This window comes from Flavobacterium koreense (assembly GCF_054776075.1).
The window spans coordinates 403,701-461,371 of record NZ_BAAHCF010000008.1 but is presented as its reverse complement, the minus strand read 5'-3'; the positions used below and the strand labels follow the sequence as shown (position 1 = coordinate 461,371).

Below are 57,671 nucleotides of genomic sequence, written 5' to 3'. Positions count from 1 at the left end.
AGTAAAAGCCGAAGTTGGATTTAAAGGAACCATAAAAGAATTTTTCGACTACGTAAGAAATAAAGCAGAATTAAAACCTTTTGAAAAACCAGAAGAAGTAATTGCCAATTTTGAAAAATACCATGCCACTATAAAACCAAACGTTGATAAATTATTTTCATTGCAACCCAAAACAGCTTTTCAAATAAAAAGAACTGAAACTTTTAGAGAAAAAACGGCAAGTGCAGAATATGTTCAAGGTGCAGCCGATGGTTCACGCCCAGGAACTTTCTATGTTCCAATTCCAGATGTAAAAGAATATAATTATTATGCCGATGAGGATTTATTTCTTCACGAAGCGATTCCGGGACATCATTTTCAAATTTCGTTACAACAAGAAAACGAAGCTTTGCCCGATTTTAGAAAATTCAATTGGTTTGGAGCTTATGGTGAAGGTTGGGCTTTATACACCGAAAGTTTAGGAAAAGAATTAGGTTTATACAAAGATCCATATCAATATTTTGGAATGTTAGGAAGCGAAATGCATCGTGCCATTCGTCTAGTGGTTGACACCGGAATGCATTCTAAAGGTTGGACACGCGAGCAAGCCATTCAATATTCTTTAGACAATGAAGCTGAAAGTGAAGCAAGTATTATTTCAGAAATTGAACGTTATATGGCAGTTCCAGGTCAAGCACTATCATATAAAATTGGTCAGTTAAAAATAATAGAACTCCGCAAAAAAGCTGAAAAAGAATTAGGTTCCAAATTTGATATCAAAAAATACCATCAAATTGTGTTAGAATCAGGTGTAATGCCACTGGCACTTTTAGAGAAAAAAGTGAACAATTGGATTAAAGCAAGTAAATAAAAAAATGCCTTTCGTAACTGAAAGGCATTTTTTTTATGCAGTAACTTCTTCCGAAGATTTTAAGTTTATTGGTTTTCCGTCAACATCATAAAATTGGTAACGGTATTTCAATTTTCCGTTTACTTCTTCAATATCAACATGCATTTGGTAGAAACCATTATTCCATTCTACAATAATATCAAAATAGTAATCACCTACTCCAAAGCTAGTGGGCAAATTACTCACGTAAACCAACTTTTTAGATTTTAAATTTAAAGTATTTACCTCTATATTATTGTACGCACCAACGTCTTCGTTATCGAAAGTTCTTCCCATATAACTATATTCCTTGGCGTTCTTCTTTCCTTTTCCTTCTTTCGGATCGTTATAAATATCTTTCACAGAAAAAATTACATCTTTCAACGAGAATTTTCCAACGTTTACCAAAGAAAATTTTAATTGATGAATATACGTAATACGTTGTCCTTTTTTTCGAGGTTCATCATCAGCCAAGTCAGAGCTTTCGCCTAAATCAATATCTTTAATTTCAATAATAGGAATGTTCTGACCTGATATTTGAGTCATCACCTCTGGTTTGGATTCATCTTTATAATCTGCATCGACAAATTGCTCTTTTGTTTCTTGAATTTCGTCACTTAAAACATCAATTTTTTTATTGGCAATATCAATTTCAGTTTCACTTTTTTCTTCAATAGAAATCGCTTCGTTGCTTGAACGATACAGCGAAAACAATGCACCGGTAATCAATGCAAAACCAATAAAAGCTAAAATAAGTGCTGTCATAGACGGATTCTTTTTCATTCCAATAAATTGGTTAAAACTCAGACTTAGAGATTATACAAAAATACTCATTGAATAGGAATCAATTTTAGTTAAAAAAATAAGTTCTTAACATAGAAATTAACCGATTGTGTAGAATAAAAAAAGTCCAAACTTTCATTTGGACTTTTTGTGCGGATAATAGGACTTACTTCGACTTCGCTCAGCATAAACTTCTCGTCCTTTTTGCCCACAAAAAAAGTCCAAACTCTCATTTGGACTTTTGTGCGGATAATAGGACTCGAACCTACACGCCTTGCGGCACCAGATCCTAAGTCTGGCATGTCTACCAATTTCACCATATCCGCGAAAATTGTGAGTGCAAATATAAGAATAATTCTTAATTACAAATTATGAAATAGGAATTTTTTTTAAAACTCTTTTTCGTACTTTTGAATTTCAAAATAAACCATTAAAAATGAATAATATAAAACAATACGTTCAAGAAAACAAAGAGCGTTTTCTAAACGAATTAATCGAATTATTGAAAATTCCTTCTGTAAGTGCCGATACAGCTTACTCTCAAGATGTGATTGATACTGCAAATGCGGTGAAAGTTTCGTTAGAAAAAGCAGGTTGTAATCATGTGGAAATTTGTGAAACTCCAGGTTATCCAATTGTCTTTGGAGAACACATTATTGATAAAAATCTTCCAACAGTTTTGGTTTATGGGCATTATGATGTGCAACCACCAGATCCAATGGAATTATGGACTTCTCCTCCATTTGAACCTGTTATTAAAACTACAGAAATTCATCCAGAAGGTGCAATTTTCGCTCGTGGCGCTTGTGACGATAAAGGACAAATGTATATGCATGTGAAAGCATTTGAATACATGATTCAAAACAATTGTTTGCCTTGCAACGTAAAATTCATGATTGAAGGTGAAGAAGAAGTTGGATCAAAAAGTTTATCATGGTTTGTTACTCAAAATCAAGAAAAACTTGCTAATGATGTCATTTTAATTTCTGATACCGGAATGATTTCTAACCAACAACCGTCAATTACAACTGGATTGCGTGGTTTAAGTTATGTTGAAGTTGAAGTAACCGGACCAAATCGTGACTTACATTCGGGACTTTATGGCGGTGCTGTGGCAAATCCAATCAATGTATTAACTAAAATGATTGCGTCGCTTCATGACGAAAATAATCACATTACTATTCCAGGTTTTTATGATAAAGTAGAAGAACTTTCTGTTGCCGAAAGAGCTGAAATGGCAAAAGCACCTTTTAGTTTAGATAATTACAAAAAAGCATTAGATATCGATGATGTTTATGGTGAAACAGGTTATGTTACGAATGAAAGAAACTCGATTCGTCCTACATTAGACGTTAACGGAATTTGGGGCGGATACACTGGCGAAGGCGCAAAAACAGTTATTGCAAGCAAAGCTTATGCAAAAATATCAATGCGATTGGTTCCAAATCAGGATTGGGAAGAAATCACAGAATTATTCTCAAAACATTTTACAAGTATTGCACCAAAATCAGTAAAAGTAAAAGTTACACCTCATCATGGCGGACAAGGTTATGTAACACCAATTGATAGTATTGGTTACCAAGCTGCAAACAAAGCTTATACAGAAACCTTTGGCGTTCCTGCAATTCCTGTGCGTTCTGGTGGAAGTATTCCTATTGTTGCTTTATTCGAAAAAGAATTAAAATCTAAAACTATATTAATGGGATTCGGATTGGATTCTGACGCCATTCACTCACCAAACGAACATTTCGGAATTTTCAATTACTTAAAAGGTATCGAAACTATTCCTTTATTTTATAAGTATTTTGTGGAAATGAGTAAATAATTCAACCGCAAACTCAAAATTTTAAATCCGTTCATTCTTAATTGAGTGAACGGATTTTTTTATACGAAAATGTTAAATTTTCATTCTACACTTGTAGAAGTAAAATTTTATTCTACATTTGTAGAGTTAATTCTAAAAACGTAGAGCAATGCAACTATCGAACTCCGAAGAACAATTAATGGAACATTTATGGAAACTTGAAAAAGCTTTCATGAAAGATTTACTAGAAGCTTTTCCTAAACCAAAACCAGCTACAACAACTATTGCCACTTTATTAAAAAGAATGATTGATAAAAAGTTTGTGGCTTACAACGAATTTGGAAATTCAAGAGAATATTATCCGTTAGTAAAAAAAGAAGATTATTTCTCCAAACATGTTAATGGATTAATCAAAAACTTCTTTAACGATTCAGCATCACAGTTTGCTTCCTTCTTTACGAGAGAAACCAATTTAAATGAAAAAGAATTGGAAGAACTAAAAAAAATCATCGATGTTGAACTTCAAAAAAAGAAAAAATGATCGACTTTCTATTAAAATCAACCATCAGTTTAACCGTTTTTCTTGGGTTCTATCATTTAATTTTAGAACGCGAAAAAATGCATCAGTTCAATCGATTTTATCTTCTGTTTACAATTATAATTTCATTTGTAATTCCATTTCTAACTTTTGAAATTATCAAAATTGTTCCTGTTGTTCAGAATATCGAACCTTTGAATACTGTAATAACTTCATCTGAAATTCCAGAAAACGAAATTCAAGGAAATAATGTACCTATAGAAGAAAAAATCAATTTCATCGCAATCGTATTGTGGAGTTTGTATAGTATAATTAGCTTGCTATTATTAATACGATTTGGAAAAAACATTTGGAAATTAATTTTAAAATCTAAATCCAACCCAATTGTAAAATACAAAAATGCAAACTTGGTTCTAGTTGAAGAAAAAACACTTCCTCATTCTTTTTTGAATTCGATATTTATCAATTTTAATGATTATAATAATAGAAATATTGAAGACGAATTGTACTCTCATGAATTGGTTCATGTTACTCAAAAACACACATTGGATATCTTATTTATTGAGTTTTTGAAAGCCATTTTTTGGTTCAATCCGCTATTTATTTTCTACAAAAAAGCTATTCAACTCAACCACGAATTTCTTGCAGATGAAGAAATAGTTAAAACTTATAACAATGTTCCGTTTTACCAAAACTTGCTTTTGCAAAAAAGCAGCGAACAACAAACGATTTACTTGGCCAGTAATTTGAATTATTTAGTAACCAAAAAACGATTAATTATGATGACAAAAAGAACATCGCAAAAAATAGTTCTACTAAAAAAAGTAGCTGTTGTTCCAATCCTTGCTGTACTAGTTTACTTTTTCTGTGTTAAAGTTGTGGCGCAAGAAAAAATAATAAATACAAATTCAGGAGAAAAAATATCTGAAATAACTGATAAAGATAAAATCAGAGATAGTTATTATTCAAATGTTAGAATTATATTGAAAGATTTAAGGACAAATCATTCCATTAATAAAATGTATGAAGACCTATCTCTTGAAGAGAAAAGAAATTATTTAAGTTGGGTTCCAGACATGATTATTGAAAAGGAAGTCCCTGAACCATTATTTGAAAAAATGAAAACCAAAAATATGGCTGTTTGGATTAATGGTAAAGTAACTTATAAAGAAGAAATCAAAAAATACAAACGAACAGATTTCAGTTACTACACCTATAGTTTTGTTCATAAAAATGCTAGAACTAAACGTTTTCCTCAAGAATATCAATATACATTATACACAAAAAAGTATTTTGATGAAAATTTAAAAAACAGTCATTTGCATTTTAGCAATGATACTTTAAAAATGGTCATTTCTGAAGCAAAAAAAGATTGGAAAAAAGTTGATAAAATACTTAGTCCAAAAAAGGAAGTAGACACAGCAGTCTGGTATACAAAAGAAAAAGAAGGATACAATTTGTACTTGAATGAGAAAAAAGAAAAGAAAGTTATTGTAATTGATGCTGGTCATGGCGGTCATGATTTTGGGGCGACAATAGATAATTTGAATGAGAAAAATTTAACTTCAGAAATAGCAAAAAAAATTAAAGAAATGCATTCTGATTCAGATGTAGAAATTCATTTCACTAGAACTAATGATGAATTTATAGCTTTAAACGAAAGAACAAATTTAATTAATAACATAAAACCTGATCTAGTTATATCACTCCACATAAATAACAATAAAAATACCAATTCAAGCGGATTTGAAGTTTATATAAGTGATAAAACCGATTTTCTAGATAAAAATAAAGAGTTTGCCGAAAAACTTTCTTCAAAATTATCTAAAACACAACTAAAAAATAGAGGTTTAAAAACAGCTCCTTTTTGGATTTTGAAAAATTCTATCTGTCCTTCAATGGTGGTTGAACTTGGTTTTATTTCAAATGAAAATGATAGAAATTTTATTGCAAGTGAAAAAGGACAAACCGAAATTGCAAAACATATTGTAGATTTTATTTCTGAAGTAAAGTAATTTAATTAAAAAAATCGTCTAAACTAATCCGCTCTAATCAAGCGGATTTTTCTTTTAAAACAATTTGTGAATCAGCGGATAACCAAACTAATTTTCATCATTTTACAACATTATAAAATTTTTGGCGTTAAATTTGTATATCATCAATCATCATAAAATCAATCAATCATGTTAAAACGTTTTTTTATTCTTTGTTCTGGTGTCGATACTGACATTGTGAACGGTTGTTCCAACGGCGAACAAAACAAATATGCTGGAATTGGAGCCACAGTTTTCTTCACTGCAATTATGGCTTTTATAGCTAGTAGTTATGCACTTTTTACGGTTTTTGACAATGTCTATACCGCAGTTTTATTTGGATTAGTTTGGGGATTTTTAATCTTTAATCTAGATAGATTTATCGTTTCGACAATTAAAAAACGTGATAATTTTTTAGACGAATTTATTCAGGCAACACCACGAATAGCTTTGGCGATTATTATTGCCATTGTAATTTCGAAACCATTGGAAATCAAAATTTTTCAGAAAGAAATTGAAACCGTTTTGTTGAAAGAGAAAAACGAAATGGCAATGGCTAACAAAAAACAAGTGAGCAATTATTTTCAAAGTGATGTTGATAAAAACAAAGCCGAAATCGATAGCTTGAAAAGTGATATTACTAAAAAAGAAAAAGAAGTAAACGATTTATACTCGGTTTTCATTACTGAAGCTGAAGGAACTGCAGGAACAAAAAAATTAGGAAAAGGTCCTGTTTATAAAGAAAAACGTCAAAAACACGACATGGCTTTGAAACAATTGGATTCTATGAAAGCTGTAAATGCTGTAAAAATCAAAGAAAAAGAAGCCAAAGCCAAAACGCTACAAGCTGATTTAGACAAAAAAGTTACTGAATCACAACCAATTATTGATGGTTTTGATGGATTGATGGCTCGAATTAATGCTTTGAATAAATTGCCGTGGTTGCCATCGTTTTTTATAATGTTGTTGTTTCTAGCAATTGAAACTTCGCCAATTATTGCAAAATTACTTTCTCCAAAAGGCGAATACGATTTTAAGCAAGAAGATGCCGAAATGGGAATTAAAAATGTACTAGCACAAAATCGTTATCAAAGTGATTTGCAACGAAAAACTGATGCTGAAATTTACGATAAAGTCTATGCCGATATTAAAGACGACAAAGAACTATACAATTATAAGAAAAAAGGAGCTTTGGAATTATTGAAATTACAAGCTGATGGATTTGTTGAAAAACAGAAGAAGTCAATGTAATTTTCTTAACCACAAAAGACACAAAAGGAAACCCGATAAAGTTAATTTATCGGGTTTCAATTTTTAAAAACTTAGTGGTTAAAATTATGGCAAATAAGAATACCCATTTCTACTTTTCCACATGAAATATTTCTCCAAAATAACTTTGTTAAAATCATAAATCACGTTTGGAATCATAATGGCAAAATTTCGTGGTTTGAACAAATGGTCTGAGAAAATAATAACTTCTTTTTTACCACAATCCATAATACAAAGTCCCATAATTTTTCCCCAAGCTTTTTTCTTCAAATCGGTTTTTCCTTGTGAAACTCTTATGATGTTTTCGGCAACAATTTTTCCGGTTTCATCTGATGGATAACCTGTTTTTGGTGAAGCAAACGGAATTTTTCCTGGTGTAAATGGTAAAACTACATTTACAGCAATTCCTGCAGCCCAAATATTAGGATAATCTACATGTCTGTAATCATCACCAACATTGATATAACCTGTTGGTGTAGCATGCAAATCTGGTGAATTAGTCACAAAATCAACTCCGATGAATGGTGGCATTAACATTGAAAATTTGAATGGTAATTCTTCATCAGAAGATAGAATTATTTTGTCTTCTTTAACTTCTTTCACACCAACTTGAGTTCTGTAGTGAATGTTAAACATTTTCATAAATGCTTTCAGCATACTTTCTCCCATTGGCATTCCGTCAATTCCGAAATGTCCTAAATAATCTTCTGGAGTAATCCAATATAAATCTACTTTTTTACGAATATTTTGTTCACGAAGCCATTTTTCTATATTGAATAAAAACTCATAAGCTGCGCCCATACAACCTGCATTTTGAGTAGCACCTATCACAATTGGACCAGGATTTTTCTTAAACTCTTCTAAAGCTTTTCTGGCTTTCATGGCTCCGTTTGGAGTTCCAATATAATGAGTATATTCTTCTACACCTGGCGCAACATCATATTTCACTTTTGGACCGGTCGCAATTACTAAATTATCATATTTAAAATCGCCTTTATCGGTAGTTACAATTTGAGTTGTAGGATTTACTGTTAAAGCTTCTGCGTGTACAAAATCAACACCTTTCTTAGTTAGAATTCCTTCTTTTTTAAAAGATATATCTTTCATGTCTCTTCTTCCAAAAGGAATCCAAATTAAAGATGGAATGAATAAAAAAAGTGGTGATTTATCAATCAATATTACTTTGTGTTCGTTTTTACCTTTTCTCTTGATTTCGAGTGCTGCGGTCATACCTGCAAAACTTCCTCCTATTACTACTGTTGTTGTCATGATTTTTTGATTTTAACAGTATAAAATTACTTCACTTTAACCAATTAAAAAGTCACAAATGTTACATAAGGACATAAAAAAAACCGACTGAATTTTATTTCAATCGGTCATATGAATTTTTACTTTGAAATTTACAAATAACTTAAAATTTCATTTTTCAATTTATCGTATTCTCCTTGCAGAATTAAACCATTATCTAACAATTTCTTGTAGTTCTGAAGTTTTTCAAATAATTGATCTTGCGTTAAACTTGCCAAACCACTTTCTGCATTTAATTTTTCATCCGGAAATTGTTTTTCATCTCTGTAACCTGATTGCTCTACTGGAATAATTTCGGCAAAATTAGTAACTTCTTCAGTTGCTACTTCTTCTACTTCTTCTACTTCTTCAATCACTTCATCATAAACTGGAGTAACTTCTTCAATCACTGAACTTGAAGTTGGAGCTGAAACTGGATTTTTTAATAAATCCAATTGTTCTTTAGCATAAGTATATAATTTTCGTGCTTGATTTTTTGGCAAATAATCAACCGTATGTGTCAAATCTGATTTGGTATTGAAAGTAAAATCGGCTCCAAGAATTCCTTCTTTTACAAAACTTCCTGCAATATCATCCCAATCATAATCTACAAATTCCATTGATAAACCAAGATTTTTTGGTTTGCAAAGAATTATTCTTTTATTGGTAACCACAATACTATCTGGCAAAATGGTAACTGCTGGTTTTTTTTGTACAGCAATGTATCCAATTTCTTCATTAGACATTAATAAATTACTCAATTTAGAAGTAATTTTCTCAATAGCTTTTGGATCTTGGTCTTCGTTTAATATTTTCTTTAAATTATCAATCATGATAGTTGTTTTGAATTTTATTCTAATTGTCTCACAAAAGTAATGCCTAATTTTTAAATTTTACTATTTCAATTTCATATTTTTACGATTCATTATTATAATAATTATGAAGCCATCAAAAAACGCATTAGCTGGATATACATATCAAAAAAGTATAACTGCATTACTATTAGCCAAAATGGATGCAGAACGTGAGATTGCAAAAATTGAAAGTGAAGCTGATGTTGAAAATAATTTTGAAGACTGTACTTTAATTTATAAAAATCTTGAAGTTTACTGTCAAATGAAAGATTTTGATGATGTTAAATTAAACGATTTGAAAATTGAAACCAATTGTGTTTATATAAAAAACAAAAAACACAAACTTTCTGAATTTGAAAACATACTTTTTTTTAAGTCTATAGATGTTAGTAACAATTCCGAAATTCTTGGAATACCTGCATTCAAAACGGAAAAACTTTACATCATTTCGTTATCAAGAGAGGAATCAAATCATCTAGTTTATAATTTATATTTATCAAACCCAAAAAGAGAATCTATTATACATCATTTTTTTGAACAAAAACTTGACAAACGTGAATTTATTATTAAAAGAGAAGATCTACCTTCTATTGATATTTACAATATTCAATTGTCAGAATCAACAATTGATGTAGCTAGAAAAATTTTAAAAGTTGAAAATATATTATTTATTGAAGGAAAACCTGGTGTTGGAAAAAGTCATTTTGTAAATAGTTTAACTAAAAAACAAATTCATCATTTAGTTTATAGATTTTGGGTTTCTAATCAAGATAAAGACTTTAACGACCGCTTAATTTTTAAAAATTTTATTTCAAATATTACTAAAGAATTATTCCAAGATTTTAAACCAAGAACAGAAAAAGAAATTATTCAAAAGATTTTTAATGATAATAGACTTGTAGTAATTGATGGATTAGATCATGTCGAAAATTATAAAACCGAAGAGCTTGAAAAATTCATTTCATTTATTGATATTTTAAAAAAGAAATGTAAAATCATTGTTTTATCAAGACCATTAAAGAAACAGATTAAATGGAAAAAACAGATTTTAAACAATTGGAACAAAAAGCAAACAAAAAAAGTTTTAAATGAATTATATCATATAACAGATTATAAAACTAATGAAGAAATTTTCAATAAAACAAATGGTTATCCAATTTTAGTTAGATTCATTGCAGAACATTATAAAAAATATAAAATACTACCTGATTTAAATAATCTGTCAAACATTGACGATTATTATAATCAAATAATAAAAAGTGTTGAATTAAAAAGAGCACTTTCTCTTTTTATCTCTTCACGTTCTTTTTTTATGAAATCTGAAATAGAACTGTTTTTAGGAAAAGAATTGTCAGGATATGTGAATGATTTGGTTAGAATATCTCCATATCTATTTGACATAAAGCTTAACCGAATTTCATTGTTTCACGATAGTTTTAATACATATTTACGAAAACAAGAAATTGACAATTCTATTTGTAAGGTTAATGAAGTTGTATATAATTCTATAATGAATGAAGAAAAAAGATTCTTGTCAAGATTTTCATTTTTTTATCTTAACAGAGATATGAAATTAGAAATTATAAAAAAATATTCTAACATAAATATTTTCAAAAATCTAATAAAAAATTGTATTGACTTTGAAGCAATTAGAGCTTTTTATATTCAAATTAGAGAATCTTTAAACGAATTGGAACCATTTGAACTAAATGTAAATCAATATTATGATTTATCATTGATAACAAATATTATTTATAGAGACCAAGTGTCAACTTTTAATCATTTTTTCTATACTTATGTTAAATGTTTAAAATTTAATGGTTTTGATGTTGAAGACATTACAAGTTCTGAATATTTGTTTGCTATGTTTTATTATTTAGAAAATGAAGATATTACTTTGCTATATAATTTGACAAGTGATAATAACTATTCTACAGATTATTTTTATAAAACATTAAAGAATGATATATACGAAGAAAATAATTACATTATTAAACAACAGAAACCATTAGAATACACAAAACATATAAATGATTTTATTAATAGAAATGTTCAATACAATTCACATGAATTCATTTCGGACATATTGGTTAATTTATACATTCACAAAACCAGTATAAAAGAATTATTCAATTTTCAAAATGCAATAATAGAGTATGTCGATGTTAATGAAAATAGAGGTATAGAATTGTTAAGTAATCTTTTAATAGATTACAATATAAATAATCCCTTTCCTCGCTTTATCTTAAATAATTCTAAAAAAACGATTTTAGCTTTAGGTAAAGGAAAAAATCCAAACGATTATCAATTACTTAATCTAAAAGATTATATAAATAAAAACAAAAATATTGGTTCATTTGATATGTTGCCGAAAATCTTAAATTATATGCGTTTATCATTATTTGAAAAACGAAAGATAGATTTATCAAGTATTGGCTTATTTTGGACCATGTATTATGAAAGAAAAGATTATACAGTTATTAATATTTGTGAAGCATTAAAGGTATTCGAAGAAAAAAAACTAATATCAGAAGAGGATTCATGTAAGTTGATAATAAATACTCAAAAAAAATCTGAAAAAGGAATTAGAAACTTGTTTACAGATTACATAAACATTCATTCTCCAAAAACAATATTTGATGTTATTAACAAACTTGATATTTATGAAATTGAAGTTTCTTGGTTTCATTTGACAATAGAACATATTAATAAAATGCCTGAAAATATTTTTAATTTTGCTTTAAATCAAACAATCAAACAAAGTAGTTATTCTGGAAAAGTAGGTTTTAGAGAGATAGAAAATATTTTCAAAACTAATAAATGGCAGAAAGTAATTGAAAAATTAGTATTTTTTAGGTTGTCAATTAGTATTTCTAAAACTCACAAACTATTAAAAAAACTTAAACAAGAGCATCCAAATTTAGTAGTTGAATATGAAGAAAGAAATGAATCAAAATATAGAAGCAATAGTATTAAAAGATATAATCAAGGAATCCTTACATCAAAAGATATAAATTTTATAAAAAAGAAAAACATTAACATTAAAGAAATTTCAGGATTTACTGATGGAAATTACTCTGCTTTTTCAGATTTAGAAATATACAAAATCTATTCAAAAGATGAAATAAAAAGTAATATTCAAAACATTTTATATTATAGTATTTTAGGAAAAATTAAAAGTATAAATAGCTTCGGTAGTTTATTTTATCTTGTAGGCAATATCCCTAAATTTATATTTGAATATGAAATTGAAACAGATATTGAAAAGTTACATAAAAGCTTTAATTGCTTTTTAGAACTATCATTATTAGATGATTTTGAACAAAATAGTAAAAATTATTCTAAATTTTGAATTTCATTCTGAATTTTTTTTGTCAAACTAGCAAACACCAAATCGTAAGAATGATTTATTAGTTCGCACATCATTTTATTGGAAACATCACTATTAAAATCGATAGTATTCCAATGAATTTTACTCATGTGATAACCCGGATTTATAGCTTCATATTCGGCTCGAAGTTCTAAAGCCTTTTCTGGATCACATTTTAAATTAAGAGAAGGCGTTGCTTTTTCCCATTCTTTTAAAGAAGTAAGACAAAACATCTTTCCGCCAACTTTAAACACCAAAGTATCTTCATCAAAAGGAAAATGTTCGGTTACACCTTTTTTGGACAAACAGAATTCGTAGAGTTGTTGAATGTTCATATTTTTTAGTTTTCAGTCACAGTTTTCAGTCACAGTTCTGATTACTGAGACTGAAAACTGAATACTATTTAATTTTTTCCATCATTTTTTCAGGATGAGCTAATGAATTGAATCCGAATTTCTCATATAAAAAATGGGCGTCTGATGTTGCCAATCTCCAAATTTTAACTTCTTGCAATTTGGGTTCAGTCATCATTGCGTTTACTAAAATTGATGAATAGCCTTTTCCGCGATGTTCATCAATTATAAAAACATCCATTACATAAGCAAAAACTACATAATCAGTGATTACGCGGCAAAAGCCTATTTGCTTTTCGTCTAAGTAAATTCCAAAGCAAAACGAACTATCAATAGTAGTTTGAACATCTTCCATTGTTCTTCCTGCAGCCCAATAAACGTCTTTCAAAAAGTTTTGAATAAACGGAATGTCGAGTTTGGATTTGTCTGTTGAAACTGAAATCATATTTTATACAAAATAGGTTTTGATGGCGAAGCATCATTTTCAAACGAAGCAATTTGTAGATTTAGTATATAATTTCCGTCTTGAATAGTATCTTCTACAAAAATCATTTCTGTAATTGTGCAATTCAATCGTGCATCGTCGTTTAAATTATTTACATTTTTTACATTCCAAAATGCTTTATGCGCCAATAATTTTCCTTCGTCTTCTTCTCTATCCACACTTGGCAAATCGATTAATAAATGTTGAATTCCGATTTCTCGGATGTAAATTGCTGCTTCTTCTGCTAAATATGGCGGATTGGTTTTGGAATAATTTTTATGCTTTTTCGATTCTGAATTTGATAATGTTCTGATTATTAATGCTGAACTTGTTTCAGCATCTGTTGAATCTTTCTGTAAAGCTTTTTTAATCTGATTTTTTGTAATTACCAAATCACTATTTATATCTTCTGGTGTAATCGAAATTAATTCAGCTTTGAAGAAAAACTGTTTCAAACATTGATTTATCGAATAAAAATCTCGCGTAATGTGTCCGAGACATTCGGTGTGCGTTCCGTGACCGTGTGGATTGAAGAAAATATTATTGAAATTGGTCGAACTTCCTTCGGAAACTTTTCCTATCCAATCGCCAAATTTTACTGGTTCAATTTCGGGTTTTTCAATGTACCACGCAATTGGGTTTTTATCAGTATTGGATAATGGAATGGAAATATCAATTGGTTTTGATAAGTCGATTTTATATTTATTGTCAATGAATGCAATCATAATGGAACGCGGATTTAACGGATTTTCAAACGCGGATTTAACGGATTTTTCTGCGTTACTTTTACTCCAAATTTAATAAAAATAAGTCGGAAGCAATTCCGTCACTTAAAAATTTACCTTTTTTGGTAGTTCGTAAAATGTTTTCATCTACAAAAAGTAAATGATCTTCAATATATTTCGCTGCTTGTTGGTTGAGATAATCTAGATATGTTTTTCCAAATTCGGTTTCAATTCGGTCTAAAGAAATTCCCCAAATAGTTCGCAAACCTGTCATAATATATTCGTTATATCTATCAGTTTTGGATAATATTTCGGTTTCTAATGGTAGTTTATTTTCTTGAATGGATTTCAAATACAAAGTATTATTTGACACATTCCAACTACGTTTTTCTCCGTCGTAACTGTGTGCCGAAGGTCCAATTCCGATGTATTTTTTGCCCAACCAATAACTCGAATTGTTTTTAGAAAAATAATTTTCTTTTCCGAAATTGGATAATTCGTAGTGAATAAAATCATTTTCAGATAGTTTATCGACCAAAATCTGAAAATGTTCTTGAGCCACTTCGTCATCTGGCTGTGGAATTATTCCCTTTTGGATAAAAGTATGCAAAGCAGTTTTTGGTTCAACCGTCAAAGCATAACTGGAAATATGTGGAATATTAAATGACAAAGCAGTTTCGATATTCTGAAGCCATTTTTCGTTACTCATATTAGGAATTCCGTAAATTAAATCAACCGAAATATTATCGAAATATTGAGTTGCAAATTCGAGACATTCTTTAGCTTCCGCAGAATTATGAGCGCGATTCATCATTTTCAAATCGTCTTCAAAAAACGATTGAATTCCTATGGATAAACGATTTATTTTGTTATTTGACAATTCTATTATTCGTTCTTTAGACAAATCATCTGGATTGGCTTCGACTGTAATTTCAGGATTTTCGACGACTTTATAATTAGAATAAACCTTGTCAATTAACAATTTCAAATCAGAAATTTCTAAAATACTCGGAGTTCCACCTCCAAAATAAATGGTTTCTATAACTTCGTCTTGAAACTCACTTTTACGCATTTCAATTTCTTTCACTAATGCCAAAACCATCTCGTCCTTTTTCTTCAATGAAGTCGAAAAATGAAAGTCGCAGTAGTGACACGCTTGCTTGCAAAAAGGGATGTGTATATAGATTCCGGACATTTTTTTAGTGTTCAGTCGCAGTCGCAGTTTGCAGTACTGAGACTGAAAACTGAGACTGAAAACTATTTTTTAACTCGAGATTCATTATTTTTCACAAAAGCATCCCAACCTGAATAACTTTTTTCGCCAACCACTTTTCCAGAGTTGAAAAAATGACAAACGGCTGCGGCTAATCCATCGGTTGAATCTAAGTTTTTTGGTAATTCTTTTAACCCTAGAAGTTGTTGAAGCATTTTGGCAACTTGTTCTTTACTTGCGTTTCCGTTTCCGGTTATTGCCATTTTTATCTTTTTGGGTTCGTATTCTGTAATTGGTATTTGACGTGATAATCCTGCAGCCATAGCAACGCCTTGAGCTCTTCCAAGTTTTAACATGGATTGAACGTTTTTTCCAAAAAATGGTGCTTCAATGGCAATCTCGTCGGGATGATGCGTTTCTATTAACTCGATGGTTCTTTCAAAAATGACTTTTAGTTTGGTATAATGATCGTCGTATTTACTCAATATCAACTCATTCAACTGCAGAAATTCCATTTTCTTGTTGACTACTTTTATCAATCCGAAACCCATGATGGTTGTTCCTGGGTCGATTCCTAAAATTATTCTTTCGTTTGCCATATTTTGCCACTAAGACGCTAAGTCACAAAGTTTTTTGTAATGAGTTTCCAAAACCAGTTAGGAAACGAAAAGGGTTTTCCTTTACTTTGCATCAATGATTACAATTCCTCACAAAGCTAAACAATTCTTGGTTTTTTCAGTCAAACTTTTGATTGTTGTTGGTGCATTTTATTTTATTTACAACCAATTGGCTTCCAATGACAAATTGGAATGGGATAAATTTTTGGTTTTATTTCATAAAAATCAATCGTTTGCTGGAATATCATTTATCTTACTTTTTAGTTTCTTAAATCGTTTTTTTGAAATTCTGAAATGGCAAAATTTGGCACAAGTTGTAAAACCTATTTCTGTAAATGAAGCTACGAAACAAGTTCTTGCCGCTCTAACTTTTGGTGTTTTCACTCCGGTTGGCGTTGGTGAATATGCCGGTAAAGCATTGTATTATGACAAAAAAGATACTAAAAAAATTATTTTTCTGAACTTAATTTGCAATGGAGTTCAAATTGTTGCTACAGGAATTTTTGGTATTCTGGGCATGATGATTTTAGGCTATTGGCTTTGGAGTTTCGGAATAATCGCTTTTACAATTGCCATCTTTCTATTTTCTTATTTCACGAAAAAAATCAAAATTAAAGGCTATTCTATTGAAGATTTAATTGAAAAAATCAATGAAATTCCAAAAAAAATTCATCGTAAGAACTTGATTTTAGGATTTTGTCGTTACTTGGTTTTTTCGCATCAATACTATTTTTTGTTTTTGGCATTTGATGTCGATTTGACTTATTCAACTTTAATGGCAACTATTACAACTGTCTATTTTTTAGCTTCAGTTGTTCCGAGTTTTCAGTTTTTGGACTTTGCTTTAAAAGGAAGTTTGGCGATTTATTTCTTTGGATTGCTTGGCGTTAACGAATGGATTGTGGTTTTTGTTACGATGCTGATGTGGTTTTTAAATGTGGTTTTGCCAGTAGTATTTGGTAGTTATTATGTTATGATTTTTAAGGTTTTGCCACCAAAAAGCAACGTTTTAAACCATTAAGGAAGTTAAGTTCATTAAGATTTATATTTCGTGAAATCTTTTAATTTGTGTAAATTCGTGTAAAATAGTCACTTATGATTGAAATAGTATTATTCGTTGTTTTGATAATTTATGTTGTGTTTATTTTGCAACTCATCTTTGGTTTTGATAAAGTAAAATCATTTTTAAGAACGGATGAAAAACCTGTTACTAAATTCTCGATAATTGTTCCTTTTAGGAATGAAGAAAAGAATTTACCGAAACTTTTAAAATCAATTTCTAAGCTAAATTATCCAAAGGATTTATTTGAAATTATTCTCATAGATGATTTTTCTACCGATGCTTCGGAACGTGTTTACATCAAATGGCGTATGGAAAATGGATTGATTGAAACAACGCTTTTAGAAAATTTACGTTTATCCAATTCACCAAAAAAAGATGCGATTTCTAGAGCGATTCCGATTTTGAAACATGAATGGGTTGTAACAACTGATGCCGATTGTACGGTAAATAAAAACTGGCTATTGACTTTAGATAATTTTATTCAGAAAAATAACGCCGAAATGGTTGTTGGTGCTGTGGTTTATAAAACTAAAAACAACTGGTTTCATCAGTTTCAGCAACTAGATTTATTGAGTTTACAAGGAACTACGATTGGAAGTTTTGGCATTGGAAAACCATTTATGTGTAACGGAGCGAACTTTGCTTACACTAAAAAACTTTTTAATGAAATTGGTGGTTTTGGTGGAAACAACAAAATGGCAAGTGGTGACGATGTTTTTCTATTACAAAAAGCATTGAAAAATCATGCTGATAAAGTGCATTATCTAAAAAATACAGATACCATTGTAAAAACAAAACCGGAAAATGATTTGTACAAATTGTTTATGCAACGTGTTCGATGGGCAAGTAAAACAACTGGATATTCTGGATATTATTCTAAAAGTTTAGCTGTTGTTGTACTGGCAATGAACTTGAGTTTGATTGTTGGTTTGTATTTATTGATTACAAATTCTCTTAACTGGAAAACTTTACTAATTGTCTTTTCAGTTAAATATTTTGTGGATTATTTATTGCTTTTGAAATCGAATCAATATTTGAGAAAAAATAAGTTTATATTCCCAATTGCAAGTAGTTTGGTTTATCCTTTCTTCTCGAGTTTTGTTGGACTTTATTCGCTTGTTGGAGGTTTTACTTGGAAAGGAAGAAATTTTTCCAAATAATTATTTTTCAGTTTTGATTATAACTGGTAAAACAAATTGGGTTTTTACAGGAATACCACGTTTTATGGCTGGATTTACTTTTGGAAAATCAACTAATTTCACTCTTAGAATACTATCAATTTTAATGGTATCATAAGCGACAGTATCTTTTGGAAATTGTGGCTCAAATTGCATTGACGCATCAGGATTAACCGTAACCCTAACCTCTATAGTGTCTAATTCTGGATACAAAATAGATAAGGTATCTACACTTAGCTTTTGTTGAATAGTACTCGCTAAAAACTCAAAAAAACATTGTTTACGTAGTGTTTCATCTGAGATTGCTTCACAATCTGCAACAGATGGATACTCATCAACTTCTTTCCAATTGATTTCCTTCATTTCTTTTTCCAACAATTCTTGTTCAGAAGGCACTTGCTTCTCAAAATATTGACAAGAAACTAAAGAAATTAACAAGATATAAGGAACAATTTTTTTCAAAAGATTATGGTTTGGATTTTAAATACTCTGCATAGCTTTTATTGAACCATTCTTGCTTTGCTTTATCAGATTCTTCTTTTTGGTCTTTGTACAAAAGTCCTAATTTTTCTGAATAAATAGCAATTTTAATGGTATAAGTATAATATTCTTCTTTTGTCAAAGTAATTTTACTGTCAGATTGTTTCTGAAAAAACTCAAAAAACAAAGTGTCAAAATCTTTTTTATCAAAAGAAAGTACTTCTTTTTTATACTTGTTATAAAGTGTTTCTTTTATTGCAATATCAGGATCAACAGATGCTGTCTGTTGTCCAAAAGATTGACTTGTGGTACAAAAAATTAGACTAAAAAATACCGCTATTTGAATTATTTTTCTCATATTCGTTTTCAAAAATACTAAAAATTTATTTCAATGGATATTATATTAGTTGTTCTTGGGTTACTATGTTGTATTCTTGGCTTATTAGGAAGCTTTCTTCCTGCTTTACCAGGACCTCCTATAAGCTGGGTTGGCCTTTTGTTACTATACTTAACAACCTTTGTAGAAAATAATTATTGGGTTCTTGGAATAACACTTGTGTTAACCATAATTATTTCTGTTTTAGATTATGTTATTCCATCAAAAGGAACTCAAAAGTTTGGAGGAACTAAATATGGTGTTTGGGGAACGAATATTGGATTAATCATTGGATTATTTTTTCCGCCAATAGGTTTTATTATTGGATTGTTTGTTGGTGCATTTATAGGAGAATTAATATACAACTTTGACGATAAAAAAGGAGCTCTAAAAGCAGCTACAGGAGCCTTTATTGGCTTTTTAGTATCTACTTTTATGAAATTTATGGTTTGTTTATCCTTTCTAATTTTATTTCTTTTTGTAGCTGTAAAAAACTATTTTTAAAATTATTTGTTAAAATATAACTTGGTGCTGTGTAACTTAGTAGTATTTTGTGATATTAAAAAATAAATTCCTTTTTGGTACTGTGCATCAATAGCATTTTGACCATTTCTTAACTTTATGGTTGCAATTTTTTGTCCTAGAAGCGAATAGATAGCAAATTCAGTTTCTTCATCTAAACCACTAACCATAAGCTCACTATTGTTGTTTTGAAAAATTTGTACTTGGTTTGAAGTAAAACTTTCGTTTTGAAGGTTTTCATTTTGAAACAACCAAAGATAAGCTGCTGCAAATTCGCCTCGCCAATAGGCTTCTGTATGGGTTCCGTAACTATCAAACTTGCTAAATATATTTGAAGAACTCACGCCCTTACTAGAAAAATTAGATTGAATTGTATTGATATTGGGAACCATTGTAGTAGATTCGTTTTGGCCTGCAACAAAGTACAATCGTAGATTTTCTAGATTATTTGTAGTAGACGAAATATACGAACCCATGTTAGATAAAGAAAACCAATAAGCCGGACTAAATATTCCGATTTTAGAAAATAAGTTTGGATATTTAACGCCACCATAAGTAGCAATAAATGCACCCATAGAGCTTCCTAATAAGGCATTAAACTGTGGTTGCGGTTTTGTTCTAAAATTTGAATCAATATAGGGTTTTAGCGTTTCGCCTACAAATTGCATATATAAATCGCCTTGACCGCCGCCGTACTGCGCATTATTCCAAGGCGAATATTCGTTTAACCTCTCGGCACCGCCATTATCTATTCCTACTACGATAGCGCCATAATTTCCTTGCGCATGCAACGAATTTAGCGTTTCATCAATTTGCCATTCTCCAGAAAAAGACGTTAAATTATCAAATAAATTTTGACCGTCTTGCATGTAGATTACTGGATACGTTTTTGTCGTTGTGTAATAATCTGGCGGAAGATAAATCCATATTTTTCTATTTCTATTTAACTGTGGCATAAAAAAACTTGGATTGAGAATTTGCACATTACTTGAAGCAGTGCTGTTTGATCCAGAGCCAGAAATATCTTCCCAAGATTGAACGTTAAGATTTATTACTTGAGGACTTCCAGTAAAGGTAAAAGTTCTATTTGGCAAAAATCCGCCTGAGGCATTTCCTTCCACTGTTGCCCAACTGCCTCTAGTAAATTTAAATTCAACAGTGCCTACTCCTTCAGGAATTACTATAGTCCTTGCGCCCAAACCATCGGGTTGCATAATGTGTGATGCACTCATCGCATTCCAGTTATTGATTGTGCCTGCCAAATAAATGGTTGCATTTGATGGCGTGCTATTGGGAACAGAAGTAATTCGTAATGTTACCTGTGCTGCAGAATAACAAAAAAAGAATAATGAAAGTATTAGAACCAATTTTTTCATGTTTTGACCTATGTTTTAATTTACAACTATTTAGCAGTTTATTTTATCTCTATAAGTTAATTTTACCTTTTAAGTACTACATTAAATTTAAGAATTTACATTTTAAATTTCAGCTTATATAAAAAAATAGCATATGTAAATATACTTTACAATAGTCCTTTTAGAAATTCTGTTGAAAAATTATTATTCTATTTAAAGCTTTATAAAACAATTTTTTAAATCACTAAGATAGATAATTAAATTAATATTTGGAATAACTACAAAACCAAAAAGACAAGACAACTAAACTGTTTATTGATTTAAAAACAAAAAAGCCATCCACAAAAGTGGAAAGCTTTTCATTGGTCTAACTACTAAACCATGCTACGAGTTACAAAGTCGTAGCGAAACAACACAACTAATTTTAAATGACCTTAAGAACTTTAACAATTGTTCTTGAATTCATTTCATATGCTTTTTGGGCAAAAAAGCACTTCATTTCTGAAGTGCTTTTCCCAATTTAGCGGTCTGGACGGGACTCGAACCCGCGACCCCATGCGTGACAGGCATGTATTCTAACCAACTGAACTACCAAACCATCGCTTTATTGCGGTTGCAAATATACATACGTTTTTTATTTCTGCAACTATTTTTTAAATTTTTTTTCAATTAATTTCAATGAAATCAACCAAAGTTTTGTTTTTCAACCAAGTATGTAGTAAGAATTTTTTCAAAATTTGCTCCCACATTTACTGGAACATACTTAATTTTATTCTGCGCACAGGTTAATGACAACTTTTTGAAGTACTCTGAGACGTTTTTTTCATACTCTTCTTTAATATTTTCAGCATATAAATTGATAATTTCACCCGACTCTAAGTCAATAAACTTCCTTGGCGTGTTGTCAAAATTGAAATTTAGTTCCGTTTTCTCATCAATTACATGAAAAACTACTACTTTGTGTTTGTTGTGTTTTAGATGCTGTAGTGCATTAAAAAGCTGCTCTTGATTTCCGTCTTGAAACATATCGGTGAAAAGCACAATCATAGAACGACGGTGCATCTTTTCGGCTATTAAATGGAGATAAGTAATAGTGTCAGTGTTCTTAGGAGTCTTAGAATTTTCAAGCAAATTTTCTAATTGATTTAACAACATTCTATGATGTCTATCACTTCCTTTTTCAGGCGCATAATATTCGTATTTGTCTGAAAAAACACTTAATCCAACGGCATCTCGTTGCTTTTTTAATAAATTCATCAAAACTGCCGAAGCTAGAACCGAAAAACCAATTTTACTTTCATAAAAAGGTTGATCATTTTTCAATTTTGGAAAATGCATCGAAGACGAATTATCAATAATTAAATGACAACGAAGATTGGTTTCTTCTTCAAAACGTTTAGTGTATAGTCTATCCGTTTTAGCAAAAAGTTTCCAATCAATATGTTTGGTGCTTTCTCCTGAATTGTAAATTTTGTGTTCAGCAAACTCAGCAGAAAACCCATGAAATGGTGACTTGTGCATCCCTGAAATAAATCCTTCGACTACTTGATTAGCAAGTAATTCTAGATGTTTGAAACCTGATATTATTTCCTTTTGTTCTTCTATCCTCATAGTTCAAAGATAAATTGAAAAATTTGAATTATTCTAATTTTAACAATTAAAAAACCCTTCAAAAATTTCTTTTCAAAGGGTTTCAAAACAATTATTATTAATTTATTATAGTAATGCGTCTATTGCATCTGTATAAGTTTTCTTTGGAGCAACGCCTACTTGGCGACCAACAACTTCTCCATTTTGAAAAATTAAAACCGTTGGAATGTTTCTAACTCCGTATTTTGCAGCAAATTCTTGATTGGCGTCTACATCTACTTTTCCTACTACAGCTTTACCTTCGTATTCTGCAGAAACCTCATCAATAACTGGTCCAACCATTCTACATGGTCCACACCAAGCTGCCCAAAAATCTACTACTACTGGTTTGTCTGATTTTAATACTACTTCATCAAAAGTAGCATCTGTTATTGCTAATGCCATATTTTTTTATATTTAGTTTATTAATTTTGAAGTACAAAGATAAAGAAACATTTTACTTCTGAATTGTAACTTACATTACTTTTAACTATTTTTTTATTGAAAGAATTGATGCATTTAATTTTCAAGTGACTTTAAAACAGCAAGCAACATTTCACCTTTCAATCGTTTTGCATAATTTGGATTGATGAATAAAAACTCAATTTCTCTATTTTCATCCAAAATATATACTGCTGGAACAGGCAGAAAACCTGGATTTTTTCCTTCTGAATATTTATCTAATTTAGGTTTGTCTCTTTTAAAAGCTATACCCAAAGCCTCAGAAAATTTTCCATCACTATCTGAAAATAATTGGTAGTTTAATTTGTCTTCTTTGGTAGTTTCTTTTAAAAATTTTGGAGAATCTGGACTGATTGCAACTATTTGATAACCTAATGCAATAATTTGATTTTCAATTTCTTGCATTTCCATTAATTGCGAATTACAATATGGACACCAACCACCACGATAGATAATCAAAACTGTTTTTTTGTTAAAAATGTCACTAGTCGAAATCGCTTTATTATCAACAGAAATCAAATCTTGTTTCGGAATTTTTTCTCCAATTAATAATGGTGAAATATCTTCTGCTTTCTCTGCAATTTGTGCAAAACTAAATCCTGAAATTGCCAACAAAATAAAAAGGAACTTTTTCATGGGTATTTTTTTTAATTTATTTAGCAAAGATAATGCCGTCAAAATAATTGAAATGTAAGATGGATGACATTAGTGGATTTAATTGCAATTCTAAACTAATTTACTAAAATTTTAACCGCTAAAATGTGTTTGCAATTTCCTCTTTCATTTTGATGATCCAAATACCATTTACATGTACATCTTGATTTGTTATCATCAACAACAACTGTATGTGGAATTCCGTCACTACCTTTTACATTTGCTTCTACTTTACTTGGTGATTGATTAATAATCTTAACATCTTCATCTTGAAGTAATTTTTGTGCGTTTTTTAATCTTGGATTTAGAGATAAAATTCGTTGCATTTTAAATGGTAAACGTCTGTAAAAATGTTGATTTTCTATTAAATCAAAACCTAACATTCCCATACTTGATAGATTTGCAATTAAAGCATCTGATGAAGTAAAAGAAATATCATTTTCTATTGCCATCATTGAAGGTTGAAATAATTTGTTGGGTTCTAATTGATTATTTAAACTCATTACCCAATCCAATGGAATATCCGTAATTAAATGTTCTAAAGCCTTTCCTTCTCCCGAAAAACCGCGATAAGCATCGGCAGAAAAAGTAATTGTAAATCTCAAATTTGATAACATTAGAACAAAAGTGCTTGCTTGTTTATCTTCACTTTGATAAATAAACATACTGTCAATAAAAGGAAGCAAATTATCAATTAATCGCAATCTATGTGCAGAACCAATTCTTACGGATGCCTCACTTTCTAAAGTTGAAAACATGTATTTATTAGCTCTTTTCACTATAAATAAGTCACTTTTAATTGACTTTGGAAATGACTGAAATAACTGAATTGCATTGATTTTATTGAGTTCAAAAACCAAATTCATTTCAGACAAATAATGTTGAACACTTGTCAATCCTTTTATCCAACGATTGGGCAAAGCTACTTTTTTTTCAATATTTTTCCCTTTATCGGTACTTATCGTTACTTCTTTACTTCCGACTGATAAAATCATATTTTCTTCTTTTTTAACAGAAGATAATGCGTTAATCATCGGTTCATTAAAATCTACATTGGTAGTGCCGCTCGCGATGAATTCACCATCAACATGATTGGGCATTAAATCTAAACGCGCATAAACACCATTACAAGAAGAAAATCCTTCAAATCGAATTTGCTCATTTCCTGATGTTACAATTGGATCTCTTAATGCGGCCAATTCTTGAGCAGTTAATGCAAATCTAGAGCGCACCGTTTTTGAAATTGTAGTTAAACATTTTGCAACCAAAAAAGGCTCTTTTATTCTTCCCCAAAAGAAACATGGAATGGAACTTATCTCCTGAATTTCTGCATGATGCGACAAACTCAAATCAATGTCTTTTTCATTTCTTATTAAAGACGAAAATGCATGATTACTTATTTCTACTTCACTAAAATTGTTCATAGAATTATAATTTTAAAAGGTTGTCAATTAGTTTTTTTAATGTTGCGTTATGTTTCCACTTTTCAAGAGATGCTTTCAATTCTTCTGATAAAGACTCATTAGATTTCACTTTTAAATCATATAAAGTTTCAACTAACTTCTTGGTATTTGTTGGCGCTTTTTCTTCTTTTGTAAAGGCTATTAAAAGTTTTTCAATTGTAAATATTAAAAAATTATTATGCAAAGAACTCACATTTTTTAACATTGATAAATTCTCTATATAACGTTGAATGGTAGCATATTTTGATTGGTGCAATTCAATAATTCTTAGAGTAAACTCTTCCCAATCTAATTGCTTATTTTCAATAAGATGCAGGACAACTTCTGAAGAAAGTAAGCGTATCTCTTTCTTGTCTGCCAATTGTGAACAGACTAAGAACCAATTGGAAAAATAACCTATTTTAAAATAAGGTTGAAGCATCTTTTTCAATACTTCAGAAGAAGTTATTTCTGAAAAAAAACTAGCTCTTCTGTACTCATCTTTATATAATGCTGCAAAAATTGGTTCGGTGTAAAAAGGCATCAATCCAAAATAAGTCTTGATGTCATAAACACTTAAACCTTCTGAATAATTATAGGCATATTCCCAATAATCAGTATATTTCGTTTTTGGGTTTTTGATGTTGTATGAATAATAAAAATAAGTTTTTTCGTTAGTTGTTTTAAAATTGGAAACTAACTCTATTTTCTCTTCATACTTGGTTGTTCTATCATAATCTAGATAAGTGTAAACAACTGATTCATTTGACAAATTAGCCTTGCAATCTGAAAATGCAAAAGGAATATCTTTGTAAATTGAGTTTTGCAAAGCATCAAAATTATGAAAAGGAAGGCGCAAACGTGAAACCATTATTGCGCAATCGTAGAATGACTTATCTGTTATTTCAAAGTGATTTAACAGAATGTTTTCTGAAACTTTATCGAGTTTTTTGTGTTGTTGTGCAACAAAACTAACAGCTTTTTGAAATACATTTCTTTTCCCTTGAGATTTATTTTGAGACAAGAGATTATTTGCTTTTTCTAAAGCTACTTCATCATTTTGTTCGGATACTATTTCAAAAATATTTTTATATTTTTCTGATAGTTTATTAATCAATACTAACGATTCTGAATCAAATTTTCTAATCATTCTATTGATAGCAATCATCAAATCATAATGGTTGATTTTTACATTCTTTATTTCATAATTTATCAATCGTTCCAACAAAGTATTTGCCTCAATAAAACAAGGATAATGCGTTGGCATAGATAACATCGAAACATTCTTTTTAGAATTATAAAGGTTCAAAATATATTCTATCAAATGCTTTCTAATTAAGAGCAGTTTATTGGATTCATCATCGTCTGAAAAATTAACTTTACTTACTCCATTATTCAGAATTAAATTAATCAAAACTGTCAAATCATATCGAGCTGCTTTTCCTTTATAATTTTCGCTTGCCGACTTATTATATATTATCAATTTTTCAGAAAAATCAGATGGAAACAAGTCTTTTTGAGTTAAAAAAGCATTTAAAACCAATTCAAAATCAATTGGATTATTTGAATTTATTGCGTTTCCGATAGCGTAAAAAATATCATCCCAATTCTCAAAAACAGAAATTTTTTCAAATTCAAATGCTGCTTTTTCATCATGAAAATTAGGATCATCCATTTGAAAATCTTCGAATTCTACATCGCTTTCTCCAATCAAAAAAGACAAATCTTTAGCTATCGAACCTATCATTTGGCTCTTGTAGATAGATAAATTCTCAATTAGTTCAACATCTTCTTTATTAGCATATTTTACAATTAAATTAGATGCTCTTTGTTGTACTTCATAATCGTTTAGTATAAAAACTTCTGTGGTTTTTTGAAGAATTATTGGTATCAAACTGGAATCAAGTTTGGCATATTTTTCAAAAATTTGAAGAATAGAAATTATGCTCGTTTTAGCATCAAAATTACTTAAAATGCTTGATGTCCATTCTAAAAACTCAGACTTATTAAATGCGTCGTCAAAAGCAATTTTTTTTATGGTTTTTACAGCAAAATTAAAAACAATTTTATTGGATATTGGAAGTAATAAAAACAACTGATTTTGAAATGAAATCAATTCTTGATTCGTTGGCTTCAGGTTTTCTAACAATGTTCTGAAAAATCCTAATTGTCCATTATTCCAATTTTTAGCTTGAATATCTATACATTTTTCTATCACAAAGTTTCGATCAATTTTTCCTTGAGCAACCAACAATTCTATGATAGAAATCCATGCTTTTTCTTGCTTTTCACCTTGAATATATTGAGTTGAATAATTGTTTATATTAGATGGATAATCAAACAACAGAGGAATATCTCTTTGGTAAGACAATTTATTTTCAAAGAGAAAATTTGCCTCGATTACTTTACTATAACCCCAAAATTCTATATTTGAAAGACATAATGCAAAAAGTTCTTGATTGTAATTAATGTATTTTTTTTCTTCAAGATAAAGTAGTTGCTGATAGCTGATTCTTCTCCATTCCGATTTAAGTGTTTGTTCGAGAATAAAATCATTTAACCAATTTGGTTTAAAATGAATTATAATATTTTCAACAAAACTTAACTTAACATTTTTTAGTAGCGAATAAACTTCAGTCCAAGATTTTACATCGGTTTTACTCATTAATGCCATTGCTGACATAGCAACAATATCTATTTGAAAATCCGTTCCTCTTTTACCCCAAAGTCCTCGCTCTTCATTAAATTCATTGAGAAATTTTCTGTATAATTTTAATTCTTTTACAAATTGTGATTTAATACTTTTATCAATTAATTTTAAAAAATCAAAAACAGAGAAAATTGCTTCTGCTTCTAAAATTTTATTGTAAAATTCTATTGCATGTTCAAACGAGTTTAATTGCTCAGGAAGTTGAATAACATTAAATTGAACAACTTTAAAACCTTCTTTTAAAAGTTCTTTTTCCTTGTTTTTGAAATATATAATTGCTTCAGATTCATTATCAAAATTGTATGTATAAAAATCATTAAAACTTGAATACAAAACCACATTTTCTCTCTTTTCTATAATTTGAGAAAAACCATTTTTATTTTTATAAAAACGAATCCATTCCATATTTCTATTAATTCAATTTAAAATTCACCTGCAACTTCTCTAATTGTTCCAATAATTCTTTAGAAATTTTCACTTTTAGCTTTCTGCTTTTCATTTCTAATGAAGTTATTTTACGTATTTCCTCAACTTCTGTTTTGGTGATTTCCATCGCAACTTCTTCTTCATTATCGGTTTCAACTTCAATGATTTCGTCTTCTGCTTCTGATTCATCATCAGTTAATTCAGCTGACGGAATTGGCATTGGAGCAGCAACTGTTTCTATCGTTCTTTTAACAATTTCGGTTTCTACTACTTCAAAATCTACTTGCTTATCGCCTTCATTTTGTTGAAAAACAGCACTCAATTGCTGAATTAAATCTTGTCTTATATCTTTAATATTGATTTGAACTGCTAATTTTTTGGCAAAAGTTGGTAATACATCGGCTAATAATTTGGCATCAAGAAAAGTGATTCGCGGATCAGATTTCTTTCCGGTTTCGCGGTTTACCCAACCATCTTTAACATTAATTTTAAAATAAATAAACTGATTATTAACCAAGAAATGACGGAATTTTAAATACTCTTCGTCAAAAATTCTAAAATCATAACTTTCGTCATAACCTTCTAGAGTGAACATTGCCCAATCTTTTCCGTTTTTACCTGTACGATATTGCACATTGGTAACAATACCTCCAAAGGTTAGATTCTTACCAATTAAATTTCCTAAACTCTTTAAATGCGTCAATTTCACATTACAGAAATAATTCATTTCAAATCGATAATCATCAAGCGGATGTCCCGAAATGTATATTCCGACAACTTCTTTTTCTTTGGCTAATTTTTCCATTGTACTCCATTCTTCACATGGCGGAACAACTGGTTCGGCAATTTGAACATCACTAGCTTCACCAAATAAACTCACTTGTGAAGAATTTTCGTTTTCTTGAAATTTAGAGCCGAAACGCATGGCTTTTTCTAAAAATGTAATTCCTTCGCCTTCAATGTGAAAATATTGCGCACGATGTGTATCGGTAAAACAGTCAAATCCTCCGGCATAAGCCAAACTTTCAAAAGCTTTTTTATTAGCAGAACGCAAGTCAATTTTTTTAGCCAAATCAAATATCGACTTGTAAGGAGCCTCTTTTCTGCTTTGAACAATAGTATCCACAGCATTGGCTCCAACGCCTTTAACGGCTCCCATTCCAAAACGTACGGCATTGTTTTCGTTTACCGTAAATTTATAAAACGATTCATTTACATCTGGACCCAAAACTTGCAATCCCATACGCTTACATTCTTCCATAAAGAACGAAACTTGCTTGATATCGTTCATGTTATTTGAAAGCACCGCAGCCATATATTCTGCAGGATAATGCGCTTTTAGATAAGCCGTTTGATAAGCAATCCAAGCGTAACATGTGGAGTGTGATTTGTTAAATGCATAACTTGCAAAAGCTTCCCAATCCTTCCAAATTTTTTCCAAAATTTTAGCATCATGACCTTTTGCAGCAGCTTGTTCCACAAATTTTGGCTTCATTTTATCCAAAGTTGGTCGGTCTTTTTTACCCATTGCTTTACGCAAAACGTCGGCATCACCTTTAGAGAAATCGGCTAACGATTGTGATAAAAGCATTACTTGCTCTTGATAAACTGTAATTCCGTAAGTTTCGCCTAAGTATTCTTCGCAAGCATCTAAATCGTATTTTATTTCCTCTTCTCCATTTTTTCTACGAACGAATGACGGAATATATTCCAATGGTCCTGGACGATAAAGTGCGTTCATAGCAATTAAATCTCCGAAAACAGTGGGTTTTAAATCGCGAAGGTATTTTTGCATTCCAGGTGACTCATATTGGAAAATACCAACCGTTTCACCTCTTTGGAACAATTCATAAGTTTTAACATCATCAATTGGAAAAGTATCTGGATCTAATTGAATTCCGGTTCTGTACTTTACTAATTTGACCGTATCTTTGATTAAGGTAAGGGTTTTCAAACCCAAGAAGTCCATTTTTAATAATCCGGCACTTTCTGCGACCGAGTTGTCAAATTGGGTTACATATAATTCAGAATCTTTGGCTGTTGTCACTGGAACGAAATTCGTAATATCACTTGGCGTAATAATCACACCACAAGCATGAATTCCGGTATTTCGAAGTGAACCTTCCAAAACTTTAGCTTGTTGAATGGTTTCGCCTGATAATTCTCCGTCATTAGCAATGGCAATTAATTCTTTTACTCTATCAAATTCATCGGAACGTAGTGCTTTTTTGACATCTTCTTCTTTTTCTGAAATAAATCGAGCCAAATTCCATTTGGAAGGCATCATTCCTGGAATTAATTTTGCAATTCTATCGGCTTCAAAAAGTGGCAAATCCAATACACGAGCCGTATCACGAATAGCCGATTTGGTTGCCATTTTACCATAAGTAATAATTTGCGCAACTTGATTTGAACCATATTTATTGATAACATAGTCCATAACACGACCACGACCTTCATCGTCGAAATCAATATCAATATCGGGCATTGAAACCCTGTCTGGATTTAAGAATCTCTCAAAAAGCAAATCGTACTTAATTGGGTCAATATTGGTAATTCCCAAACAATAGGCAACCGCAGAACCTGCAGCAGAACCACGACCCGGTCCAACAGAAACATCCATTTTTCTAGCTTCGGCAATGAAATCTTGTACAATTAAGAAATAGCCAGGATAACCGGAATTGGAAATGGTTAGTAGTTCAAAATCCAATCGTTCTTGGATTTCTGGAGTGATTTCGCCATATCGCTTTTGAGCGCCATTCATGGTTAGATGTCGTAAATAAGCATTTTCACCTCTTACACCGCCATCGGCTTCATCTTCTGGATTTACAAATTCTTCAGGAATTGTAAATTTTGGAAGTAATACATCGCGATATAGTGAATACGTTTCAACTTTATCAATAATTTCTTGAACGTTGATAATGGCTTCTGGCAAATCAGTAAATAGTTTTTTCATCTCGTCTTCCGATTTGAAATAATATTCCTGATTTGGCAATCCATAACGATAACCTCTACCTCTACCTATTGGTGTGGCTTGTTTTTCACCATCTTTTACACATAACAAAATATCGTGCGCATTAGCATCTTCTTTGTTTACGTAATAAGTATTGTTGGTAGCAACTATTTTTACTTTGTGCTTTTGTGAAAACTCTATCAAGGTTTTATTTACGCGATTTTCATCTTCTTGATTATGGCGCATGATTTCTAAATAAAAATCATCTCCAAATTGTTCTTTCCACCAAATTAGCGCTTCTTCAGCTTGGTTTTCTCCAATATTTAAAATTTTACTAGGAATTTCACCATATAAATTTCCTGATAAAACAATGATGTCTTCTTTGTATTGCTCTACTACTGATTTATCAATTCTAGGAACGTAATAAAAACCATCGATATAAGCAATAGAAGACATTTTGGCTAAATTGTGATAGCCTTTTTTATTCTTAGCTAAAAATACTACTTGATAGCCGTTATCTTTTTTGGTTTTATCTTTATGATTGTCACAAATATTGAACTCACAACCTACAATTGGAATAATTTCATTGTCAGATGGTTCTTCTCCATTTTCAATTGCGGCTTCAATTTTGGGTTTTACTGATTTATTGTGATTCATTACAGCGCTTACAAAATGAAAAGCACCCATCATATTTCCGGTATCGGTCATAGCAACAGCAGGCATTTTTGTTTTGGCAGCAGCAGCAACCAATGAAGGAATTCCTATAGTAGATTGTAAAACTGAAAATTGAGTATGATTGTGTAAATGAGCAAATCGAGATTGTTTGAAATCTTTTTTATCAGCATCAGAAATAGATGTTTGAACCGTTTCATCTTCACTTTTTTGAAGTTTTTTTCTGATTTGTTCAGAAGCTTCTTTAAGATTGATGTGTTTCAATCCAATTAATTGAACTGATCTTGGATTTTTTAATTGAAAATCTTCGAAATATTCTGGTTCAACATCAAGTTCTTCTTTGGTAAAAACTTCGGTACGAATTAATTCTAAGAAACAACGTGTTGTAGCTTCAACGTCGGCAGTTGCGTTGTGTGCTTCTGCAAATGGTTCGTTGAAAAGATATTGATGTAATTCTGTTAATGTTGGTAATTTGAATTTTCCGCCTCGTCCACCAGGAAGTTTTAACAACGATGCGGTAACTTCGGTACAAGTATCTAAAATCGGCATTTGCGACATTGGAGAACTAATTCCCATTCGGTAGAATTCGCAACCCATGATGTTGATATCAAACCCAACGTTTTGGCCTACAATAAATTTAGCTTTAGATAAGGCTATGTTGAATTTCTCCAACATTTCTTTAAGTTGGATTCCTTGTTCTTGAGCTAATTCTGTTGAAATTCCGTGTATTCTTTCGGCATCGTAAGGAATATTGAAACCTTCTGGATTGATAAGATAATCTTGATGTTCAACAAGATTTCCCATATCATCGTGCAACTGCCATGCAATTTGAATACATCTTGGCCAATTGTCTGTATCAGAAATTGGTGCAGCCCAACTTTTTGGCAATCCTGTGGTTTCGGTATCGAATATTAAATACATCTGAAAGTAATTAGTGATAAGTGAATAGTAATTAGCAAGAAAAAACTAATTAATAATTACATTTTCAAAAGTACATTTTAAGGAAGAGATTGTCAATTTTAGTTATTAACAAAAACAAAAAAACCATCCGAATTCTCGAATGGTTTTTGTAGTATAATAAGTTTGAAAAACTAGTATCTTCCTCTGTTACCGCCACCACTGTTTCTATCGTTGTAGCTTGAACCACCACGAGAATTACCACCACCATTGTAACCACCACCACTTGGACGGTTGTTAGAAAAAGATTTTCTTTCTCCTTCTGGTTTTGGTTCTGATTTGTTTACTACAATTGTACGACCTTCTACAGTAGCTCCGTTCAATTCAGTAATTGCTTTTTCAGCTTCTTCATCGCTTTCCATTTCAACAAAACCGAAACCTTTACTTCTTCCAGTAAATTTATCAGTAATAATTTTAACAGAACTAACCGATCCGTACACTTCAAAAGACTCTCTTAAATCTGCTTCCTCAATACTCCAAGGAAGACTTCCAACAAAAATGTTCATAATTTTATTTTAAAATTCCTGTCAAAGGTAGGTTAAATAAAATGTAATCTACTATTAATTAGGTATTAATTATTATTTTAACAAAAAAGCCGTTCCCAAATTGAGAACGGCTTTTTTTATTATCTTTTATAATTTATGGTGCAGGAATAACAGGAATTTTATAAAAAGTTCCATATTGGAAGTTCACCATTTCTGGTCCAAGTGGGTTATTATTAGCGTTTATAGCATTAAATTTAAATGTACCCGTAACAGTATCTCCTGTGTTTTCCGTAATAACAACTTCTCCATTACTCCCTTCTACATTTAAAACTCTCACTTTAGCATTATTTCCACCACCTGTAATAGTTATTAAATCTCCTGCTTTGTAACCATTACCAGGAGAGGCAACTTTAACCGATGTTACAACACCACTAGTGTTTGTTATAACACTTAATGTTAATCCAGAACCTGAACCACCTGTAGTTGCATGTGAACTGTTGCACGCATAACCACCATCCAATAAAACACAATCTGGAGTATATCCTGTACCGCCTGCAAACATTTGAGTATTCATTTTAGCAACCGGTCCATTTATAATTTTAGTTTCATAATACAAATTAATATCATCAAATGATGAAGAATAAGAAGCTACAGTATTTAAATTTGTTGTTCCAAGGTAATAAGTACCTTTTGCTCCACTAGCAATATCAATTTCTACTTCTTCATCTTGTGCAAGAGCCACAAGTGTTAATGCTCCATTTGATGATCTGTATGCTTTTACATCAATACCATTAAAAAAAACATCATCTCGATAAGCCTGAAAAGCAGGATTACTAAATTTAACTTCTTCACTACATGATGCTAAAGCAAGAGTAATTACTAATATGGAAAGTATTTTTTTCATTTTGAATATATATTACAACCACAAAAATAGTTTTTTTACTGAATTGACATACTTTTTTTAACTAAAAAATCGATGAAAAAGTATTTTTTTGTAATGTATTAGTTTGAATGAAAAACTTTTATATCTTTGCACCCTTAATTAATCGAGGTCGAGTACCTCAAAATTTAATCAAAAAGATTATGTCAGTAAAAATTAGATTACAAAGACACGGTAAAAAACAAAAACCATTTTACTGGATCGTAGCGGCTGATGCTCGCGCAAAAAGAGATGGTAGATTCCTTGAAAAATTAGGAACTTACAATCCAAACACAAATCCTGCAACTATTGATTTAAACCTTGACCAAGCGGTACAATGGTTACACAATGGAGCTCAACCAACAGATACTGCTAGAGCAATTCTTTCTTACAAAGGTGCTTTATTGAAACACCACCTTGATGGAGGAGTTCGTAAAGGCGCTTTAACTCAAGAACAAGCTGATGCAAAATTAGCTGCTTGGATTGATGAAAAAGCTGGAAAAGTTGACGCTAAAAAAGACGGATTGTCTAAAAAACAAGCTGAGGCTAAAGCTAAAGCATTAAAAGCTGAAGTTGCTGCAAACGAAAAACGTGCAAACGCTGCTGCTGAAGCATTGAAAGCTGCTGAAGCTCCAGAAGTTGTAGAAGAAGAAGTTGCCGAAGAGGTTGTTGCTGAAGTTGCTGTTGAGGAAACTCCTGCAGTAGAAGAAGCTCCAGCTGCTGAAGAAGCTAGCGAAGAAACTGAAGCTTAATTTGTTGCGATAATGCGTAAAGAAGATTGTTTCTACTTAGGCAAAATCGCTAAAAAATTTAGTTTTAAAGGTGAAGTCCTTATCTATTTAGATACTGACGAACCAGAGTTATATGAAGATATGGAATCAGTTTTTGTTGAATACAACAAAAATCTGGTTCCATTTTTTATTGAAAATTGTAACCTACACAAAGGCGATTTTCTTCGAGTGAAATTTGAAGATGTCGATGATGAAGCAGAAGCTGATTCTATTATGGGTTGCGAAATTTACCTTCCTTTAAATATGTTGCCAAAACTTGAAGGTAACAAATTCTACTTTCACGAAGTTATTGGCTTCGAAATTGAAGACCAACGTTTAGGAGTTTTTGGAAAAATTGTTTCTATTAATGATACTTCAGCACAACCACTTTTTGAAGTAATCAATGGTAATGTCGAAATACTTGTTCCTATGATTGATCAGTTTTTGGTTAAAATCGATAGAGAGAACAAGAAAGTAATTATGGATTTACCAGAAGGATTGGTAGAAATGTATCTTTAATTAGATTTTTAGATTGTTGGATTTTTAGACTCCTTAGATTTTATCTTTTACAAAAAAAAATGTCAACATTCAATTTCAAACAGTTTTCAGTTCAACAAGACAAATGTGCTATGAAAATTGGTACAGATGGCGTTTTACTTGGCGCTTGGTGTCCGATTGATAACAACCCTTTTTCGGTTTTGGATATTGGTGCAGGAACAGGAATTCTTTCTTTAATGTTGGCACAAAGAAGTAATGCTGAACAAATTGATTCTTTAGAAATTGATGAGGAAGCCTACGAACAATGTGTGGAAAACTTCGAAAATTCTCCTTGGTCTGATAGATTATTTTGTTTTCACGCAGGTTTGGATGAATTTGTTGATGAACCCGAAGATGAATATGATATCATAATTTCAAATCCTCCATTTTATTCAGAAGATTATAAAACTGACAGTTCTCAACGTGATTTGGCAAGATTTCAAGATGCTTTACCTTTTGAAGATTTGATTGAAGCTGCCGATTTACTATTATCTGAAAACGGAATTTTTGCTGTTATCATTCCTTTTAAAGAAGAAGAACGATTTATTGATTTATGTGCCGAGGTAGAACTTTTTCCTGTGAAAGTTACTCGTGTAAAAGGCTCACATACCACACCTATTGTTAGAAGTTTACTTGCATTCAAACGTTACGAACTTTCTGTATTAACAGCAGACGAATTGGTTATTGAAATCAGTCGTCATGAATACACTGATGATTACATTAATCTTACAAAAGATTTCTACTTGAAGATGTAATTTCACTTTTAATAATATTCTTTCTTTTTTTCGTAAAAAAATTAACAAATTCTGAAAATTTATAACATTCGTTGAATGATATAATAAATTAGTTTATGTAATTTTGCCATCATTAAAATTTCAATCAAATGAAACCAGATTTATTTCAAGCTCCAGATTATTACTTGTTAGACGATTTGCTAACAGAAGAACATAAATTAGTTAGAGATTCTGCTCGTGCGTGGGTAAAAAGAGAAGTGTCTCCAATAATTGAAGATTATGCACAACGTGCTGAATTTCCTAAACAAATCATTAAAGGTTTGGGAGAAATTGGTGGTTTTGGGCCTTATATTCCAGAAGAATATGGCGGTGCAGGATTAGACCAAATTTCTTATGGATTAATCATGCAAGAAATAGAAAGAGGTGATTCTGGTGTTCGTTCAACTTCATCGGTTCAATCTTCTTTAGTGATGTATCCAATATGGAAATTTGGAACTGAAGAGCAAAGAATGAAATATTTGCCAAAGTTAGCAACAGGAGAATTCATGGGTTGTTTTGGATTAACTGAACCCGATCATGGTTCAAATCCAAGTGGAATGACTACGAATTTTAAAGATATGGGTGACCATTATTTATTGAATGGTGCTAAAATGTGGATTTCAAATGCTCCATTCGCAGATGTTGCTGTGGTTTGGGCAAAAGATGAATCAGGAAGAATTCACGGATTAATTGTGGAACGTGGTATGGATGGTTTTACAACTCCTGAAACTCATAACAAATGGTCACTTCGTGCAAGTGCAACTGGTGAATTGATTTTTGATAATGTTAAAGTTCCAAAAGAGAATTTATTACCAGGAAAATCTGGTCTTGGTGCTCCAATGATGTGTTTGGATTCTGCAAGATACGGAATTGCTTGGGGCGCAATTGGTGCTGCAATGGATTGTTATGACACGGCTTTGCGTTATGCAAAAGAAAGAATTCAGTTCGACAAACCAATTGCAGGAACTCAATTACAACAAAAGAAATTGGCAGAAATGATTACTGAAATCACTAAAGCACAATTGCTTACTTGGAGATTAGGTGTTCTTAGAAACGAAGGAAAAGCAACAACTGCTCAAATTTCTATGGCAAAAAGAAACAACGTTGATATGGCAATAAACATTGCTCGTGAAGCAAGACAAATTCTTGGTGGAATGGGAATTACAGGAGAATATTCTATCATGCGTCACAGTATGAATTTAGAATCTGTAATTACTTATGAAGGAACTCACGATATTCACTTGTTAATTACTGGTGCAGATATTACTGGAATTCCAGCGTTTAAATAACAGATTAAACAATAAATAAAATTGATATAAAAAGCTTCTCACATTCGAGGAGCTTTTTTACTTTTGTGTAGAATTTATTACATCCAATAAGTACATTAAATTCGTATATAATTAAAAAAAACTGCCATGAATATTGAAAATATAAATACAAGTATTCAATCTCAAAAAAATCAATTATTACAACATTCGTTATACGAAAAAGTAAAAACCATTGATGATTTGCATACTTTCTTAGAAAACCATGTATTTGCTGTTTGGGATTTTATGTCTTTATTAAAAGCACTACAGAATAAACTAACTTGCACCTCAACACCTTGGTTACCAATAGGAAATCCCGAAATACGTTATTTAATAAACGAAATTGTAGTAGCTGAAGAAACCGATTTAACCATTGATGGATTACGTCAAAGTCACTTTGAAATGTATATTGATGCTATGGAACAATGTGGCGCAAACACCACTCAAATTCATGAATTTTTAATTAACGTAAAAGCTACTCAAAACATTTTTGTATCCATCAAACAAAGTGATTTGCATCCAAACGTTAAAGACTTTTTAGATTTCACTTTTAGAGTTATTGAAGAAGGAAAAGCGCACAAAATTGCCGCAGCATTTACTTTTGGAAGAGAAGATTTAATTCCGAATATGTTTACTGAAATCTTGAAAAACTTTCAGAGCAATTTTCCTGAAACCGATTTATCAAAATTAATTTACTATTTCGAACGTCATATCGAACTTGATGCTGACGAACACGGACCAATGGCAATGCAAATGGTTACAGAACTTTGCGGTGATTCTGAACAAAAATGGAAAGAAGTTGAAGAAGTTTCTGTTCGAGCACTAGAAAAACGTATTGGACTTTGGAATGCTATTGAAGAGCAAATGGAAATGAGACTTGAAATGGTATAAAATTTATATCTTTATCAAGTAAATTTTACCTTATGTCATCTCAAACAAGATTAACACGCGCCTACAAAGAAGCCAAACGAATTCAATTTAACAATCAAGATAAATTTATTCTGTTTAGTGATTGTCATCGTGGCGATGGAAGTTTTGCTGATGACTTTGCTAATAATCGCAATATTTATGTTCACGCTTTAAACCAATATTACAAAAACGGGTTTCAATATGTAGAACTTGGTGATGGTGATGAACTATGGGAAAATTTATTTTTCAAAGATATTTTGGAAGCCAACAAAAATGTTTTTTTATTACTAAAGAAATTCTATTTGCAAAAAAAACTTCACATGATTTATGGAAATCATGATATGGTTTATAGAAATCCTTCTATTGTAAAAAAGAATTTTGCAGAATATTTTGATACCGGCGAAGGAAAAAAAATGCCTTTGATGCCCGATTTAAAATTTCATGAAGCTATCGTTTTAGAAAACTCAGAAACAGGTCAAGAATTATTTTTAACCCACGGACATCAAGCCGATTTTTTTAATTATGTTGGTTGGAAATTCAATCGTTTTTTTGTGAGAATTCTGTGGAAACCTTTGCAAGTTTGGGGAATAAAAGACCCAACTAGTCCGGCTAAAAATTATCTTGAGTCCATAAAAGTAGAAAGAAGAATCAAAAAGTGGATAGCTGATAATGGAAATAAAATCACAATTGTTGGACACACACATCGTCCACATTTTCCAAAACCTCATGAAAACTTATTAAATTTTTTCAATGACGGAAGTTGTGTTCATCCAAGAAATATTACCGGAATTGAAATTGAAAACGGCAAAATCGCTTTAGTTAAATGGTTGATAGACACTAACAATGATGGCGTTTTACAAATTGTAAAAGAATATATTGAAACTCCTGTAGATTTAATTTCGTATAAATCATTATGAAACATTTACTTAAAATAAGTTGTTTACTATTATTTACTTTACTTGTTAGTTGTTCAGCAAATGACACTGTGCAAACATCATCAAGTGGAAAAACAATTAAATATTTAGCTCTTGGAGATAGTTACACCATAGGACAAAGTGTTTGTGAGATCTGTCGCTTTCCAATTCAATTGCAAAACGAACTTAAAAATAATCTTACCTCTAAAGATGTTTTCGTAACCAATGTTATTGCACAAACAGGTTGGACAACTACCAATTTAAAATCTGCAATTGCTTCACAAAATCCAACAAATGATTATGATTTGGTAACTTTATTAATAGGTGTCAACAATCAATATCAAAACAGACCTTTCAGTCTATATGAACAAGAATTTCCAGAATTGGTAAACATTGCCATTGATAAGGCAAAAGGAATAAAAGCAAATGTAATTGTAGTTTCAATACCAGACTATGCCTACACACCTTTTGGAAATGGAAACACAACTATTTCAACGCAAATTGATGCTTACAACGCTTTTGCAGAAAATTATTGCATTCAAAATAATATCACTTTTGTGAACATCACTGATATTACTAGACAAGGATTAACACAGCCTAATTTGGTTGCCAGTGATGGTTTGCATCCTTCAGAACTTGCCTATACTAAATTTGTGGAAAGAATTTTTCCTAAAGCGAAAGTGGTTTTAGGGTTGTAAAAAAAGTGATGCTTCGACTGGCTCAGCAGGACAAATTGAATTATTGTTCTGGTGCAATTTCGAGTTCTAGTCCATCTATTTCTTCGGTAATTCGTATTTGACAACCTAGTCTAGAATTATCTTTTACATGATAAGCTTCCCAAAGCATGGCTTCCTCATCAGGATTTCTTTCAAGTGAAATTACATCATTTAAAACATAACATTGACAAGAAGCACACATTGCCATTCCACCGCAAATACCAACAGTTCCTTCTTCGGCTAGTTCATAGGCACGAATCAATTCCATGATGTTCATGTTCATGTCGGTTGGAGCTTGAACTTCGTGTCGTTCTCCGTTTCTATCGGTTATGTATACTGTTACGTCTTTTGGCATTAGTCAATCGATTTTACAACTGCTTTTTCAGCTTCTTTTCTAGTTCCATCAAAACCGTCTACTCCTGAAACCGTAGTGTATTTTAAAACATATCGTTTTCCTGGATTAATTCTTTGGTAAACACTCTGGCACATTAACGTTGCTTCGTGGAAACCGCACAAAATCAATTTCAATTTTCCTGGATAAATATTTACGTCACCAATGGCGTAAATTCCGTCGATGTTGGTTTGATAATCTAAAGCGTTGTTTACTTTGATGGCGTTTTTCTCAATTTCTAATCCCCAATTGGCAATCGCTCCTAATTTTGGAGTCAATCCGAAAAGCGGAATAAAATAATCGGTTTCAAAAACTTGTTGCACGCCTTCGTTTTCTAAAACAATACTTTCAACATGGTCTTTTCCGTTAATAGCTACAACTTCTGCTGGAGTAATCAAGTTGATTTTTCCAAGTTTTTTCAATTCTTGTACTTTTTCAACTGAATCTAAAGCACCACGGAATTCGTTTCTTCTATGAACCAAAGTAACTTCGGAAGCCACATTGGAAAGGAAAATACTCCAATCTAAAGCAGAATCTCCACCACCTGCAATTACAATTCGTTTATCACGGAATAATTCTGGATCTTTTACAAAATATTCTACTCCTTTTTCTTCGTAGAAAGTAATGTTTTCTAATTGTGGTTTTCTTGGTTCAAAAGTTCCTAAACCACCTGCAATAGCAACTGCTTTTGCGTGATGTTTTGTTCCTTTATTAGTAGTAACTATAAAAGTTCCGTCTTCTAATTTATCAATAGTTTCAGCCGTTTCAGCCAAGGTAAATCCTGGTTGAAATTGTTTGATTTGTTCCATTAAATTCGTCACTAAATCACCTGCTAAAACTTCAGGATAACCTGGAATATCAAAAATTGGTTTTTTAGGATATAACTCTGCCAATTGTCCTCCTGGTTGTGGAAGTGCGTCAATAATGTGACATTTTAATTGTAAAAGTCCAGCTTCAAAAACGGTGAAAAGTCCTGTTGGACCTGCGCCTATAATAAGTATATCAGTTTCGATCATTTTTTAAGTTTCAAAGTCGCAAAGTAACAAAGTGAAAAGGTCTTTAAATATGATTTTTATCATACAAGAATTATGCAATGTTTTCAACTGTTTCAATTTGAGGAGCATACTTTTTTATTGTAGTTTCAACTCCTGCCTTTAAAGTCATTTGATTTACACTACAACCTGTACAAGCACCTTCAAAACGTACCTTCACGTGTTTTTCTTCATCAATAGAAACCAATGAAATATCACCACCATCAGAATTCAAAAAAGGTCTGATTTCTTCTAATGCTTTTTCGATATTTAAAGTCAATTCTTCGTGTGTCATCTTTTTGGAATTTTGGATTACTAGAATTTTGGATTGTTGGACTTCAAAAAATCTAACAATCCAAATATCTACAAATCTATTTTTTTACAGCAGAACATCCTGCCATTGTTGTTATTTTAATTGCTTCGGTTGGTGCAAGATTTTCGTTTCTGTTTACTGTTTCTTGAACCACATTTCTTGCGATTTCTTCGTATATTTTTTCTAAAGGTGAAGCAGTTTGTAAAGCTGCTGGACGACCGTAATCACCTGCTTCGCGAATACTTTGCACCAATGGAACTTCTCCTAAGAATGGTACTTGTAAATCTTCTGCAAGATTTTTGGCACCTTCTTTTCCGAAAATGTAATATTTGTTATTTGGCAATTCTTCTGGTGTGAAATAAGCCATGTTTTCTATAATTCCTAAAACTGGAACATTGATGGCTTCACTTTGGAACATTGCAACTCCTTTTCGAGCATCTGCTAAAGCTACATTTTGAGGTGTACTAACTACAACCGCACCAGTAATTGGTAAAGCTTGCATAATTGACAAGTGAATATCACCTGTCCCTGGAGGTAAATCGATTAACATGAAGTCTAATTGTCCCCAATCGGCGTCAAAAATCATTTGGTTTAATGCTTTAGAAGCCATTGGTCCACGCCAAATTACTGCTTGACTTGGCGAAGTGAAAAATCCGATAGAAAGTAATTTTATTTCATAACTTTCAATTGGTTTCATTTTAGACTTTCCGTCCACTTCTATAGAAATTGGTTTTTCATTTTCTACATCAAACATTATTGGCATACTTGGCCCATATATATCGGCATCAAGAACTCCAACTTTGAATCCCATTTTAGCTAAAGTTACAGCTAAATTTGCTGTAGTTGTAGATTTTCCAACGCCACCTTTTCCGGAAGCTACCGCAATAATATTGCTAATTCCTGGAATAGATTTTCCTTTAATTTCGTTTGGATTTTCTTTAGCTTCAACTTTGATATTTACTTTCACATCCGCATTTGGAGAAAATTGTTCGTGAATTAGTTTTCTAATATCGTCTTCAGCTCTTTTTTTGATGTGCATTGCTGGAGTTGAAATCAATAAATCAACTACAACCTCATCGCCAAAAGTGATTACATTTTGAACCGCACCACTTTCAACCATATTTTTTCCTTCGCCAGCAATAGTAATTGTTTCTAATGCTTTTAGGATTTCTTTTCTATCTAACTTCATCTTCTTGTTTAAAAGTTTATGAGTTTAAAAGTTTAAAAGTTGACTAACTTTTTATTTAAACTGAATATGAATTGCAAAGATAGTAAGAAGTTTAAAAGTATGATAGTAACAAGGTTTAAAGTTTTGTTATAATAAGATAGTTTGATTCTATTGTTTTGTGAATTTTTGAAGAATTAGAAAATATTATTAATTATTTAAAAATATTCTTTTTTTAAAATCCTCAAAGTAACGAGGATATGAGCCACTATGAGTGTCCCTATAAAAATCTAATAAATATTCTTGATTAAATTGAGCTTTGTTTATTGCACCATTAATTTCATTTGAATAATAAATGTTTTTACCCTCAAGATATTTCACTCTGATTTTAGTTTTAAAACTTCCTTTATATTTAATAATTGCAATAGCTGTATAATGTTTAGGTTCTAGCAAAAGATTCATTGGTCCTAAACAACCATTTATATTATTATGGAATTCAATTGGTTTCCATATTCCGTCAATGTCTTTGGCTTCTTGTATGATTTTTAGCCCATCTATTAAACTACCCATAATTATTCCTTTATTTGAATTATTATAAAACAAAACAGGATATGAAGAAACTGATTTCACTTCTAAATTTCTAATTGAACCAAAAGGCAACTTATTTTTAAAAAAAGGCTTCTTTATACTATCTTTCAATATTGTATCATTAACAGAAAATAATAAATTTTTATATGCAATTCCTTTTGATGTAAATACATAAGATGTGTCAATTATGATTTTTAAATCTGTTCTAGAAAAAACAGTATCAAATTTATTATGAACAAATTTTAACTTTTTTTCATCAAAAACAAATCTTCCATAATTATTAGTAAGAACTTTTGAACTGGAAATAAAATTAACAGCTATAATTGGTGAACGATTTTGTAACATCTCCTTACTATTAACCTCAACTACATTTTCCTGCTTTGGAACAATCAATCGTGGCAAATCATTTTCATTTTTTTTAGAGCAAAAGAAAAACAAAATGATAAAAAATATTGAAAGAAGTTTTTTCATTTTCAAAAGATTACTCTTTAGAAACGTTAGGTTCCCAAAAATATTTCTCAAAATCTACAATTTGATTGTCAACCACTTCAATTCCTTCGTTTTCTAAAAGTTGTTGCATAAGATTGGTTCCATCAAAATGATGCTTCCCTGAAAGTAATCCTTTTCTATTTACAACGCGATGTGCTGGAACATCATCGCGATTATGACTAGCATTCATTGCCCAACCTACCATTCTTGCCGATCGAGCAGTTCCTAATGCTTTGGCAATGGCCCCATAAGAAGTTACTTTACCTTCTGGAATTTGTTTTGCAATGGCATAAACGCGTTCAAAGAAATTTTCTTCCATTACAAATGATACTTTACAACATTGTATAAGGTAAAAATAGCTACAACTCCGGTAATGATTCCGATGATTTTGTTCATGTTTTGCATAAAATAATCGGTTTTTGATTTCATTTTATTGAAAAACAAAACGTACAAATAGAACACTAAAAACGAACCTAATACAACCCCAAAAACTAAGCTATAAATCGATATCGGATTGAAGGTAAAAATATTAAAGGAAGCTAAAGTAACACTGACAAAAACATAATATGGAATTGGAAAAAAGTTTATCGCCGAAATCAACATTCCCATAAAAAATCGACTTCTTTTACTTTTTAAATGCAGTGAATCTTGCGATTTTAGTTTTGGCTTCTTAGCAAAAAATAAAAAGTAAACAGATAAAATTGAAAAAATTACCAAACCAATCTCACGTAATAAAACCACAATTTCTTGATGACTATTAATGTATCTAGCAAAAATTACAGAAATATACGTTTGAAAAAATATCACTATTAAAGCTCCAAGAACAAAAACCATGGCGCGTTTTCTTCCATCGGTGAAATCGACTTTGGCTGCTGTCATATTAATTAATCCTGGAGGAAGAATTCCTATTACAGCTGCAATAAATCCCGATAAAAGTGGAAGGATGATGTTCATGTTATCAGTTTTCAGTTCTCAGTTTTCAGTATTTCTAAACAGATAACTGACAACAGACAACACTACTTTTTAATTTTAAAACGAATATACGTAATTGCTTTGTTAATTTCCAAATATTGTTTTTCGTAAAACGTTTGAATTTCAGTTACTTCACTTGGAGCACCTTCATTTTTGTAAACATTGTGATTAGCATATAAAACTTCGTGACCTTCACCGTGTAAAAGACCTAAAGTATAACCATGCATGAACTCAGAATCAGTTTTTAGATTTACAACGCCATCAGGTTTCAAGATTCTTTTGTATAATTTCAAAAACTCTGAATTGGTCATTCTGTGTTTTGTTCGCTTGTATTTTATTTGTGGATCAGGAAATGTTATCCAAATTTCAGACACTTCACCATCGGCAAAAATATGATTGATTAACTCTATTTGAGTTCTAACAAACGCTACATTATGCATTCCTTCATCGACAGCCGTTTTTGCACCACGCCAAAATCTAGCTCCTTTTATATCAATTCCAACAAAGTTTTTCTCTGGATAACGTTCTGCTAAACCAACAGAATATTCGCCTTTTCCGCAACCTAATTCAATGATTATTGGATTGTCATTTTTGAAGAAATCTGAATTCCATTTTCCTAATAACGGAAACTCATTTCCTACTACTTCTTCTCTTGTTGGTTGAAAAACGTTGGTGAACGTCTCGTTTTCCTTGAATCTTTTTAACTTATTTTTACTTCCCACGTTTCTATAAAATATTTTAGCAAAATTAAGGAAATAATATCCACCACAAATAAAGTTTTGATAATGTTTATGTAACCTTAACAATACAGCTATTCACTTATTTTTGTAGAAACTATTTATTTTGAAGAAAAGAAAAGTTGAAGTTGTAGTTATTTCTGATGTTCATTTAGGAACTTATGGTTGCCATGCCAAAGAATTATTACAGTATTTATCTGAAATTAAGCCAAAAATACTCATTCTAAATGGCGATATTATTGATATTTGGCAATTCAGAAAGTCTTATTTTCCGGCAAGTCATTTGAAAGTGATTAAGAAAATCATTTCGTTGAGTTCAAAAGGAACTAAAGTTTATTATTTGACTGGAAATCACGACGAATTTTTAAGAAAATTTACCGATTTACATTTAGGGAATTTAAGTTTGCTCAATAAATTAGTTTTAGATTTAGATGGTAAAAAAGCTTGGATTTTTCACGGTGATGTTTTTGATGCTTCAATAAATCACGCAAAATGGTTAGCTAAACTTGGCGGTTGGGGTTATGATATTCTAATTCTAATAAATCGTTTTCTGAATTGGATTTTGGCTCAAATGAATAAAGAACCTTATTCACTTTCAAAGAAAATTAAAAACAATGTGAAATCGGCTGTGAAATTTATTACTAACTTTGAAAATGTTTGCACCGATTTGGCAATTGAAAATAACTATGATTATGTAATTTGCGGACACATTCATGAGCCAAAAATTGAGTACATTACAACCGAAAAAGGAAAGACAATCTATTTGAATTCAGGTGATTGGATTGAAAATTTAACAGCTTTAGAATACAATAATAAAAAGTGGAAATTATACAAGCATGCTCCAAGTGAAATTGTTACAGAAGAAGAACAATTTGAATATGAAAACCAACTTGCAGAACAATTTATCACTTTATTAAAAAACTAAAAATGACTAAAAATATTCTCGTTGCACCACTAAATTGGGGTTTAGGTCATGCTACTCGATGTATTCCTATTATTCGTGAATTAGAAAAAAATGGTTTTACACCAATCATTGCTTCAGATGGTGTTGCTTTAGCTTTATTGAAAAAAGAATTTTCACACTTGACTGCTTTAGAATTGCCATCATATCAAATTGAATATGCCAAAAAAGGTGAGAATTTCAAATGGAAATTAATAAAAAATAGTCCAAAAACGATTAATGCCATTTTATCTGAAAAGCAATTGATTAAAAAATGGGTTAAAGAATATGATTTAAAAGGAATTATTTCAGACAATCGATTGGGTGTGCTTTCTAAGAAAGTGCCTTCGGTATTCATGACACATCAATTGACTGTTTTATCAGGAAAAACAACTTGGATTTCTAGTAAATTACATCAATTTTTTATTAGAAAATTTGATGAATGCTGGGTTCCTGACATTGAAAAATCTCCAAATTTGACTGGAAAATTAGGGCATTTAAAAAACTCGAATTTAAACATAAAATATATTGGAGTTTTAAGCAGATTAGAAAAGAAAGTCCTAGAAATAAAATACGACATTATGGTTCTGCTTTCTGGTCCGGAACCTCAACGAACTATTTTGGAAGAAAAACTAATTGAAGAACTTAAAGACAACAAAGAAAAAATAGTTTTCATAAAAGGAAAGGTAACGAAAGAACAAGTAAAAGAACAAAAAGGGAATATCACTTTTTATAATTTTATGCAATCTGAAGAGTTAGAAAAAACTTTTAACGAAAGTGAAATGGTACTTTGTAGATCGGGTTATACAACCGTTATGGATTTGTGTAAATTACAAAAGAAAGCTTTTTTTATACCAACTCCTGGTCAATTTGAGCAAGAATATTTGGCGAAAAAATATAAGAGGGAAGGCTTAGTTCCTTATAGTAAACAAGATAAATTTGTTATTGATGATATCCTTTCAGTTCCTTTATACAAAGGTTTGCCTTTGATACCTTCGGAAATCAATTGGAATCAATTATTTTTGCTTTTCGAGCGTGAATGAGAATTCTGATCCTTTGCCAAATTCACTTTCTATGTAAATTTTTTCATTGTGCCCTTCAATAATGTGTTTCACAATTGAAAGTCCTAAACCTGAGCCACCTTCACTTCTTGCGCCGCTTTTGTCTACTCTGAAAAAGCGTTCAAAAAGTCTTGGAATATGTTGTTGTTCAATTCCTTCGCCGTTGTCTCTTACACGAACAATAATTTTATTTTTAACCAAATCTTCAATGGATACTTCGGTTGTACCATTTTCTTTTCCATATTTTATGGAGTTCATTATCAGATTTGTAAGCACTTGTTGAATTTTTTCTTGATCTGCAAAAACGTTTATTGGTTTATTATACTTTCTGTCAAACATTAGAATAATATTCTTTTTGTCGGCTTGCATTTCAAGTAAATCAAATACATTTTGAATTAACTCAATGATATTGAATTCAGAAAATTCTAAATTTAGATCACCCATTTCAAGTTTAGAAATCATGTCTAAATCTTCTACAATATAAATCAGTCGTTCAACACCTTTTTCTGCTCTTTCAAGATATTTTTTTCTTAGATCTTTATCTTTCATAGCACCATCAAGCAAAGTAGAAAGATATCCTTGTACGGTAAAAAGTGGTGTTTTTAGCTCGTGAGAAACATTACCCATAAACTCACGTCGGTATTCTTCACGAACTTTTAGATTTTCAATTTCGATTTTTTTGTCTGTAGCAAATTTCTTTACTTCTTTTGTTAAAGTTGCCATATCTGTAGTAATCGATTGGCTTCTAAGAGTTGTAGAGTCTAATAAGGAAACATCATCATATATTTTCTTTACACGACGATAAATAAAATGTTCTACACGATATTGTAATACAAAAAAGGAAAAAACAGCAATACCAACTGCAAATGCAAAACAAAATTGTAAAGAAAATAGCAAAGAAAATGTACCAAAGAAAATCAACAATCCAGCAACTAAACTAGTTGAAAAAAGAGTAATATATAAAGTTGATATTACGGCGAATCGGTATGTTTTTTTGAAGTTTAATCCCATATTTTGTAACCTTTCCTCTAAGCATAGTAAATACATTTGTTACTATGTCCTTACAAAGATATTAATTAAGCTTCAAATTTGTATCCGACACCTTTAATGGTTTTGAATAAATCTTCTCCGATTTTTTCACGGAGTTTTCTAATGTGAACGTCAATTGTTCTTCCGCCAACAATAACTTCGTTACCCCAAACTTTATCAAGAATTTCTTCACGTTTGAATACTTTACCAGGTTTTGAAGCTAATAAATAGAACAATTCAAATTCTTTTCTAGGAAGAACAATTTCTCTTCCATCCATAACTATTTTATATTCTTCACGATTAATTTCAATGCCACCAACATTTAGGTTTTCACTTGAAGTTGTTTCGTCTTTTAGTCGTCTTAATAAAGCTTTTACTTTACTTACCAATAATTTTGGTTTTATTGGTTTAGCAATATAATCATCAGCACCAGCATCAAAACCTGCTACCTGAGAGTAGTCTTCGCTTCTTGCCGTTAAAAATGTTATGATGATATTACTCAATTCAGGAATTTTTCTAATGTTTTCACAAGCTTCCATTCCGTCCATTTCTGGCATCATTACATCCATAATGATTAGTTGTGGGCGTTCCTTTTTTGCAACTGCAATTGCTTCTTTACCATTTGAAGCTGTTACAATTTTATAACCTTCTTGAGTCAAGTTATAACCTACAATTTCTAGGATGTCTTGTTCGTCATCAACTAATAAAATCTTAATGTCTTTTTTCTTCATAATGCAAAAGATTATGCTGTTTTGCGATGTAAATATACTATTTTATCAGTAATTAATTCTTATTAAAAATGAGTTAACGGTAATTTAATCTGTTAACATTATGGTAATAATTACAAAACCTAATGATAAATTGCAAGTAACTTCAACTTTACAATGCGTGTCGTTCTTTGCATCAAAATTTAACAATTAGGAAATAATGAAATTCAAGTTACTTATTTTAACTATTCTTTTTAGCATTACAGCATTAGCACAAAACAAAGGAACTATTACAGGTGTTCTTACAGATAAAGACATGAAAAATGCTCCTTTAGCATTTGCAAATGCAGTAATCAAAGGCACAAGTATTGGAGCCACTACTGACGATAAAGGTAGATATTCTTTAAAAGTTGAACCAGGAAATTATACTTTAATATTCAGTTTTATTGGATACGAAACAATTGAAGTTCCAGTGACTGTAAAAGAAGGTGAAACATTAACAATTGATAAAGCTCTTGGTGCTGGTGGTTATAAACTAGACGATGTTGTTATTCAAAAAGTAACTAACAGAGAAAAAGAAACTGCTTTGTTACAAGAACAGAAAAAAGCTGTTGAAATTAAACAAAGTATTGGTGCACAAGAAATGTCAAGAAAAGGTATTAGTGATGTTGAAGAAGGTTTGACTAAAATTACTGGTATTACAAAAGTGGGTTCAAGAGGATTATTTGTAAGAGGATTGGAAGATCGTTATAACAATTTATTAATTAATGATTTAGCCGCTCCAACAAACAATCCATTTAAAAAAATTATTCCTTTAGATTTATTTCCTACTGACATTGTTGGAGTTATTGATGTTTTTAAAACCTTTAATCCTAATATTTATGGAGATTTTGCTGGAGGAACATTTAATATTGCCACATCAACTTCTAAAAATTCTAAAAGTCTTACTAAGATTAGTGTTGGTACTAGTTTTACAACCAACAATAATTTAAGAGATTTCTTGATTTCAAAAGACGCAGACAATACAAAAGGTTTTTTTGGCTTAACAGGAAAAGATAGAGCTTTACCTGGCATCCTTGGCGGAAAACCATCTGCTTACACATTTACTCCTAATCAAGCACTAGAATCATTCAAAAGCGGGTTTGATGTTTCTGATACTAAAAGCCCTTTAAATACAAGTATTGGTTTATTACACACTGAAAAATTCACTTTAAAAAATGACAATAAATTATCCTATTTATTATCATTAAACTTTGATAATAGTTATAATTTCAGAACAGGAGTAGAAAGAAATTTTAATAATAATCCTTCTGGATTTGTTTACAGAAATGACTTTATAAATACTGAATATCGCTACAAAACTTCATTATCTTCTCTTCTTGGATTGAACTATTCAGGGAAAAAAATCAAGTTATCTTGGAACAATTTTTATCTTAGAACAACTGAAAGCTTAATTAAAGACCAATCTGGTTTCGCCGATTTAACAGCAAACAACAATGTTTCATTCATTAGAACCAATCAATTAGACCAATCTGATTATTTTAACTCTCAATTATTGGGTGAATACGCAATAAACGCGGATAAGAGTCAAAACATAAAAGTAGGAGGTTCATTTGCTAAAACATCTTATCAACAACCCGACAGAAAATTCTTTTCTGGTACAAGAGATGGTGAAAACATAATTACTTCAATTGCAGGTAACAATTTTATCAAACAATATTTAGATATAGACAGTGATATTTACTTATCAGGTATGATGGAATATGGTTTGAAATTTGGAGGTTCTGATAAGAAAAATAAATTAACTGTTGGTTATAATGGATATGCTTCATTAATGCAATCTTCTTACCGATTTATTTCACCTGTAAATAGCTTTGCACCTAACAGTTTTACTGTTCCTGTAAATAGTTTGGATGCACAACTAAACGACTATTTAAGCCAAAATGCTTTTAGTTTTAGAGAAAGTTCTAATGCTACTTATAAAGCAAAGTTAAATGAACAAACAAACGCTGGATATGCAAATATTTTATTCAAATTTGCTGAAAAATGGGAAATAAATGGTGGTCTTAGAGCAGAAAACACTCAAAGAGAAACAAAATATAGAAACCAAGGAAACTTTGATGCTCCTTACGAAAAAATAGTTTACAACAATTTCTATTTATTGCCATCTGTTAATGTTAAATATGAGGCAACTGACAAAGCTAATATTCGTTTTGCATCAGGAAAAACCTATACAAGACCTGTAATCATGGAAGCTTATCCAATCGAGTACATTAATGCTGATGGTACATCTATGAGAGGAAATCCTTTTTTAACTAATAGTGATAATTATAATTTTGATTTAAAATTTGAATTATTTCCTTCTTCAAAAGAAATGTTTGCTGTTGGTCTTTTCGGTAAAAACATACAAAAGCCAATCGAAAGAACTTTTATCGCAAATGCTGCAAATTCAACAATTACAACCTACTTAAACTCTGATAGTGCTAATTTATATGGAGCCGAATTAGAATTCCTTTTTGATTTTGGTAGAATTAACAAAAGCTTGTCAGATGTTTCCTTTGGTTTTAACACTTCATTAATGGCAACAAAAGTGGAAGTTAATCCAGTTGGAAGTATTGAAACACACAAATCTAGAGAACTTCAAGGTGCATCAAAGTGGATTATTAATTCTGATGTTAAATACCAATTCAATTTTTCTAAAACTTGGAGTAATACAGCTACACTAGTATATTCTGTATTTGGAAAAAGAATATATGCAGTTGGAACAGGAGGATTAGATCATATTTATGAATTACCAGTTCACCAACTAGACTTTGTATGGAGTAGTAAAATATCACAGCATTTTGATGTTAAATTTTCTACAGATAACATTTTGAATCCTAATCGAAAATTTGAATTAGGTACTGATGGTACATCTCCAATTGCAGAAAAATCAAACCTGATAAGTAACTATAAGAAAGGTGTTGGATTTTCACTAAACCTCGCTTATACATTCTAAAAGAACTAAAGCTGTCTAAAACAAGACAGCTTTTTTTATGTAAATAATTCGGTTTCAGTTAACAATAAATTTACTTTTTTATTGAATTAAAATAACGCTATTATAATATTTAGATAACTAGAAAAAAAGCATTGCTGTCTACATTTGTAACAGAAAATTAAACAACAATAACTAATATCACAATGAAAAAAATCATTTTAAGTTTAGCAATTTTAGCGTCTGTATTTACAGGATGCACTAGTAGTGATGACGAAACAACTGCACCAGTTGTAACAGGAGAAATCACAGGAATTATTACAACAAACAAAACTTACCCTCTAGGAACTTACACTTTGAAAGGAATTGTAAAAATAGAATCTGGAGTAACAGTTACTTTTGATGCTGGTTCAACAATAACTTGTGACAAAGCAACAGGAGACAATGCATTAGTTGTAAAAAACGGAGCAAAATTATATGTAAACGGAACAGCAGCTCAACCAGTAGTTTTTACTGAAAAATCTGGAATTCCTGGATCGTGGGGTGGAATTATTATGTATGGAGATGCGCCAATAAATGCAATTGGAGCAGCAACAACTTCAACTTCTGAAGATGGAAATGCTTTACCTTATGGTGGTACAAACGCTGCTCACAATGGTGGTTCTTTAACTTACGCAAGAGTAGAATATGCAGGTTCAAAATTAGCTGATGGAACAAAAGAACTTAATGGTTTCTCTTTCTACTCTGTTGGAACAGGAACTGTATTAGACCATTTAGTTTCATACAAAGGTGCTGATGATGGTTTTGAATTTTATGGTGGAACTGTAAGTATGACAAATGCAATTTCTTACGGAAATTATGACGATGCTTTTGATTGGCAAGATGGATGGAAAGGTCAATTAAACTCAAACTGGTATGGACTTCAAGTAACTAAAGGTAACTTTGGTGTTGAAATTGAATCTTCAAACAACAACAATGCATTCTGGCCAAAAGTATCTGGAATTACTTTAAAAAGACTTGCTGGATGTACTCCAGAGGTAGCTGGTGCAATTGAAATTGATGCATTTCAATTCAAAAAAGAAGGAAATGGCGAATTTAGCAATGTTGTTATAGATGGTTATGGAAATTATACAGAAGGAGCAACAACTTATCAAGGTGCTGCAGTAAAAATTCAAGATGCTACAACAAATAACAATCAAGTTAATGGTTCAAAAATCAAATTAACTAACTTTAAAATTTCTAATACAACTCAAATTACTCCAGTAGGTGCAACAGCAGCTATTTCAGTTACATTCCCAACAGGACAATTCACTACAAGCACTACTGCAACTGGTGCAGTAATGACAACTGGTGCTTGGTCAACTGTAAGTGGTTTGAACTTATTACAATAAAACACAAAAACATATAAAAAAAAGCTCATCGGTTTCGATGAGCTTTTTTTATTTAAGTCTTGAACTAAAATTAATCTTTATCAGCAATTGCGTTGTGATTGAATTTTTTTACATCAACAATACGATTGTCAACAAAACTTACTTCGCTTACGCAAACGCTATTTGAATAATACATCCATTTTCCTGTTTTCTCACCATTAGTATATTCAGCTGTAGCTTTTAGATTTCCATTTTCATCATATGAAGTCCATTTTCCATCTAGCTTTCCGTCTTTAAAATATCCTACTTGTTGTACGGCACCATTTTCATAGTGATAAGTAGCTTTAACCAATCCATTTTCTGCTTCTAAAACTGGCTCAATTGCTTGACCAAATGATAAACCAGAAATCAAAATTACAAGTGTTAAAAGAAGGTTTTTCATGATATTTGGGTTTTTGAATTAATAATTAGATAACAAATATATAACTATTTTTACAATAACCAAACTTTTTCTTAACAATTTGGTAACATTGGAAATTTAAAGTGGAAACTTTTGAAATTTATTTACTATATCTATTTACCTAAGTATTAAACAATCAATATAAAATTTGTTAAAATTGTGGTTTTTGGCATTGTATTTGAAAACTTATTTATATATTTGCTTTAACCAAGTTGAACTCATGACAAAAAACTACTTTTATATTATTCTTTTTTTCCTAATGCTAAGCACTACAAGTGTGATGGCACAAGAGGGAAAACTAGCATCAAAAGTGCAAGAGAACACTATTGAAGGCTTGAGTTTTTACCCGAATCCTGCAACTGGTGGAAAGATTTACATATCTACAAAATCTAATGAAGATAAGCAAATCACCATATTTGATGTTCTTGGAAAAAAAGTACTTCAAACTACTCTTTCTTCTAGAGAACTTAACATTTCTTCTCTTTCACCAGGAATTTATCTTATTAAGATAGAAGAAGGTGACGCAAGCGCTACTAGAAAATTAATTGTCAGATAGTTAAATAACTATATTGTTAACTATTTTTTTACTTTGATTATTTTTATTTAAAAAAATAGTCTTTATCTTTGTATCCTAAATTATTACAAATAAAATTATGAAAAAACTTTACACTTTATTATTTATTGCATTAACAAGCTTTTCTTTTGGACAAACTGCCTTGTACGAAGGATTTGACTATACAGTTCCAGGATTTGTTGGAGGAAATTTAGCTACAACAAGTGATGCCGTTGGATCAAACAATTGGTTTACGCACAGTAACACTGCAACAACTGGTACAGGTACTATTGATTTAGTTACTGGAAGCTTAAGTTATTCTGGTTTAGCAACTTCTACTGGAAATAAAATCTTATTACCAGGTGCTAATGCAACAACTCCTAGAGATATTAACAGAGGATTTACACCATCAACAGCTAATTCATATTATTATTCACTTCTTATTAATGTAGTAGACAACACTCAATTAGCTGCAACAGCATCTGGAAACACATACTTCATGAGTTTTGGTGGTACTTCTGGTGGTACTGTAACTAGTTTGGGTGGAAGATTAGGTATAGTTGCGGTAAACTCTGGTGCAAATTACAGATTAAATATTTCAAATACTTCTACAGGTACTTTAACATATACAGAAAATCCTGTAGATTTAAATTTTGGAACAACATACTTAGTTGTTGTAAAATATGATAGATCTGCTGCACCAACTGTGGCTTCATTATGGGTTAATCCAACTAACCTTGGAGGTACTGAACCAGCAACAACTGTAACTAATAACTCTGGAACAAATACTTTTGCAACATTTGCTTCTATTTGTTTAAGAAATTCAACTGGTACACCAAAAGCTGAAATCGACGAAATTAGAGTTGGTGAAACTTGGGCAGATGTTACTACACCAAATTTAAGAAATAACCAAAACGCTATCGCTGGTTTATCAATTTTCCCTAATCCAGTGAAAAATGGTGTTTTCTACATCAACACTGATGCCAATGCTGAAAGAACAGTTACTGTTTTTGATGTATTAGGAAAACAAGTTTTAAACACTACAACTTCTGAATCAGCAATCAATGTAAGCAACCTAACTGCTGGTGTATACATGGTTCAAATTTCTGAAGAAGGAAATACAGCTACTAAAAAATTAGTTATCGAATAATTAGTTTTAAAATTATATTAGAAAGCTCCAATTTATGTTGGAGCTTTTTTATTTTCATTACTTTTGCAGTGCTACTGTCCCGAAACTTCGGGATGTTTCAGAATTAAACAAAAAGCATCTTAACTTTGATTTCATCTCACGATATATTCACCATTCAAAACCAAAAGCAGTTTGAAAAAATAGCTTTAAAGGTTTTTCGTTTTCAATACGACAATAACAAAGTGTATCGCGAATTCTGTGAGTTATTGAAAGTTGAAAAAGGAAGCGTAAAATCGTTGCAACAAATTCCGTTTTTACCCATTCAGTTTTTTAAAAGTCATGATGTTTTATCTTCAAATGATGCCATTCAAGAGACTTTCACAAGTAGTGGAACCACCGGAATGATAACAAGCAAACATCTTATAACCGATGTAACTTTGTATGAAGAAAGTTATCGCAATGCTTTTTCAGAATTTTATGGAAATATAGAAAACTATGCGGTTTTAGCTTTGCTTCCATCCTATCTTGAGCGTTCTGGCTCTTCTTTAATCTATATGGTAAAAGACTTGATAGCGCTTTCAAATAATGAAAATAGCGGTTTTTATCTACAAAATTATGATGAACTAATTTCAAAATTAATTGAACTTGATGCATCCGGACAAAACGTACTTTTGATTGGTGTAACTTATGCTTTATTGGATTTAATTGAACAACGAAAGTTTCAATTAAAAAACACAATAATCATGGAAACTGGCGGAATGAAAGGCAAACGCAAAGAAATCATCCGTGAAGAATTGCATGAAATTCTTTGTAATGGTTTTGGAGTTTCTAGCATTCATTCAGAATACGGCATGACCGAATTATTATCGCAAGCCTATTCATTAGGCAACGGAATATTTGAATGTCCAAACTGGATGACCGTTTTAATTCGTGATACAGAAGATGCTTTGTCATATGTAGAAAGCGGTAAAACAGGAGGAATAAATGTAATCGATTTAGCCAACATCAATTCGTGTTCTTTCATAGCAACACAAGATTTAGGGAAAAAATATCCCAACAATTCGTTTGAAGTATTGGGACGTTTTGATAATTCAGATATTCGAGGTTGTAATTTAATGGTGTTGTAATTTCATTAAACCACTTTTATCAAATAATAATTTTTCTTTCCTTTTTGAAGCACTAAAAATTTACCTTTTACCAAATTTTTTTCGGTAATGATATAATCTTCAGCGACTTTTTCTTTGTTTAAAGAAACTGCATTCTGCTTCAGTTCTCGTCTCGCATCACTATTGGAAGCTAAGAAACCTGTTTTTGCAGCAAGTGCAGCAATCATATCCAATCCGGCAATGATATCT

General features: G+C 31.0%; 54 protein-coding genes and 2 tRNA genes (2 of these 56 cut by a window edge). 23 read left to right on the top strand and 33 right to left on the bottom strand.

Annotated elements, in window-relative coordinates; genetic code table 11:
• Positions 1 to 850 carry the 3' portion of a DUF885 domain-containing protein gene (locus ACYU7A_RS05615; RefSeq protein ID WP_460574799.1) on the top strand. Its footprint begins 917 nt before the window's first position, so the window shows 850 of its 1,767 coding nt (coding positions 918-1,767); its start codon lies off the left edge, out of view; it ends in the stop codon at positions 848 to 850.
• A gap of 33 nt (positions 851 to 883) precedes the next feature.
• Here the strand turns inward: ACYU7A_RS05615 and ACYU7A_RS05610 are convergent, their stop codons facing one another.
• Both ACYU7A_RS05610 and ACYU7A_RS05605 read right to left on the bottom strand, forming a co-directional pair.
• A complete protein-coding gene (locus ACYU7A_RS05610; protein ID WP_460574797.1) occupies positions 884 to 1,651 on the bottom strand; it encodes a hypothetical protein in 768 nt (255 codons plus the stop codon).
• A gap of 244 nt (positions 1,652 to 1,895) precedes the next feature.
• Positions 1,896 to 1,977: transfer RNA gene (locus ACYU7A_RS05605), tRNA-Leu, on the bottom strand.
• Between the two features lie 110 nt (positions 1,978 to 2,087).
• Between ACYU7A_RS05605 and ACYU7A_RS05600 the strand changes: the two genes are divergently transcribed.
• The 4 genes from ACYU7A_RS05600 to ACYU7A_RS05585 all read left to right on the top strand — a co-directional run bounded on the left by ACYU7A_RS05600 (position 2,088) and on the right by ACYU7A_RS05585 (position 7,277).
• The gene (locus ACYU7A_RS05600) at positions 2,088 to 3,476 is read left to right on the top strand and encodes a dipeptidase (RefSeq protein WP_460574795.1); all 1,389 of its coding nucleotides are present in this window, start codon (positions 2,088 to 2,090) and stop codon (positions 3,474 to 3,476) included.
• 148 nt (positions 3,477 to 3,624) lie between these two features.
• The gene (locus ACYU7A_RS05595) at positions 3,625 to 3,996 is read left to right on the top strand and encodes a BlaI/MecI/CopY family transcriptional regulator (protein ID WP_460574793.1); all 372 of its coding nucleotides are present in this window, start codon (positions 3,625 to 3,627) and stop codon (positions 3,994 to 3,996) included.
• Entirely contained in the window at positions 3,993 to 6,008 is a 2,016-nt protein-coding gene (locus ACYU7A_RS05590; RefSeq protein WP_460574791.1) for an N-acetylmuramoyl-L-alanine amidase, read from the top strand. The genes ACYU7A_RS05595 and ACYU7A_RS05590 overlap by 4 nt, the downstream gene beginning before the upstream one ends.
• A 168-nt stretch (positions 6,009 to 6,176) precedes the next feature.
• A complete protein-coding gene (locus ACYU7A_RS05585) occupies positions 6,177 to 7,277 on the top strand; it encodes a DUF4407 domain-containing protein (RefSeq protein ID WP_460574789.1) in 1,101 nt (366 codons plus the stop codon).
• An 84-nt stretch (positions 7,278 to 7,361) separates the two neighbouring features.
• Here the strand turns inward: ACYU7A_RS05585 and ACYU7A_RS05580 are convergent, their stop codons facing one another.
• Both ACYU7A_RS05580 and ACYU7A_RS05575 read right to left on the bottom strand, forming a co-directional pair.
• Positions 7,362 to 8,564 carry an NAD(P)/FAD-dependent oxidoreductase gene (locus ACYU7A_RS05580; protein ID WP_460574787.1) on the bottom strand — a complete coding sequence of 401 codons (1,203 nt, stop codon included), beginning with the start codon at positions 8,562 to 8,564 and terminating at the stop codon, positions 7,362 to 7,364.
• Between the two features lie 131 nt (positions 8,565 to 8,695).
• Positions 8,696 to 9,415 carry a PH domain-containing protein gene (locus ACYU7A_RS05575; protein WP_460574785.1) on the bottom strand — a complete coding sequence of 240 codons (720 nt, stop codon included), beginning with the start codon at positions 9,413 to 9,415 and terminating at the stop codon, positions 8,696 to 8,698.
• A gap of 106 nt (positions 9,416 to 9,521) precedes the next feature.
• Between ACYU7A_RS05575 and ACYU7A_RS05570 the strand changes: the two genes are divergently transcribed.
• Positions 9,522 to 12,788, top strand: a complete 3,267-nt coding sequence (locus ACYU7A_RS05570) for a hypothetical protein (RefSeq protein ID WP_460574783.1) — start codon at positions 9,522 to 9,524, stop codon at positions 12,786 to 12,788.
• Here ACYU7A_RS05570 and ACYU7A_RS05565 read toward each other — a convergent pair.
• The 5 genes from ACYU7A_RS05565 to ruvC form a co-directional block, all read right to left on the bottom strand.
• Positions 12,773 to 13,141 (bottom strand): MmcQ/YjbR family DNA-binding protein, encoded by a 369-nt coding sequence (locus ACYU7A_RS05565; protein WP_460574781.1) that lies wholly within the window; start codon positions 13,139 to 13,141, stop codon positions 12,773 to 12,775. The genes ACYU7A_RS05570 and ACYU7A_RS05565 overlap by 16 nt on opposite strands.
• 64 nt (positions 13,142 to 13,205) lie before the next feature.
• Entirely contained in the window at positions 13,206 to 13,604 is a 399-nt protein-coding gene (locus ACYU7A_RS05560) for a GNAT family N-acetyltransferase (RefSeq protein ID WP_460574779.1), read from the bottom strand.
• A complete protein-coding gene (locus ACYU7A_RS05555; protein ID WP_460574777.1) occupies positions 13,601 to 14,368 on the bottom strand; it encodes a cyclase family protein in 768 nt (255 codons plus the stop codon). The genes ACYU7A_RS05560 and ACYU7A_RS05555 overlap by 4 nt, the downstream gene beginning before the upstream one ends.
• A 61-nt stretch (positions 14,369 to 14,429) precedes the next feature.
• Positions 14,430 to 15,563: a radical SAM family heme chaperone HemW gene (gene hemW, locus ACYU7A_RS05550; protein WP_460574775.1), complete on the bottom strand. Its 1,134-nt coding sequence runs from the start codon at positions 15,561 to 15,563 to the stop codon at positions 14,430 to 14,432.
• 62 nt (positions 15,564 to 15,625) lie between these two features.
• Positions 15,626 to 16,180 carry a crossover junction endodeoxyribonuclease RuvC gene (ruvC, locus tag ACYU7A_RS05545; protein WP_396192786.1) on the bottom strand — a complete coding sequence of 185 codons (555 nt, stop codon included), beginning with the start codon at positions 16,178 to 16,180 and terminating at the stop codon, positions 15,626 to 15,628.
• A 94-nt stretch (positions 16,181 to 16,274) separates the two neighbouring features.
• Here ruvC and ACYU7A_RS05540 point away from each other — a divergent pair, with 94 nt between their 5' ends.
• Entirely contained in the window at positions 16,275 to 17,219 is a 945-nt protein-coding gene (locus tag ACYU7A_RS05540; protein WP_460574772.1) for a hypothetical protein, read from the top strand.
• Positions 17,220 to 17,293: 74 nt separating this feature from the next.
• Positions 17,294 to 18,421, top strand: coding sequence for a glycosyltransferase family 2 protein (locus ACYU7A_RS05535; protein ID WP_460574770.1), 1,128 nt, complete (start codon positions 17,294 to 17,296; stop codon positions 18,419 to 18,421).
• Here the strand turns inward: ACYU7A_RS05535 and ACYU7A_RS05530 are convergent, their stop codons facing one another.
• Together ACYU7A_RS05530 and ACYU7A_RS05525 are read right to left on the bottom strand one after the other, a co-directional pair.
• Entirely contained in the window at positions 18,422 to 18,901 is a 480-nt protein-coding gene (locus ACYU7A_RS05530; protein ID WP_460574768.1) for a hypothetical protein, read from the bottom strand.
• Positions 18,902 to 18,905: 4 nt separating this feature from the next.
• Positions 18,906 to 19,277, bottom strand: a complete 372-nt coding sequence (locus ACYU7A_RS05525; protein WP_460574766.1) for a hypothetical protein — start codon at positions 19,275 to 19,277, stop codon at positions 18,906 to 18,908.
• 33 nt (positions 19,278 to 19,310) lie between these two features.
• On the opposite strand from ACYU7A_RS05525, the gene ACYU7A_RS05520 reads away from it, so the two are divergent.
• Positions 19,311 to 19,799, top strand: a complete 489-nt coding sequence (locus ACYU7A_RS05520) for a DUF456 domain-containing protein (RefSeq protein WP_460574764.1) — start codon at positions 19,311 to 19,313, stop codon at positions 19,797 to 19,799.
• A 2-nt stretch (positions 19,800 to 19,801) separates the two neighbouring features.
• Here the strand turns inward: ACYU7A_RS05520 and ACYU7A_RS05515 are convergent, their stop codons facing one another.
• From ACYU7A_RS05515 to ACYU7A_RS05470, 10 genes are all read right to left on the bottom strand, one after another.
• The gene (locus ACYU7A_RS05515) at positions 19,802 to 21,193 is read right to left on the bottom strand and encodes an alpha/beta hydrolase-fold protein (protein ID WP_460574762.1); all 1,392 of its coding nucleotides are present in this window, start codon (positions 21,191 to 21,193) and stop codon (positions 19,802 to 19,804) included.
• A 503-nt stretch (positions 21,194 to 21,696) separates the two neighbouring features.
• A tRNA-Asp gene (locus ACYU7A_RS05510) sits at positions 21,697 to 21,770 on the bottom strand.
• Between the two features lie 86 nt (positions 21,771 to 21,856).
• Entirely contained in the window at positions 21,857 to 22,783 is a 927-nt protein-coding gene (locus ACYU7A_RS05505) for a DUF58 domain-containing protein (RefSeq protein ID WP_460574760.1), read from the bottom strand.
• Positions 22,784 to 22,888: 105 nt separating this feature from the next.
• Positions 22,889 to 23,206 (bottom strand): thioredoxin, encoded by a 318-nt coding sequence (gene trxA, locus ACYU7A_RS05500; RefSeq protein WP_035128033.1) that lies wholly within the window; start codon positions 23,204 to 23,206, stop codon positions 22,889 to 22,891.
• Between the two features lie 114 nt (positions 23,207 to 23,320).
• Positions 23,321 to 23,899 (bottom strand): peroxiredoxin family protein, encoded by a 579-nt coding sequence (locus ACYU7A_RS05495; protein WP_460574758.1) that lies wholly within the window; start codon positions 23,897 to 23,899, stop codon positions 23,321 to 23,323.
• Between the two features lie 95 nt (positions 23,900 to 23,994).
• Positions 23,995 to 25,341, bottom strand: a complete 1,347-nt coding sequence (locus ACYU7A_RS05490) for an SWIM zinc finger family protein (protein WP_460574757.1) — start codon at positions 25,339 to 25,341, stop codon at positions 23,995 to 23,997.
• Positions 25,342 to 25,345: 4 nt separating this feature from the next.
• Positions 25,346 to 28,474 (bottom strand): DUF6493 family protein, encoded by a 3,129-nt coding sequence (locus ACYU7A_RS05485; protein WP_460574756.1) that lies wholly within the window; start codon positions 28,472 to 28,474, stop codon positions 25,346 to 25,348.
• A gap of 7 nt (positions 28,475 to 28,481) precedes the next feature.
• Positions 28,482 to 33,041: a DNA polymerase III subunit alpha gene (gene dnaE / locus ACYU7A_RS05480; RefSeq protein WP_460574754.1), complete on the bottom strand. Its 4,560-nt coding sequence runs from the start codon at positions 33,039 to 33,041 to the stop codon at positions 28,482 to 28,484.
• A 170-nt stretch (positions 33,042 to 33,211) separates the two neighbouring features.
• The gene (locus ACYU7A_RS05475; protein WP_460574752.1) at positions 33,212 to 33,583 is read right to left on the bottom strand and encodes an RNA recognition motif domain-containing protein; all 372 of its coding nucleotides are present in this window, start codon (positions 33,581 to 33,583) and stop codon (positions 33,212 to 33,214) included.
• Between the two features lie 133 nt (positions 33,584 to 33,716).
• Complete coding sequence (locus ACYU7A_RS05470; protein ID WP_460574750.1) at positions 33,717 to 34,466, bottom strand: DUF6252 domain-containing protein; 750 nt, start codon at positions 34,464 to 34,466, stop codon at positions 33,717 to 33,719.
• Positions 34,467 to 34,645: 179 nt separating this feature from the next.
• Between ACYU7A_RS05470 and ACYU7A_RS05465 the strand changes: the two genes are divergently transcribed.
• The 7 genes from ACYU7A_RS05465 to ACYU7A_RS05435 all read left to right on the top strand — a co-directional run bounded on the left by ACYU7A_RS05465 (position 34,646) and on the right by ACYU7A_RS05435 (position 40,389).
• Positions 34,646 to 35,233 (top strand): 30S ribosomal protein S16, encoded by a 588-nt coding sequence (locus ACYU7A_RS05465; RefSeq protein ID WP_460574748.1) that lies wholly within the window; start codon positions 34,646 to 34,648, stop codon positions 35,231 to 35,233.
• A gap of 12 nt (positions 35,234 to 35,245) precedes the next feature.
• The gene (gene rimM, locus ACYU7A_RS05460; protein WP_298304784.1) at positions 35,246 to 35,770 is read left to right on the top strand and encodes a ribosome maturation factor RimM; all 525 of its coding nucleotides are present in this window, start codon (positions 35,246 to 35,248) and stop codon (positions 35,768 to 35,770) included.
• Positions 35,771 to 35,829: 59 nt separating this feature from the next.
• Complete coding sequence (locus tag ACYU7A_RS05455) at positions 35,830 to 36,543, top strand: tRNA1(Val) (adenine(37)-N6)-methyltransferase (RefSeq protein WP_460574746.1); 714 nt, start codon at positions 35,830 to 35,832, stop codon at positions 36,541 to 36,543.
• 128 nt (positions 36,544 to 36,671) lie between these two features.
• Complete coding sequence (locus tag ACYU7A_RS05450) at positions 36,672 to 37,850, top strand: acyl-CoA dehydrogenase family protein (protein WP_460574744.1); 1,179 nt, start codon at positions 36,672 to 36,674, stop codon at positions 37,848 to 37,850.
• A gap of 126 nt (positions 37,851 to 37,976) precedes the next feature.
• Positions 37,977 to 38,759 carry a DUF3050 domain-containing protein gene (locus tag ACYU7A_RS05445; RefSeq protein WP_460574742.1) on the top strand — a complete coding sequence of 261 codons (783 nt, stop codon included), beginning with the start codon at positions 37,977 to 37,979 and terminating at the stop codon, positions 38,757 to 38,759.
• Positions 38,760 to 38,791: 32 nt separating this feature from the next.
• Positions 38,792 to 39,694, top strand: coding sequence for a metallophosphoesterase (locus tag ACYU7A_RS05440; RefSeq protein ID WP_460574740.1), 903 nt, complete (start codon positions 38,792 to 38,794; stop codon positions 39,692 to 39,694).
• On the top strand, positions 39,691 to 40,389 hold the full coding sequence (locus ACYU7A_RS05435) for an SGNH/GDSL hydrolase family protein (protein ID WP_460574738.1): 699 nt from the start codon (positions 39,691 to 39,693) through the stop codon (positions 40,387 to 40,389). Before ACYU7A_RS05440 ends, ACYU7A_RS05435 begins: the two co-directional genes overlap by 4 nt.
• Before the next feature lie 40 nt (positions 40,390 to 40,429).
• On the opposite strand, the gene ACYU7A_RS05430 is transcribed toward ACYU7A_RS05435, so the two are convergent.
• The 8 genes from ACYU7A_RS05430 to trmB form a co-directional block, all read right to left on the bottom strand.
• Positions 40,430 to 40,762: a 2Fe-2S iron-sulfur cluster-binding family protein gene (locus ACYU7A_RS05430; RefSeq protein WP_460574736.1), complete on the bottom strand. Its 333-nt coding sequence runs from the start codon at positions 40,760 to 40,762 to the stop codon at positions 40,430 to 40,432.
• Positions 40,762 to 41,814, bottom strand: coding sequence for an NAD(P)/FAD-dependent oxidoreductase (locus ACYU7A_RS05425; RefSeq protein ID WP_460574734.1), 1,053 nt, complete (start codon positions 41,812 to 41,814; stop codon positions 40,762 to 40,764). The genes ACYU7A_RS05430 and ACYU7A_RS05425 overlap by 1 nt, the downstream gene beginning before the upstream one ends.
• Positions 41,815 to 41,884: 70 nt before the next feature.
• Positions 41,885 to 42,124 (bottom strand): NifU family protein, encoded by a 240-nt coding sequence (locus tag ACYU7A_RS05420; protein WP_298304821.1) that lies wholly within the window; start codon positions 42,122 to 42,124, stop codon positions 41,885 to 41,887.
• Positions 42,125 to 42,200: 76 nt separating this feature from the next.
• A complete protein-coding gene (locus tag ACYU7A_RS05415) occupies positions 42,201 to 43,331 on the bottom strand; it encodes an Mrp/NBP35 family ATP-binding protein (protein WP_460574732.1) in 1,131 nt (376 codons plus the stop codon).
• A gap of 186 nt (positions 43,332 to 43,517) precedes the next feature.
• Complete coding sequence (locus ACYU7A_RS05410) at positions 43,518 to 44,366, bottom strand: hypothetical protein (RefSeq protein WP_460574730.1); 849 nt, start codon at positions 44,364 to 44,366, stop codon at positions 43,518 to 43,520.
• 10 nt (positions 44,367 to 44,376) lie between these two features.
• Positions 44,377 to 44,703, bottom strand: coding sequence for an MGMT family protein (locus ACYU7A_RS05405; protein ID WP_460574728.1), 327 nt, complete (start codon positions 44,701 to 44,703; stop codon positions 44,377 to 44,379).
• Entirely contained in the window at positions 44,703 to 45,338 is a 636-nt protein-coding gene (locus ACYU7A_RS05400; protein ID WP_298304832.1) for a LysE family transporter, read from the bottom strand. The genes ACYU7A_RS05405 and ACYU7A_RS05400 overlap by 1 nt, the downstream gene beginning before the upstream one ends.
• Positions 45,339 to 45,400: 62 nt before the next feature.
• Entirely contained in the window at positions 45,401 to 46,078 is a 678-nt protein-coding gene (gene trmB, locus ACYU7A_RS05395; protein WP_396143805.1) for a tRNA (guanosine(46)-N7)-methyltransferase TrmB, read from the bottom strand.
• 121 nt (positions 46,079 to 46,199) lie between these two features.
• On the opposite strand from trmB, the gene ACYU7A_RS05390 reads away from it, so the two are divergent.
• Both ACYU7A_RS05390 and ACYU7A_RS05385 read left to right on the top strand, forming a co-directional pair.
• Positions 46,200 to 47,018: a UDP-2,3-diacylglucosamine diphosphatase gene (locus tag ACYU7A_RS05390; protein ID WP_460574725.1), complete on the top strand. Its 819-nt coding sequence runs from the start codon at positions 46,200 to 46,202 to the stop codon at positions 47,016 to 47,018.
• Between the two features lie 2 nt (positions 47,019 to 47,020).
• Positions 47,021 to 48,076 (top strand): glycosyltransferase, encoded by a 1,056-nt coding sequence (locus ACYU7A_RS05385; protein WP_460574723.1) that lies wholly within the window; start codon positions 47,021 to 47,023, stop codon positions 48,074 to 48,076.
• Here ACYU7A_RS05385 and ACYU7A_RS05380 read toward each other — a convergent pair.
• Entirely contained in the window at positions 48,050 to 49,105 is a 1,056-nt protein-coding gene (locus ACYU7A_RS05380) for a sensor histidine kinase (RefSeq protein WP_460574721.1), read from the bottom strand. The two genes, ACYU7A_RS05385 and ACYU7A_RS05380, sit on opposite strands and share 27 nt — an antisense overlap.
• 65 nt (positions 49,106 to 49,170) lie before the next feature.
• Positions 49,171 to 49,854 carry a response regulator transcription factor gene (locus ACYU7A_RS05375; protein ID WP_298304844.1) on the bottom strand — a complete coding sequence of 228 codons (684 nt, stop codon included), beginning with the start codon at positions 49,852 to 49,854 and terminating at the stop codon, positions 49,171 to 49,173.
• Positions 49,855 to 50,050: 196 nt separating this feature from the next.
• Here ACYU7A_RS05375 and ACYU7A_RS05370 point away from each other — a divergent pair, with 196 nt between their 5' ends.
• Entirely contained in the window at positions 50,051 to 52,828 is a 2,778-nt protein-coding gene (locus tag ACYU7A_RS05370; protein WP_460574718.1) for a TonB-dependent receptor, read from the top strand.
• 182 nt (positions 52,829 to 53,010) lie between these two features.
• Positions 53,011 to 54,195 (top strand): hypothetical protein, encoded by a 1,185-nt coding sequence (locus ACYU7A_RS05365; RefSeq protein ID WP_460574716.1) that lies wholly within the window; start codon positions 53,011 to 53,013, stop codon positions 54,193 to 54,195.
• Between the two features lie 70 nt (positions 54,196 to 54,265).
• Here the strand turns inward: ACYU7A_RS05365 and ACYU7A_RS05360 are convergent, their stop codons facing one another.
• Positions 54,266 to 54,616, bottom strand: a complete 351-nt coding sequence (locus tag ACYU7A_RS05360) for a toxin-antitoxin system YwqK family antitoxin (protein ID WP_460574714.1) — start codon at positions 54,614 to 54,616, stop codon at positions 54,266 to 54,268.
• 238 nt (positions 54,617 to 54,854) lie between these two features.
• Here ACYU7A_RS05360 and ACYU7A_RS05355 point away from each other — a divergent pair, with 238 nt between their 5' ends.
• The 3 genes from ACYU7A_RS05355 to ACYU7A_RS05345 all read left to right on the top strand — a co-directional run bounded on the left by ACYU7A_RS05355 (position 54,855) and on the right by ACYU7A_RS05345 (position 57,443).
• Positions 54,855 to 55,190, top strand: a complete 336-nt coding sequence (locus tag ACYU7A_RS05355) for a T9SS type A sorting domain-containing protein (RefSeq protein ID WP_460574712.1) — start codon at positions 54,855 to 54,857, stop codon at positions 55,188 to 55,190.
• A gap of 97 nt (positions 55,191 to 55,287) precedes the next feature.
• Complete coding sequence (locus tag ACYU7A_RS05350; RefSeq protein ID WP_460574710.1) at positions 55,288 to 56,337, top strand: T9SS type A sorting domain-containing protein; 1,050 nt, start codon at positions 55,288 to 55,290, stop codon at positions 56,335 to 56,337.
• A 125-nt stretch (positions 56,338 to 56,462) separates the two neighbouring features.
• The gene (locus ACYU7A_RS05345; protein ID WP_460574708.1) at positions 56,463 to 57,443 is read left to right on the top strand and encodes a LuxE/PaaK family acyltransferase; all 981 of its coding nucleotides are present in this window, start codon (positions 56,463 to 56,465) and stop codon (positions 57,441 to 57,443) included.
• Between the two features lie 5 nt (positions 57,444 to 57,448).
• On the opposite strand, the gene tyrS is transcribed toward ACYU7A_RS05345, so the two are convergent.
• Positions 57,449 to 57,671, bottom strand: the 3' end of a protein-coding gene (gene tyrS, locus ACYU7A_RS05340; RefSeq protein WP_460574706.1) for a tyrosine--tRNA ligase. 1,073 nt of this gene lie beyond the right edge of the window; 223 of the gene's 1,296 nt are visible here — the last part of the coding sequence; its start codon lies off the right edge, out of view — the gene reads right to left on this strand; it ends in the stop codon at positions 57,449 to 57,451.

Excerpts from the sequence above, each read along its gene's own strand:
- ACYU7A_RS05435 (WP_460574738.1), top strand. The coding sequence starts at position 39,691 with ATGAAACATTTACTTAAAATAAGTTGTTTACTATTATTTACTTTACTT.
- ACYU7A_RS05575 (WP_460574785.1), bottom strand. The coding sequence starts at position 9,415 with ATGATTGATAATTTAAAGAAAATATTAAACGAAGACCAAGATCCAAAA.
- ACYU7A_RS05425 (WP_460574734.1), bottom strand. The coding sequence starts at position 41,814 with ATGATCGAAACTGATATACTTATTATAGGCGCAGGTCCAACAGGACTT.
- ACYU7A_RS05475 (WP_460574752.1), bottom strand. The coding sequence starts at position 33,583 with ATGAACATTTTTGTTGGAAGTCTTCCTTGGAGTATTGAGGAAGCAGAT.
- ACYU7A_RS05520 (WP_460574764.1), top strand. The coding sequence starts at position 19,311 with ATGGATATTATATTAGTTGTTCTTGGGTTACTATGTTGTATTCTTGGC.
- ACYU7A_RS05570 (WP_460574783.1), top strand. The coding sequence starts at position 9,522 with ATGAAGCCATCAAAAAACGCATTAGCTGGATATACATATCAAAAAAGT.
- ACYU7A_RS05400 (WP_298304832.1), bottom strand. The coding sequence starts at position 45,338 with ATGAACATCATCCTTCCACTTTTATCGGGATTTATTGCAGCTGTAATA.
- ACYU7A_RS05515 (WP_460574762.1), bottom strand. The coding sequence starts at position 21,193 with ATGAAAAAATTGGTTCTAATACTTTCATTATTCTTTTTTTGTTATTCT.
- ACYU7A_RS05465 (WP_460574748.1), top strand. The coding sequence starts at position 34,646 with ATGTCAGTAAAAATTAGATTACAAAGACACGGTAAAAAACAAAAACCA.
- ACYU7A_RS05375 (WP_298304844.1), bottom strand. The coding sequence starts at position 49,854 with ATGAAGAAAAAAGACATTAAGATTTTATTAGTTGATGACGAACAAGAC.
- ACYU7A_RS05450 (WP_460574744.1), top strand. The coding sequence starts at position 36,672 with ATGAAACCAGATTTATTTCAAGCTCCAGATTATTACTTGTTAGACGAT.
- ACYU7A_RS05590 (WP_460574791.1), top strand. The coding sequence starts at position 3,993 with ATGATCGACTTTCTATTAAAATCAACCATCAGTTTAACCGTTTTTCTT.
- ACYU7A_RS05350 (WP_460574710.1), top strand. The coding sequence starts at position 55,288 with ATGAAAAAACTTTACACTTTATTATTTATTGCATTAACAAGCTTTTCT.
- ACYU7A_RS05495 (WP_460574758.1), bottom strand. The coding sequence starts at position 23,899 with ATGAAAAAGTTCCTTTTTATTTTGTTGGCAATTTCAGGATTTAGTTTT.
- ACYU7A_RS05525 (WP_460574766.1), bottom strand. The coding sequence starts at position 19,277 with ATGAGAAAAATAATTCAAATAGCGGTATTTTTTAGTCTAATTTTTTGT.
- ACYU7A_RS05600 (WP_460574795.1), top strand. The coding sequence starts at position 2,088 with ATGAATAATATAAAACAATACGTTCAAGAAAACAAAGAGCGTTTTCTA.
- ACYU7A_RS05555 (WP_460574777.1), bottom strand. The coding sequence starts at position 14,368 with ATGATTGCATTCATTGACAATAAATATAAAATCGACTTATCAAAACCA.
- ACYU7A_RS05405 (WP_460574728.1), bottom strand. The coding sequence starts at position 44,703 with ATGGAAGAAAATTTCTTTGAACGCGTTTATGCCATTGCAAAACAAATT.
- ACYU7A_RS05595 (WP_460574793.1), top strand. The coding sequence starts at position 3,625 with ATGCAACTATCGAACTCCGAAGAACAATTAATGGAACATTTATGGAAA.
- ACYU7A_RS05470 (WP_460574750.1), bottom strand. The coding sequence starts at position 34,466 with ATGAAAAAAATACTTTCCATATTAGTAATTACTCTTGCTTTAGCATCA.
- dnaE (WP_460574754.1), bottom strand. The coding sequence starts at position 33,041 with ATGTATTTAATATTCGATACCGAAACCACAGGATTGCCAAAAAGTTGG.
- ACYU7A_RS05560 (WP_460574779.1), bottom strand. The coding sequence starts at position 13,604 with ATGATTTCAGTTTCAACAGACAAATCCAAACTCGACATTCCGTTTATT.
- ACYU7A_RS05410 (WP_460574730.1), bottom strand. The coding sequence starts at position 44,366 with ATGAAAAAACTTCTTTCAATATTTTTTATCATTTTGTTTTTCTTTTGC.
- trxA (WP_035128033.1), bottom strand. The coding sequence starts at position 23,206 with ATGGCATTAGCAATAACAGATGCTACTTTTGATGAAGTAGTATTAAAA.
- ACYU7A_RS05505 (WP_460574760.1), bottom strand. The coding sequence starts at position 22,783 with ATGAGGATAGAAGAACAAAAGGAAATAATATCAGGTTTCAAACATCTA.
- ACYU7A_RS05415 (WP_460574732.1), bottom strand. The coding sequence starts at position 43,331 with ATGAAGTTAGATAGAAAAGAAATCCTAAAAGCATTAGAAACAATTACT.
- ACYU7A_RS05455 (WP_460574746.1), top strand. The coding sequence starts at position 35,830 with ATGTCAACATTCAATTTCAAACAGTTTTCAGTTCAACAAGACAAATGT.
- ACYU7A_RS05440 (WP_460574740.1), top strand. The coding sequence starts at position 38,792 with ATGTCATCTCAAACAAGATTAACACGCGCCTACAAAGAAGCCAAACGA.
- ACYU7A_RS05365 (WP_460574716.1), top strand. The coding sequence starts at position 53,011 with ATGAAAAAAATCATTTTAAGTTTAGCAATTTTAGCGTCTGTATTTACA.
- ACYU7A_RS05585 (WP_460574789.1), top strand. The coding sequence starts at position 6,177 with ATGTTAAAACGTTTTTTTATTCTTTGTTCTGGTGTCGATACTGACATT.
- ruvC (WP_396192786.1), bottom strand. The coding sequence starts at position 16,180 with ATGGCAAACGAAAGAATAATTTTAGGAATCGACCCAGGAACAACCATC.
- ACYU7A_RS05430 (WP_460574736.1), bottom strand. The coding sequence starts at position 40,762 with ATGCCAAAAGACGTAACAGTATACATAACCGATAGAAACGGAGAACGA.
- ACYU7A_RS05355 (WP_460574712.1), top strand. The coding sequence starts at position 54,855 with ATGACAAAAAACTACTTTTATATTATTCTTTTTTTCCTAATGCTAAGC.
- hemW (WP_460574775.1), bottom strand. The coding sequence starts at position 15,563 with ATGTCCGGAATCTATATACACATCCCTTTTTGCAAGCAAGCGTGTCAC.
- ACYU7A_RS05490 (WP_460574757.1), bottom strand. The coding sequence starts at position 25,341 with ATGAACAATTTTAGTGAAGTAGAAATAAGTAATCATGCATTTTCGTCT.
- ACYU7A_RS05380 (WP_460574721.1), bottom strand. The coding sequence starts at position 49,105 with ATGGGATTAAACTTCAAAAAAACATACCGATTCGCCGTAATATCAACT.
- ACYU7A_RS05370 (WP_460574718.1), top strand. The coding sequence starts at position 50,051 with ATGAAATTCAAGTTACTTATTTTAACTATTCTTTTTAGCATTACAGCA.
- rimM (WP_298304784.1), top strand. The coding sequence starts at position 35,246 with ATGCGTAAAGAAGATTGTTTCTACTTAGGCAAAATCGCTAAAAAATTT.
- ACYU7A_RS05385 (WP_460574723.1), top strand. The coding sequence starts at position 47,021 with ATGACTAAAAATATTCTCGTTGCACCACTAAATTGGGGTTTAGGTCAT.
- ACYU7A_RS05565 (WP_460574781.1), bottom strand. The coding sequence starts at position 13,141 with ATGAACATTCAACAACTCTACGAATTCTGTTTGTCCAAAAAAGGTGTA.
- ACYU7A_RS05445 (WP_460574742.1), top strand. The coding sequence starts at position 37,977 with ATGAATATTGAAAATATAAATACAAGTATTCAATCTCAAAAAAATCAA.
- ACYU7A_RS05485 (WP_460574756.1), bottom strand. The coding sequence starts at position 28,474 with ATGGAATGGATTCGTTTTTATAAAAATAAAAATGGTTTTTCTCAAATT.
- ACYU7A_RS05610 (WP_460574797.1), bottom strand. The coding sequence starts at position 1,651 with ATGAAAAAGAATCCGTCTATGACAGCACTTATTTTAGCTTTTATTGGT.
- ACYU7A_RS05535 (WP_460574770.1), top strand. The coding sequence starts at position 17,294 with ATGATTGAAATAGTATTATTCGTTGTTTTGATAATTTATGTTGTGTTT.
- ACYU7A_RS05360 (WP_460574714.1), bottom strand. The coding sequence starts at position 54,616 with ATGAAAAACCTTCTTTTAACACTTGTAATTTTGATTTCTGGTTTATCA.
- ACYU7A_RS05420 (WP_298304821.1), bottom strand. The coding sequence starts at position 42,124 with ATGACACACGAAGAATTGACTTTAAATATCGAAAAAGCATTAGAAGAA.
- ACYU7A_RS05540 (WP_460574772.1), top strand. The coding sequence starts at position 16,275 with ATGATTACAATTCCTCACAAAGCTAAACAATTCTTGGTTTTTTCAGTC.
- ACYU7A_RS05580 (WP_460574787.1), bottom strand. The coding sequence starts at position 8,564 with ATGACAACAACAGTAGTAATAGGAGGAAGTTTTGCAGGTATGACCGCA.